General features: G+C 71.2%; 55 protein-coding genes (2 of these 55 only partly in view). 33 read left to right on the forward strand and 22 right to left on the reverse strand.

Going from position 1 to position 56733, the window contains the following annotated elements; genetic code table 11:
- Positions 1-624, forward strand: partial view of an SDR family oxidoreductase gene (locus tag BLT76_RS23200; RefSeq protein WP_090860687.1) — the 3' portion only. It extends 123 nt beyond the left edge of the window; 624 of the gene's 747 nt are visible here — the last part of the coding sequence; its start codon lies off the left edge, out of view; the stop codon is at positions 622-624.
- 44 nt (positions 625-668) lie between these two features.
- Here BLT76_RS23200 and BLT76_RS23205 read toward each other — a convergent pair whose 3' ends face one another.
- Positions 669-1430 (reverse strand): phosphatase PAP2 family protein, encoded by a 762-nt coding sequence (locus BLT76_RS23205; RefSeq protein WP_211753182.1) that lies wholly within the window; start codon positions 1428-1430, stop codon positions 669-671.
- Positions 1431-1490: 60 nt separating this feature from the next.
- Between BLT76_RS23205 and BLT76_RS23210 the strand changes: the two genes are divergently transcribed.
- Both BLT76_RS23210 and BLT76_RS23215 read left to right on the forward strand, forming a co-directional pair.
- Positions 1491-2033, forward strand: a complete 543-nt coding sequence (locus BLT76_RS23210; RefSeq protein ID WP_170867222.1) for a TetR/AcrR family transcriptional regulator — start codon at positions 1491-1493, stop codon at positions 2031-2033.
- Positions 2034-2035: 2 nt separating this feature from the next.
- Positions 2036-2731 carry an aspartate/glutamate racemase family protein gene (locus tag BLT76_RS23215; protein ID WP_090860689.1) on the forward strand — a complete coding sequence of 232 codons (696 nt, stop codon included), beginning with the start codon at positions 2036-2038 and terminating at the stop codon, positions 2729-2731.
- Here the strand turns inward: BLT76_RS23215 and BLT76_RS23220 are convergent.
- Genes BLT76_RS23220 through BLT76_RS23230 form a run of 3 tightly spaced genes read right to left on the reverse strand, consistent with a single transcriptional unit; the run spans position 2728 to position 5474 of the window.
- Positions 2728-3975 carry a protealysin inhibitor emfourin gene (locus BLT76_RS23220; RefSeq protein ID WP_090860690.1) on the reverse strand — a complete coding sequence of 416 codons (1248 nt, stop codon included), beginning with the start codon at positions 3973-3975 and terminating at the stop codon, positions 2728-2730. The genes BLT76_RS23215 and BLT76_RS23220 overlap by 4 nt on opposite strands.
- 49 nt (positions 3976-4024) lie before the next feature.
- The gene (locus tag BLT76_RS23225; protein WP_090860691.1) at positions 4025-4960 is read right to left on the reverse strand and encodes a hypothetical protein; all 936 of its coding nucleotides are present in this window, start codon (positions 4958-4960) and stop codon (positions 4025-4027) included.
- A gap of 43 nt (positions 4961-5003) precedes the next feature.
- Complete coding sequence (locus BLT76_RS23230; protein WP_090860758.1) at positions 5004-5474, reverse strand: PPOX class F420-dependent oxidoreductase; 471 nt, start codon at positions 5472-5474, stop codon at positions 5004-5006.
- 18 nt (positions 5475-5492) lie between these two features.
- On the opposite strand from BLT76_RS23230, the gene BLT76_RS23235 reads away from it, so the two are divergent.
- The 4 genes from BLT76_RS23235 (at position 5493) to BLT76_RS23250 (ending at position 9133) form a co-directional block, all read left to right on the forward strand.
- Positions 5493-6371, forward strand: a complete 879-nt coding sequence (locus BLT76_RS23235; RefSeq protein WP_090860692.1) for a hypothetical protein — start codon at positions 5493-5495, stop codon at positions 6369-6371.
- Between the two features lie 83 nt (positions 6372-6454).
- Positions 6455-8347, forward strand: coding sequence for a translational GTPase TypA (gene typA / locus BLT76_RS23240; protein WP_090860693.1), 1893 nt, complete (start codon positions 6455-6457; stop codon positions 8345-8347).
- Positions 8348-8436: 89 nt separating this feature from the next.
- Positions 8437-8802, forward strand: a complete 366-nt coding sequence (locus BLT76_RS23245) for a hypothetical protein (RefSeq protein WP_090860694.1) — start codon at positions 8437-8439, stop codon at positions 8800-8802.
- 16 nt (positions 8803-8818) lie between these two features.
- Entirely contained in the window at positions 8819-9133 is a 315-nt protein-coding gene (locus BLT76_RS23250; protein ID WP_090860695.1) for a hypothetical protein, read from the forward strand.
- Between the two features lie 47 nt (positions 9134-9180).
- On the opposite strand, the gene BLT76_RS23255 is transcribed toward BLT76_RS23250, so the two are convergent.
- The gene (locus tag BLT76_RS23255; protein ID WP_090860696.1) at positions 9181-10290 is read right to left on the reverse strand and encodes an ABC transporter ATP-binding protein; all 1110 of its coding nucleotides are present in this window, start codon (positions 10288-10290) and stop codon (positions 9181-9183) included.
- Positions 10291-10564: 274 nt separating this feature from the next.
- Between BLT76_RS23255 and BLT76_RS23260 the strand changes: the two genes are divergently transcribed.
- The 7 genes from BLT76_RS23260 to BLT76_RS23290 all read left to right on the forward strand — a co-directional run bounded on the left by BLT76_RS23260 (position 10565) and on the right by BLT76_RS23290 (position 18293).
- On the forward strand, positions 10565-11866 hold the full coding sequence (locus BLT76_RS23260) for an ABC transporter substrate-binding protein (protein WP_211753184.1): 1302 nt from the start codon (positions 10565-10567) through the stop codon (positions 11864-11866).
- Positions 11867-11965: 99 nt separating this feature from the next.
- Positions 11966-12970: a carbohydrate ABC transporter permease gene (locus BLT76_RS23265; RefSeq protein ID WP_090860698.1), complete on the forward strand. Its 1005-nt coding sequence runs from the start codon at positions 11966-11968 to the stop codon at positions 12968-12970.
- Positions 12967-13809 carry a carbohydrate ABC transporter permease gene (locus tag BLT76_RS23270; protein WP_090860699.1) on the forward strand — a complete coding sequence of 281 codons (843 nt, stop codon included), beginning with the start codon at positions 12967-12969 and terminating at the stop codon, positions 13807-13809. The genes BLT76_RS23265 and BLT76_RS23270 overlap by 4 nt, the downstream gene beginning before the upstream one ends.
- On the forward strand, positions 13806-15314 hold the full coding sequence (locus tag BLT76_RS23275) for a GH1 family beta-glucosidase (RefSeq protein ID WP_090860700.1): 1509 nt from the start codon (positions 13806-13808) through the stop codon (positions 15312-15314). The genes BLT76_RS23270 and BLT76_RS23275 overlap by 4 nt, the downstream gene beginning before the upstream one ends.
- Before the next feature lie 19 nt (positions 15315-15333).
- Entirely contained in the window at positions 15334-16368 is a 1035-nt protein-coding gene (locus BLT76_RS23280; RefSeq protein WP_090860701.1) for a LacI family DNA-binding transcriptional regulator, read from the forward strand.
- A gap of 39 nt (positions 16369-16407) precedes the next feature.
- Entirely contained in the window at positions 16408-17121 is a 714-nt protein-coding gene (locus BLT76_RS23285) for a FadR/GntR family transcriptional regulator (protein WP_090860702.1), read from the forward strand.
- Positions 17122-17276: 155 nt separating this feature from the next.
- Entirely contained in the window at positions 17277-18293 is a 1017-nt protein-coding gene (locus BLT76_RS23290) for a TIGR03617 family F420-dependent LLM class oxidoreductase (RefSeq protein ID WP_090860703.1), read from the forward strand.
- Positions 18294-18345: 52 nt separating this feature from the next.
- Here BLT76_RS23290 and BLT76_RS23295 read toward each other — a convergent pair whose 3' ends face one another.
- The 3 genes from BLT76_RS23295 to BLT76_RS23305 all read right to left on the reverse strand — a co-directional run bounded on the left by BLT76_RS23295 (position 18346) and on the right by BLT76_RS23305 (position 21395).
- On the reverse strand, positions 18346-18975 hold the full coding sequence (locus tag BLT76_RS23295) for a hypothetical protein (protein WP_090860704.1): 630 nt from the start codon (positions 18973-18975) through the stop codon (positions 18346-18348).
- 38 nt (positions 18976-19013) lie between these two features.
- The gene (locus tag BLT76_RS23300; protein WP_211753186.1) at positions 19014-19922 is read right to left on the reverse strand and encodes an LLM class flavin-dependent oxidoreductase; all 909 of its coding nucleotides are present in this window, start codon (positions 19920-19922) and stop codon (positions 19014-19016) included.
- 150 nt (positions 19923-20072) lie between these two features.
- Positions 20073-21395, reverse strand: coding sequence for an MFS transporter (locus BLT76_RS23305; RefSeq protein WP_090860705.1), 1323 nt, complete (start codon positions 21393-21395; stop codon positions 20073-20075).
- A gap of 57 nt (positions 21396-21452) precedes the next feature.
- Here BLT76_RS23305 and BLT76_RS23310 point away from each other — a divergent pair, with 57 nt between their 5' ends.
- The 4 genes from BLT76_RS23310 to BLT76_RS23325 all read left to right on the forward strand — a co-directional run bounded on the left by BLT76_RS23310 (position 21453) and on the right by BLT76_RS23325 (position 26742).
- Entirely contained in the window at positions 21453-21956 is a 504-nt protein-coding gene (locus BLT76_RS23310) for a MarR family winged helix-turn-helix transcriptional regulator (protein ID WP_244509539.1), read from the forward strand.
- Positions 21957-22037: 81 nt separating this feature from the next.
- Entirely contained in the window at positions 22038-25232 is a 3195-nt protein-coding gene (icmF, locus tag BLT76_RS23315; protein WP_090860706.1) for a fused isobutyryl-CoA mutase/GTPase IcmF, read from the forward strand.
- 308 nt (positions 25233-25540) lie between these two features.
- Positions 25541-26035 (forward strand): thioesterase family protein, encoded by a 495-nt coding sequence (locus BLT76_RS23320; RefSeq protein ID WP_090860707.1) that lies wholly within the window; start codon positions 25541-25543, stop codon positions 26033-26035.
- The gene (locus BLT76_RS23325) at positions 26032-26742 is read left to right on the forward strand and encodes a helical backbone metal receptor (RefSeq protein WP_090860708.1); all 711 of its coding nucleotides are present in this window, start codon (positions 26032-26034) and stop codon (positions 26740-26742) included. The genes BLT76_RS23320 and BLT76_RS23325 overlap by 4 nt, the downstream gene beginning before the upstream one ends.
- A 135-nt stretch (positions 26743-26877) precedes the next feature.
- Here BLT76_RS23325 and BLT76_RS23330 read toward each other — a convergent pair whose 3' ends face one another.
- From BLT76_RS23330 to BLT76_RS23340, 3 genes are all read right to left on the reverse strand, one after another.
- Positions 26878-27918: an App1 family protein phosphatidate phosphatase gene (locus BLT76_RS23330; protein ID WP_090860709.1), complete on the reverse strand. Its 1041-nt coding sequence runs from the start codon at positions 27916-27918 to the stop codon at positions 26878-26880.
- 118 nt (positions 27919-28036) lie between these two features.
- Positions 28037-28810: an enoyl-CoA hydratase-related protein gene (locus tag BLT76_RS23335; RefSeq protein ID WP_090860710.1), complete on the reverse strand. Its 774-nt coding sequence runs from the start codon at positions 28808-28810 to the stop codon at positions 28037-28039.
- Positions 28803-29384, reverse strand: coding sequence for a rhomboid family intramembrane serine protease (locus BLT76_RS23340; protein ID WP_090860711.1), 582 nt, complete (start codon positions 29382-29384; stop codon positions 28803-28805). Before BLT76_RS23340 ends, BLT76_RS23335 begins: the two co-directional genes overlap by 8 nt.
- A gap of 165 nt (positions 29385-29549) precedes the next feature.
- On the opposite strand from BLT76_RS23340, the gene BLT76_RS23345 reads away from it, so the two are divergent.
- Positions 29550-29849 carry a GIY-YIG nuclease family protein gene (locus BLT76_RS23345; protein WP_090860761.1) on the forward strand — a complete coding sequence of 100 codons (300 nt, stop codon included), beginning with the start codon at positions 29550-29552 and terminating at the stop codon, positions 29847-29849.
- A 111-nt stretch (positions 29850-29960) separates the two neighbouring features.
- Here the strand turns inward: BLT76_RS23345 and BLT76_RS23350 are convergent, their stop codons facing one another.
- The 7 genes from BLT76_RS23350 to BLT76_RS23380 all read right to left on the reverse strand — a co-directional run bounded on the left by BLT76_RS23350 (position 29961) and on the right by BLT76_RS23380 (position 36597).
- The gene (locus tag BLT76_RS23350; protein WP_211753188.1) at positions 29961-30968 is read right to left on the reverse strand and encodes a cytochrome d ubiquinol oxidase subunit II; all 1008 of its coding nucleotides are present in this window, start codon (positions 30966-30968) and stop codon (positions 29961-29963) included.
- Complete coding sequence (locus BLT76_RS23355) at positions 30965-32374, reverse strand: cytochrome ubiquinol oxidase subunit I (RefSeq protein ID WP_244509540.1); 1410 nt, start codon at positions 32372-32374, stop codon at positions 30965-30967. The genes BLT76_RS23350 and BLT76_RS23355 overlap by 4 nt, the downstream gene beginning before the upstream one ends.
- Before the next feature lie 52 nt (positions 32375-32426).
- On the reverse strand, positions 32427-33086 hold the full coding sequence (locus BLT76_RS23360; RefSeq protein WP_244509541.1) for a dihydrofolate reductase family protein: 660 nt from the start codon (positions 33084-33086) through the stop codon (positions 32427-32429).
- Positions 33083-33352, reverse strand: coding sequence for a class III extradiol ring-cleavage dioxygenase family protein (locus BLT76_RS26475; RefSeq protein ID WP_244509542.1), 270 nt, complete (start codon positions 33350-33352; stop codon positions 33083-33085). The genes BLT76_RS23360 and BLT76_RS26475 overlap by 4 nt, the downstream gene beginning before the upstream one ends.
- Before the next feature lie 290 nt (positions 33353-33642).
- Complete coding sequence (folP, locus tag BLT76_RS23370; protein ID WP_090860714.1) at positions 33643-34506, reverse strand: dihydropteroate synthase; 864 nt, start codon at positions 34504-34506, stop codon at positions 33643-33645.
- Complete coding sequence (locus BLT76_RS23375) at positions 34503-35417, reverse strand: glucosyl-3-phosphoglycerate synthase (RefSeq protein WP_090860715.1); 915 nt, start codon at positions 35415-35417, stop codon at positions 34503-34505. The genes folP and BLT76_RS23375 overlap by 4 nt, the downstream gene beginning before the upstream one ends.
- A 52-nt stretch (positions 35418-35469) precedes the next feature.
- Positions 35470-36597 (reverse strand): hypothetical protein, encoded by a 1128-nt coding sequence (locus BLT76_RS23380; RefSeq protein WP_090860716.1) that lies wholly within the window; start codon positions 36595-36597, stop codon positions 35470-35472.
- A gap of 146 nt (positions 36598-36743) precedes the next feature.
- On the opposite strand from BLT76_RS23380, the gene BLT76_RS23385 reads away from it, so the two are divergent.
- Both BLT76_RS23385 and BLT76_RS25990 read left to right on the forward strand, forming a co-directional pair.
- A complete protein-coding gene (locus BLT76_RS23385) occupies positions 36744-37361 on the forward strand; it encodes a TetR/AcrR family transcriptional regulator (RefSeq protein WP_211753190.1) in 618 nt (205 codons plus the stop codon).
- Positions 37362-37533: 172 nt separating this feature from the next.
- Positions 37534-37707, forward strand: coding sequence for a hypothetical protein (locus BLT76_RS25990; protein ID WP_170867223.1), 174 nt, complete (start codon positions 37534-37536; stop codon positions 37705-37707).
- 31 nt (positions 37708-37738) lie between these two features.
- On the opposite strand, the gene BLT76_RS23390 is transcribed toward BLT76_RS25990, so the two are convergent.
- The 4 genes from BLT76_RS23390 to BLT76_RS25995 all read right to left on the reverse strand — a co-directional run bounded on the left by BLT76_RS23390 (position 37739) and on the right by BLT76_RS25995 (position 44001).
- Entirely contained in the window at positions 37739-41530 is a 3792-nt protein-coding gene (locus BLT76_RS23390; protein ID WP_170867224.1) for a M1 family aminopeptidase, read from the reverse strand.
- Between the two features lie 247 nt (positions 41531-41777).
- Positions 41778-42401: an N-acetylmuramoyl-L-alanine amidase gene (locus BLT76_RS23395; RefSeq protein WP_244509543.1), complete on the reverse strand. Its 624-nt coding sequence runs from the start codon at positions 42399-42401 to the stop codon at positions 41778-41780.
- Positions 42402-42613: 212 nt separating this feature from the next.
- A complete protein-coding gene (galE, locus tag BLT76_RS23400; protein ID WP_090860718.1) occupies positions 42614-43618 on the reverse strand; it encodes a UDP-glucose 4-epimerase GalE in 1005 nt (334 codons plus the stop codon).
- Between the two features lie 230 nt (positions 43619-43848).
- Complete coding sequence (locus tag BLT76_RS25995) at positions 43849-44001, reverse strand: hypothetical protein (RefSeq protein WP_170867225.1); 153 nt, start codon at positions 43999-44001, stop codon at positions 43849-43851.
- 113 nt (positions 44002-44114) lie between these two features.
- Between BLT76_RS25995 and BLT76_RS26000 the strand changes: the two genes are divergently transcribed.
- From BLT76_RS26000 to BLT76_RS23460, 12 genes are all read left to right on the forward strand, one after another.
- Positions 44115-44282 carry a hypothetical protein gene (locus BLT76_RS26000; protein WP_170867226.1) on the forward strand — a complete coding sequence of 56 codons (168 nt, stop codon included), beginning with the start codon at positions 44115-44117 and terminating at the stop codon, positions 44280-44282.
- Between the two features lie 1843 nt (positions 44283-46125).
- The gene (locus BLT76_RS23410) at positions 46126-47445 is read left to right on the forward strand and encodes an O-antigen ligase family protein (protein ID WP_090860720.1); all 1320 of its coding nucleotides are present in this window, start codon (positions 46126-46128) and stop codon (positions 47443-47445) included.
- Between the two features lie 532 nt (positions 47446-47977).
- A complete protein-coding gene (locus tag BLT76_RS23415) occupies positions 47978-48520 on the forward strand; it encodes a CatB-related O-acetyltransferase (RefSeq protein ID WP_211753193.1) in 543 nt (180 codons plus the stop codon).
- Positions 48517-49731: a hypothetical protein gene (locus tag BLT76_RS23420; RefSeq protein WP_090860721.1), complete on the forward strand. Its 1215-nt coding sequence runs from the start codon at positions 48517-48519 to the stop codon at positions 49729-49731. Before BLT76_RS23415 ends, BLT76_RS23420 begins: the two co-directional genes overlap by 4 nt.
- 198 nt (positions 49732-49929) lie before the next feature.
- On the forward strand, positions 49930-50910 hold the full coding sequence (gene gmd, locus BLT76_RS23425) for a GDP-mannose 4,6-dehydratase (protein ID WP_090860722.1): 981 nt from the start codon (positions 49930-49932) through the stop codon (positions 50908-50910).
- Position 50911: 1 nt separating this feature from the next.
- On the forward strand, positions 50912-51862 hold the full coding sequence (locus BLT76_RS23430; RefSeq protein ID WP_090860723.1) for a GDP-mannose 4,6-dehydratase: 951 nt from the start codon (positions 50912-50914) through the stop codon (positions 51860-51862).
- Positions 51863-52032: 170 nt separating this feature from the next.
- Positions 52033-53490, forward strand: coding sequence for a sugar transferase (locus BLT76_RS23435; protein WP_170867227.1), 1458 nt, complete (start codon positions 52033-52035; stop codon positions 53488-53490).
- Positions 53491-53627: 137 nt separating this feature from the next.
- Positions 53628-54029, forward strand: coding sequence for a helix-turn-helix domain-containing protein (locus tag BLT76_RS23440; protein WP_090860725.1), 402 nt, complete (start codon positions 53628-53630; stop codon positions 54027-54029).
- 29 nt (positions 54030-54058) lie between these two features.
- On the forward strand, positions 54059-54748 hold the full coding sequence (locus BLT76_RS23445) for a hypothetical protein (protein ID WP_090860726.1): 690 nt from the start codon (positions 54059-54061) through the stop codon (positions 54746-54748).
- A 66-nt stretch (positions 54749-54814) separates the two neighbouring features.
- Positions 54815-55102, forward strand: coding sequence for a DUF2516 family protein (locus BLT76_RS23450; RefSeq protein WP_090860727.1), 288 nt, complete (start codon positions 54815-54817; stop codon positions 55100-55102).
- 86 nt (positions 55103-55188) lie between these two features.
- Positions 55189-56379, forward strand: a complete 1191-nt coding sequence (gene manA, locus BLT76_RS23455) for a mannose-6-phosphate isomerase, class I (RefSeq protein WP_090860728.1) — start codon at positions 55189-55191, stop codon at positions 56377-56379.
- A 208-nt stretch (positions 56380-56587) separates the two neighbouring features.
- Positions 56588-56733, forward strand: partial view of a phosphomannose isomerase type II C-terminal cupin domain gene (locus tag BLT76_RS23460; protein ID WP_090860729.1) — the 5' portion only. It continues 205 nt past the right edge of the window; 146 of the gene's 351 nt are visible here — the first part of the coding sequence; it begins with the start codon at positions 56588-56590; the stop codon falls past the right edge of the window.

Genomic DNA, 56733 nt, shown 5'->3' on the forward strand with positions numbered 1-56733 from the left:
ACCGGGCTGGCCGCCGAGATCGGGGGGACGCCGGTCGTGTGCGACGTGACGTCCGAGGAGTCGGTCGCCGCGCTCGCCGCGACCGTCGGCGACCGCCTCGACGTCCTGGTCAACAACGCCGGCGGCGCGTTCGGCGGGTCGCCGGTGGCGGCGGCCGACAGCGACGAGTGGCGCCGGATGTACGAGGTCAACGTGATCGGGCTGATGCAGGTCACCCGGGCGTTGCTGCCCGCCCTGCTCGCCAGCGGCGCCGGCGCGATCCTGAACGTCGGCTCCACCGCCGGCCGGATCGCCTACGAGGGCGGCGCCGGCTACACCGCGGCCAAGCACGGCACCCAGGTCGTCACCGAGACCCTGCGCCTGGAGCTGTGGGACCAGCCGGTGCGGGTCATGGAGATCGCGCCGGGGATGGTGAGGACCGACGAGTTCGCCCTGGTCCGGTTCGAGGGTGACCAGGAGAAGGCCGACGCGGTGTACGCCGGCGTCGCCGAGCCGCTCACCGCCGAGGACGTCGCCGACGCGATCTCCTGGATGGTGACCCGCCCCCCGCACGTGAACATCGACGAGCTCGTGCTCCGTCCCCGCGCCCAGGCCGCCCAGCACAAGGTGCACCGGGTCCTCTGAGCGGCCGGGAAAGTCCGTCACGAGTTGGTATGTCAAGAGCCCTCTTAGGTGCCAGAGCGTGACGGACTTTCCTCGGCGGGGCACCTGACCCGGGCCATCAGGGCGAGCGCGCCGAGCGCGATCGCCGTACCTGCGGCGGCGTCGAGCCAGTAGTGGTTGGCGGTCACCACGACGACCAGCAGGGTGACGAGCGGGTGCAGCACCCACAGCCAGCGCAGGCGGGACCGCCCGGTGCGCACCAGGACGACGGCCAGCAGCACGGCCCAGCCGACGTGCAGGCTGGGCATGGCGGCGTACTCGTTGGCGAGCTCGGAGACCGGGGAGCCGCCGTACGCGCTGTTGCCGCCGACCGCTCCGGTGTCGACCATGCCGAGGCCGGCGAGCAGTCGGGGCGGCGTCATCGGGACCCAGATGTGCACGAGCATCGCGACGGCGGTCGCGAGCACCAGCGAACGGCGGGCCCAGCGGTAGCCCGGTCGGTGGCGCGCGTAGAGCCAGACCAGGACGCCGACGGTGATCGGGAAGTGCAGCAGGTAGTAGCGGTCGGCCAGGCCGACGAGGTGCGGGACGCCGAGCGCCCACTGCTGGAGCGCCTCCTCGGCCGGCAGCCGGAGCGCACCCTCGGCGTCGAGCAGCGAGCGGGCGTGGTCGTCGGCGGTGTGCAGGCGGCCCTTCGCGACGAGGCGGCCGAGGTTGTAGAGGCCGAAGAGGGCCAGGACCAGGACCGTCTCCGCGACCGCGGGCAGCAGGGCCGAGCGGATCCCTCGCCCCGGGGCCGCCACCGGTCGCATCGGGACGTTGAGCACGGCACTTATACTACATGTGTAAGTTATTATCGCTCATGGGGGCGTGAGAGGGTGAGGCCCGTGGGGACCCCGAGCACCGACGCGCGCGTGACCCGCAGCCGGGCCGCCCTGGTCGAGGCCGTCGAGGACGTCCTCGACGAGGGCCTCTGGGGCGAGCTGACGATCCGGGGCCTGTGCACCCGGGCCGGGATCAGCCGGCCGACCTTCTACCAGCACTTCTCCTCCCCGGAGGACCTGCTCGGCGCGACCATCCGGCACCGGCTCGACCAGGCCCGCGCGGGGGTGTGCAGCACCGCCGACGTGCCCGAGGTGCTCGCGGCCGCGCTGGCCCGGCTCGACGGCGAGCGGCAGGAGTACGCCTGCCTCGCCGCGCACCCGACCGTCTACGCCCAGGTCCAGGCCGCCTTCCAGGACTGGCTCGAAGGCCGGCTGCAGGAGCGCTACCCCGACGCCGGCGAGGTCGCCGTCTCGTACGTCGTGGGCGGAGTCGCCCGGGTGACGGGTCAGTGGCTCGCCGCCGAGTCCGGCCGCCCCTCCCCCGAGGACCTGGCCCACACCCTCTGGATCCTCAACCGCACCGTGCTCGAGATGACAGACTGCTGACCGTGCAGACCATCGGACTCGTGGGCGGGCTGAGCTGGGAGAGCTCGGCGGCCTACTACGAAGCCCTCAACCGTGGCGTCGAGCAGCGGGTGAGCCCGCTGAGCTCGGCCCGGACGGTCCTCTCCTCCGTGGACTTCGCGGAGGTGACCGCCCTGCAGGAGGCCGAACGCTGGGACGACGTCGCCGCCCTGCTCACCGCCGCCGCCCAGGGGGTCGAGCGCGCCGGCGCCGACTTCCTGCTGCTGTGCACCACGACCTTCCACCTGGTCGCCGACCAGGTGGCCGAGGCGGTCGGGATCCCGCTGCTCCACCTCGCCGACGTGCTCGCCGACGCCGCCGACGAGGCGGGCGTCCGGTCGATCGGCTTCGTCGGCACCACCTTCGCCATGTCACGACCGTTCTTCACCGACCGGCTGGCGGCCCGCGGGCTGACCGTGCACGTGCCGGACCCGGCCCGCCACGACGAGGTCAACCGGATCATCTACGACGAGCTCGTCCACGGGCGGGTCGAGACCGCGTCGCGGCGCACCGCCGTCTCGGTGATCGAGGAGCTGTGGGACGCCGGTGCCGGCGGGGTCGTGCTCGGCTGCACCGAGCTGGAGCTGCTCATCCGGCAGGCGGACGTCGACGTCCCCGTCTTCCCGGCGACCACCCTGCACGTCGCGGCCGCCCTCGACCGGGCGCTGGGCGCGGACTAGACGTCCAGCAGGAGCTGGGCCAGGCGGCGCAGCTCGGGGGTGAGCCCCTGCTCCGGCACCCGTGCGGTGCCGCCGGGGAGGTCGAACTCGTAGACGAACATGTCGGGCCGCGGCGCGCCGCCGGGGACCGCCCCCAGGTCGACCCGGCCGAGCAGGTCGCGCACCTCGGCGCACCGCGCGTCGGACGAGTCCAGGTCGAGCCGGCCGGCGGCCGTCCGCCCCGTGAACCCGCCGGTACGACGGACCGCGGCGACCGGTCCCGAGGCCGTCACCCCGACCCCGGCCCAGGCCGCGCGGACCGCGTCGGCGTGCTCGCCCGCAGCGGCGACGGTGGCCGCCGCGAAGGAGGCGAAGTCGGCCCGCGGATCGACCCGGCCGCCGGTGAGCGCGTCGTACCAGATCCGGCCGGCGCCCTCCCAGGTGCGACCGCCGATCGCGGTCGCGGCCAGCTGGAAGGCCCGGTTGGGGATCCCGGAGTTCACGTGCACGCCGCCGTTGTCGTCGGTCGTCTCGACGTAGTCGTCGAGATGGCCCGGCTGGGGGTCCTGCCCGAGCAGCGGATCGTCGTAGGCGGTGCCGGGGGCGGCCATGTCGCGCAGCCCCCGGGCGGCCACCCCCGGGAGGAAGAGCCCGACCCCGATCAGCCAGTCGGCCCGGTCGGCGGTCTGGTCGAGCAGCCGCTGGCGCAGGCAGGCGGCGAAGACGTCGGAGACCGACTCGTTGAGCGCCCCCGACTGGCCCTCGTAGACCAGGCCGGCCGTGTGCTCGGTGACCGCGTGGGCGAGCTCGTGGCCGAGCACGTCGACCGGCTTGGTGAACCGATCGAAGACCCGGCCGTCGCCGTCGCCGAAGACCAGCTGGCGGCCGTCCCAGAACGCGTTGGCGTAGCCCTCGCCGTAGTGGACGGTCAGCGAGACCGGCGCCCCCTCCCCGTCGTACGACGACCGCCCGTAGACCTCGGCGAAGAGCCCGAGCGCCGCCGCCACCCCGTCCGCCGCCTCGTCGACCGCCGCGTCGCCCGTGGCGGCCTGCCCGGCCGCGCGCACCGGGTCGCCCGGGAGCGCGGTGGCCCCGCCGGCGTCGTGCACCGTCCAGGGCGCTGCGCCGGCGTCCGCGGGGAACGGCGCGGCGGCCCGCAACGAGCGGATCCGCCCGTCCTCCACCAGGGTCAGCCGGTAGGGCGCCGGGCCGACGGTGTCGGCGAGCCGGCGGAGTAGGTAGGGCGGCAGGAAGGAGCACCTCATGCCCCCCACCCTCCGCTCGACCACCGACAGCGGCAAGGCCGTCGACGGCTCAGGACAGGAAGCGGACCCGCACCCAGCCGCTGCGGTTGCCGAGCCGGTCGGTGAACCGGACCCGCTCCAGGACCGACCGGTCCCAGCTGACGACCGTGCGGCCCAGGCGGTGGGCCCGACGGACCGTGCCGTTGCGCCGGGCGGTCTCGAACGAGGCGACGCCGGCCCCCACGTCGCGCGCCCGGGTCCGCAGCACCCAGCCGCCGCGGCGGTTGCTCCAGCGCGCGTGCGCCTTGGTCACCCAGGGCGGGCTGACGTCGTACCGGAGGACGTCGGAGACGGTGATCGGCGCGGTGGCGCCGGGGAAGCGCACGTAGATGCGCTGCGGCGTGCCGTCCGGGAGGTCGGCGAGCGTCCAGCGATAGGTGCAGCGCGCGTCGAGCCGGCGCCGCTGGGCGCCCCAGAACTCGGGGTTGCCCGCGATCTCGACCGCGGTGGTGCCGGCCGGCGTCGCGACCCGGATCGCGACGGTGCGGCGCCGGGTCCACAGGACACCCCCGGCCGCCTGCACGTACGGCGCGCCGGTGCAGGCGGTGCTCGGCGCCGGCGGAGCGGACGGGGTCCGCGGCGCGGCGGTGACGGTGACCGGCGAGGAGCTGGCGGTCGACACGCCCACCGAGTTCTCCGCGCGCACGGTGCAGACGACGACGGCACCGACGTCCGCGCTCCGCACGACGTACGACGCGCCCTCGCCGAGCGGGGTCGATCCGGTCCGCCAGGCGGTGGTCAGGGTCGGCTCGTCGAGCCAGGTCCCGGGTGAGCAGCGCAGCGTCCCGCCCGGTCGGGCCGGGCCGGTGATGGCGGGCGGGAGGACGTTCTCGGGCGGGTCGGTCTCCGGGTCGGCCTGCGCCGCGGGCGCGACGAGGAGGGCAGCGGCCACCAGGCCCGCCGCAGCCGCGCCGACCGCGCGGCGGATCCCCCCGAATCCGAACACCGATCCAGGGTAAGCCGGGCGCACCGACCGCGAGGGCTGCTGTCTAGGCCGGGGCGCGGTCCGGCGGGAAGCCGCCGGTGGCGATCGGGCCCCACGACTCGACCGAGATCCGCAGCAGGGACTTGCCCTGGCGACGCATCGCCGCGCGGTAGTCGTCCCAGTCGGGGTGCTCGCCGGAGATGCAGCGGAAGTACTCGACCAGCCCGTCCTCGGCGGCCGGGTCCGGCATGTCGAGCACCTCGGCGGTGCCGTCGAGCTGCACCCAGGCGTCGTCCCACTCGTCGGAGAGGACCAGCACGGTGGCGGCCGGTCGGCGGCGCAGGTTGGTCACCTTGGCGCGGTCGGGGTACGTCGACACGACGACCCGCCCGTCGGCGTCGACCCCGCCGGTGACCGGCGAGACCTGCGGCGAGCCGTCCTGCTTGGTGGTCACCAGCAGCATCCGGTGCCGGGGCCGGACGAACTCCAGCAGCTGGTCGCGGTCGACGCGGTCCTTCGTGGCGATCCGGGGCATGTCCTCCACCATAGGAGCGTGAAGGTGACGGTGGACCGGGACAGCGTGGCCATGGGCGACGACACGGAGTCGCACGAGCGCACGCTCGACGTCCCCGGCGAGACGACGCTGGGCGCCTTCCTGGCGCACCTCACGCCCGAGGTCTCCGTGGCCGGGTCGGCCACCTGGGTGGTGCGCCTCGGCGGCCGCGACGGCGAGTGGGTCGGCATGTACGACGGCCAGATGCGCGTGCTGCGCGAGGCCGAGCGGACGCTGACCGACCTCGGTGTGACCGGGATCCACTTCGACTACTGGGCCGGGGCGCCCGCCGAGCTGCTGCTGGAGTCGCTGGCGGCGGGCCGGCTGCCGGCGAAGGACGCGCTGCAGCGCGAGGGCTGGCGCCGCGGCTGGCAGGTCGAGGACGACCGGGCCCGCGCGAAGGCCGCGACCACCACCCGGCGGCTGCTCAGCGCGGAGGCGGTCGCGGCCGTGGCCGCGCTGGGCGGGCGGATCGAGGTGCACGCGCCGTCGTACTGCCGGCTGGTGGGGGCGGACGGCACGACGTACGTCGTCACCGCCGACCAGCACTGGTCGCGCGTCTCGACGGTCGACGAGGCCGGCGACCGGCAGGGGCTGGGCACCTTCCGACCGCCGGGACCGCTCGCGGAGACCACCCTGGTCGCCCGCCTGGGCGCGACCTGGCGGGCGACCCGGGGGCTGGACCCGGTCGAGCCGCCACGGCACCGCACCACCGTGAGCCGCTCCGGTGGGATCTGGCGCTGGACGTTCACCGACGGCGGGGTCGAGCACGAGGGCCGCTACTGGCCGGACGGGACGCTGGCGGCGGCCTTCGCGCCGTACGCGCGGCTCGAGGTGCCGGAGATCACGGCGCTGTTCACCGTCGGCGACGCTCGCTGAATCGGCGGGAGCGACCCCCGCCGGTAGACTCGACGAGGCCCGTTCGGGTCCTCGTACCCCACCGGAAGTGACGTCGTACCGCCATGTCTGGAAACACCCAGCGCACTGACCTCCGCAACGTCGCCATCGTCGCGCACGTCGACCACGGCAAGACCACCCTCGTCGACGCGATGCTGCGCCAGGCCGGCGCGTTCACCGCGCACCAGGCCGAGAGCGTCGCCGAGCGCGTGATGGACTCCGGTGACCTCGAGCGCGAGAAGGGCATCACGATCCTCGCGAAGAACACCGCGGTCCACTACGAGGGCCCCGCCGGCGGCGGCCAGCCGATGGTCATCAACATCATCGACACCCCCGGCCACGCCGACTTCGGTGGCGAGGTCGAGCGCGGCCTGTCCATGGTCGACGGCATCGTCCTCCTGGTCGACGCGTCCGAGGGACCGCTCCCCCAGACCCGCTTCGTGCTGCGCAAGGCGCTCAACGCCGACATGCCGGTGATCCTGGTCGTCAACAAGACCGACCGCGGCGACGCCCGGATCTCCGAGGTCGTCGACGAGACCTACGAGCTGTTCATGGACCTGCTCGACGAGTCGCACAGCCAGGACGCGCTCGACTTCCCGGTCGTCTACGCCTCGGGTCGCGCCGGCATCGCCAGCCTGACCGCGCCCGAGAACGGCACCATGCCGGAGGGCAGCGACCTCGAGCCGCTGTTCAAGACGATCCTCGAGACGATCCCCGCGCCGACGTACGACGAGGGCGCGCCGCTGCAGGCCCACGTCACCAACCTCGACTCCTCGCCGTTCCTCGGTCGCCTGGCGCTGCTGCGCATCAAGCAGGGCAACCTGAAGAAGGGCCAGACGGTCGCCTGGATCCGCCGCGACGGCGAGGTCAAGAACGTCCGGATCACCGAGCTCCTCGTCACCGAGGGACTCGAGCGCAAGCCCGGCGAGTCGGCCGGCCCCGGCGACATCGTCGCCATCGCCGGCATCCCCGACATCACCATCGGCGAGACCCTCGCCGACGTCGAGAACCCGGTCGCGCTGCCGCTCATCCACGTCGACGAGCCGGCCATCTCCATGACCATCGGCACCAACACCTCGCCGCTGGTCGGCAAGGTCAAGGGCGGCAAGGTCACGGCCCGCCTGGTCAAGGACCGCCTCGACAGCGAGCTGATCGGCAACGTCTCGCTGCGCATCCTCCCGACCGAGCGCCCCGACGCCTGGGAGGTGCAGGGCCGCGGCGAGCTGGCGCTGGCCATCCTGGTCGAGCAGATGCGCCGCGAGGGCTTCGAGCTGACCGTCGGCAAGCCGCAGGTGGTCACCAAGGAGGTGAACGGCAAGGTCCACGAGCCGTTCGAGCGCCTGACCATCGACGCCCCCGAGGAGTACCTCGGCACCATCACCGAGCTGCTCGCCTCCCGCAAGGGCCGCATGGAGCAGATGACCAACCACGGCACCGGCTGGGTGCGCATGGAGTTCCTGGTCCCCGCCCGCGGCCTGATCGGCTTCCGCACCCAGTTCCTCACCGACACCCGCGGCACCGGCATCGCGCACGGCATCTCCGAGGGCTACGAGCCGTGGGCCGGCGAGATCCGCTCGCGGACCAACGGCTCCCTGGTCGCGGACCGCAAGGGCGCGGCGACGGCGTACGCCATGACGTCGCTGCAGGAGCGCGGCGTGATGTTCGTCGAGCCGACCACCGAGGTTTACGAGGGCATGATCGTCGGCGAGAACTCCCGCGCCGACGACATGGACGTCAACATCACCAAGGAGAAGCAGCAGACCAACATCCGGTCCGCCACCTCCGACAACTTCGAGAAGCTGATCCCGCCGCGCAAGCTGAGCCTGGAGCAGTGCCTGGAGTTCTGCCGCGACGACGAGTGCGTCGAGGTCACCCCCGAGTCGGTCCGGATCCGCAAGGTCGTCCTCGACCAGAACGAGCGCGCCAAGATGGCCAGCCGGGCCCGCAAGTCCAAGTAGTCCCCCGCACCACACCCGAGCCGGTGTGAGGTCGCGCCCAGTCGGCGCGAACTCGCGCCGGCTCGGCGCATTTCTGGAAGGGTTCGGGTGTGGACGACGAGTTGGCCGTGACGCAGTACGACATCCCCGATCACGTCGTGATCAGCATCGTGACCGAGTTCGGGGCCAGCGTCGTCGCCCTGGTCGCCTGCGTGGTTCTGCTCCGCCACGGACGGGCCGCTGTCGTCGGCGCCCTGGGCGCGCTCCTCGCCGGGACCACCACCGGCCTGGCCCTCGTCGACTACCTCACGACGCTGTATCGCGACGCGGGGCCGATCGCCTGGCCCGACTGGTCGTACGAGGCGATCACCTACGGGCGGGCGGCCGGCTTCGCGCTCGTCACGCTGGCCGTGCTGCTCACGCTCATCCGGACCGGACGACCGACGGGCGCAGCTGGGCCCGTCGGCACGGTCTGAGGAGAAGGAGACCGCCATGGACGACCCGTACGACGTACCGACCGACCTCTGGGTGAGCTCGGGCCTGGAGCTCGCCGTCTGCCTGCTGGCCGCTCTGGCCGCTCTGGCCGTGCTCCGACGCGGCCCGGTGGCTCCCCTCGCCGCCCTGGGCGCGCTGCTCGCAGGCGGATCCGCCGCCTTCGTGCTGTTCTCCTATCGCAGCACCAGCGAGTGGACGTGGTCCGACCGGTTCTACCAGCTGACGATGTACGGCCGGGCCGCCGGGTTCGCCCTCCTCGCCCTCGCTCTGGTCGTCGGCCTCCTCCGCTCCCGCCGCCCCGGGGAGCACTAGGCCGAGTCGGCGCACATGTGCGCCGACTCGGCGAGCTCATGCACAGCTCAGGCGGTGAGGCGGGCGCCGGTGGCGGTGTCGAAGACGTGCACCTTCTCGGGGCTGGTGGTCAGGCGGACCACCTCGCCCTTGGCGAGCGGCAGCCGGGCGTCGATGCGGGCGACGATCTGCTGGAGCAGGCCGCCCTCCCCGGCGGCGTCGGGCGCGGGCTCGGCCGGGGTGGCGTAGAGGAAGGCGTCGGCGCCCAGCTCCTCGACGACCGCGACCTTGACCGGGTAGCCCTCCTCGCCCTCGGCGGCGATCCGCCAGGACTCCGGCCGTACGCCGAGGGTGATCGCGCCCGACGACTTCGCGGCCGCGGTCCGGTCGATCGGGATCGAGAAGCCGTCGACGACGGCCGAGCCGTCGCCGGCGCTCTTCGCGGCCAGCAGGTTCATCGCGGGCGAGCCGATGAAGCCCGCGACGAAGAGGTTCGCCGGCCGGTCGTAGAGCGCGAGCGGGGTGTCGACCTGTTGCAGGAGGCCGTCCTTGAGCACCGCGACCCGGTCGCCCATGGTCATCGCCTCGACCTGGTCGTGGGTGACGTAGACCGTCGTGATCCCGAGCCGCTGCTGCAGCGCGGCGATCTGGGTGCGGGTCGAGACGCGGAGCTTGGCGTCCAGGTTCGACAGCGGCTCGTCCATGCAGAACACCTGCGGCTGGCGCACGATCGCGCGCCCCATCGCGACCCGCTGCCGCTGACCACCCGAGAGGGCCTTCGGCTTGCGGTCGAGGTACGCCTCGAGGTCGAGCAGCCCCGCCGCCTCCGCGACCCGGGCCCCCCGATCCTCCTTGCCCACGCCGGCCATCTTGAGCGCGAAGGCCATGTTCTCGGCGACGGTCATGTGGGGGTAGAGCGCGTAGTTCTGGAAGACCATCGCGATGTCGCGGTCCTTGGGCGGCAGGTCGGTCACGTCGCGGTCCCCGATCAGGATCTGGCCGGCCGTCACCTCCTCCAGCCCGGCGAGCATCCGCAGCGAGGTGGACTTGCCGCAGCCGGACGGCCCGACCAGGACCATGAACTCCCCGTCGCCGATCTCGAGGTTCAGGTCGGACACCGCGGGGGTGTCGGAGCCGGGGTAGGTCCGCTCCGCGTTTCGGTAGGTCACAGAGGACATGACAGGTAGATCCCTTCACCGGCAGGCACGTGCCGGACGATCCGTCGTGAATGGGTTCCCGCACCGTACGACGCACGCTGGGCCGCCGTCTAGTGGAAGCGTTTCCACACTTTCCGCCCCTGGCGGTGAGCGATTGCAGCGCAACCGTTGACAGGGAATGTGACCCATGTCATCGTTGCGCCGTCGATCCGTGGAAGCGCTCTCACACCTCCGCCCGACTCGGGACCTCCGATCGACGCCGTCATGCTGATCCGTGCAAGTCAGGAGTGTCACCGTGCGCAACACCATCCCCCGACCGGTCCGCCGGTCCCTCGCAGGCGCCGCCATCGGCGTCCTCGTCATCGGACTGACCGCCGCGTGCGGCGGCGACAGCGACCCGAAGAAGTCCGCGGAGCAGGAGGACCTCGCCAAGGGCGACTCCATCTCCATCACCACGTTCGGCGAGTTCGGCTACGACGACCTCATCGAGCAGTGGAACTCCGAGAACCCCGACATCCAGGTCGAGCAGACCAAGGTCTCCAAGTGGGACGACTGGAAGGCCGAGGTCACGACCAGCCTCCAGGCCGGCGGCAAGGGTCTCCCCGACGTCGTCGCCGTCGAGGGCGACTACATGCCGGCCGTCGTGGCCGCGCCGGACGTCTGGGTCGACCTCTCCTCGCCCGACGTCGAGGGCCGCTGGCTGGACTTCAAGTCCGCCGGCGCCACGACCGAGGACGGGCAGCTGCTCGGCTACGCCACCGACGCGGGCCCTGAGGCGATCTGCTACCGCAAGGACCTCTTCAAGGCGGCCGGCCTCCCCAGCGAGCGGGACGAGGTCGCCGCCGAGATGGGCACCTGGGACGACTACTTCGCCCTCGGCGAGGAGTTCAAGAAGGGCTCGGACGCCAACTTCTACGACGCCAGCGGCTCGATCGCCCAGGCGATGCTGAACCAGGTCGAGTTCCCCTTCGAGCAGGCCGACAACACCATCGACATCTCCTCCGACGAGCTGAAGAACGTCTGGGACACCGTCACCTCGCACACCGACCTCGGCAGCAAGGCCGTCCAGTGGAGCCCGGACTGGACCGCCGCGTTCCAGAAGCCCGGCATCGCCACCGTCGCCTGCCCCGGCTGGATGCGCAACAACATCAAGGAGAACACCGGTGACCCCGCTCCCGCGGGCGTCGAGTGGGACATCGCCGACGTCTTCCCGGGCGGCGGCGGCAACTGGGGCGGCTCCTACCTGACCGTCCCGAAGGTGTCGAAGCACCAGGCCGAGGCCAAGGAGTTCATCACCTGGCTCACCGCGCCCGAGCAGCAGGCCAAGGTCTTCGAGCTGACCGGCAACTTCCCCTCGCAGGTCGAGGCCCTGAAGTCCGAGGCCGTCCTCGCGGCGACCGACGACTACTTCGGCGGCGCCCCGGCCGGCGAGATCTTCTCCAACCGGGCCGCGGCCATCACCGTCCAGCCCTACCACGGCCCGCTCTACTCCGACGTCCTGCAGAAGTTCCAGGACGCCATCAACCGCGTCGACCAGGGCACCAAGCCCGCCGACTCGTGGAAGACCTTCGAGCAGGACGTCGCCTCGCTGCAGTGATCGCACTCCCGTGACCCCGCTCCAGTGATGGAGTGGAACGACCGTCGGGCCGCCCGAGCTCTCCCCGGGCGGCCCGACACCACCTGAGGAAGGGCGCCGATGCTCACCGATGAACGACCCGGCCGGGGCACCGCCCCCACCGACGAGGCCGGGAGTACGACGACCGCACCCCCGCCGCCCGACCGGCGGCTGCTGCGCCGGCAACGGCTCTCGCGCTGGGACGTGCGGCTCTCGCCGTACCTCTACATCTCGCCGTTCTTCGTCCTCTTCGCGCTGGTCGGCCTGTTCCCGCTCCTCTACACCGGCTACCTGTCGGTGCACGACTGGGACAAGATCTACCGCCAGCGCGGCGAGTTCACCGGGTGGGAGAACTTCGACTTCGTCCTCCACGACCCGATCTTCCAGAAGGCGCTGGTCAACACCTTCAGCATCTTCCTGATGTCGTCGATCCCGCAGATCGTCATCGCGGTCAGCATCGCGGCGCTCCTCGACAACCAGCTCCGGGCCAGCACCTTCTGGCGGATGAGCGTGCTGCTGCCCTTCGTGGTGGCCCCGGCCGCCACCGCGCTCATCTTCGGCAGCTTCTTCGCCGACCAGTCCGGGCTGATCAACACCACGCTCCGCGAGATCGGGCTGGAGCCGATCCGCTGGCACGTCGACCGGCTGTGGAGCCACGTCGCGATCTCGAGCATGGTCAACTGGCGCTGGACCGGCTACAACACGCTGATCTTCCTGGCCGCCATGCAGGCCGTGCCGCGCGACCTCTACGAGTCGGCGGCGATCGACGGCGCCGGCCGGCTGCGCCAGTTCTTCTCGGTCACCCTGCCGATGATCCGCCCGACGATGATCTTCATCATCGTCACCAGCACCATCGGCGGTCTGCAGATCTTCACGGAGCCGCGACTCTTCGACGACTCGATCAGCCGCGAGGGCGGCGCCGACCACCAGTACATGACGGTGGCGCTCTACATCTACGACCGCGGCATCGTCGACGGCTTCTACGGCCGGGCGTCGGCCGCCGCGTGGATCCTCTTCCTGATCATCGTCGGGATCGCGCTGCTCAACTTCGCCCTCACCCGCTACGTCACGAGGAGGAACGCATGAGCAGGCAGAGCAAGCTGGTCCACCGCCCGGGCTGGGTCGTCTACGGCCTGCTCGCGGCCTTCGTCATCGGCTCGGCGCTGCCGCTCTACTGGTCGTTCGTCATCGGCTCGCACACCAAGGCCGAGGCCCGCGAGGTGCCGCCGCCGCTGCTGCCGGGCGGGCACTTCCTCGACAACGCGCGCCGAGTGTTCGACACCATCGACTTCTGGCAGGCGATGGCCAACAGCATCATCGTCTCGACCGCCTGCGCCGCGTCCGTCGTGTTCTTCGCGACGCTCGCCGGCTACAGCTTCGCCAAGCTGCGCTTCCGCGGCAGCAACGCGCTGATGGGCTTCGTGGTACTGACCATGGCCGTCCCGACCCAGCTGGCGATCGTGCCGCTGTTCATCATCGTCACCGACTACGGGCTGTACGACACCCTGGCCGCCGTCGCGCTGCCGACCCTGGTCACGGCGTTCGGCGTCTTCTTCATGCGGCAGTACCTCCTCGACGCCATCCCCGGCGAGCTCATCGAGGCCGCCCGCGTGGACGGCGCCTCGATGATCCGCACCTTCTGGACCGTCGCCGTCCCGGCCGCGCGCCCGGCGATGGCCATCCTGTTCCTCTTCACCTTCATGACCGTGTGGACCGACTACATGTGGCCGCTGGTCGCCCTGAAGGACAACCAGACCCTCCAGGTGGCGCTCGACCAACTGGCCATCGCCGGCCAGGGCCAGACCACCGACTACGCGCTCGTCCTCTGCGGCACCGGGCTCGCCACGATCCCGCTGCTGATCCTGTTCGTCGTCTCCGGCCGCCAGCTCGTGGCCGGCATCATGCAAGGAGCGGTCAAGGGATGACCTCCCCCACCACCACCATCACGCCCGACACCACCGGGCAGCTGGTCTTCCCCCGCGACTTCCTCTGGGGCGCCGCCACCGCGGCGTACCAGATCGAGGGCGCCGTGGCCGAGGACGGCCGTACGCCGTCGATCTGGGACACCTTCTCCCGCGTGCCCGGGGCCGTGCTCGGCGGCGACACCGGCGACGTGGCCTGCGAGCACTACCGGCGCTACCCCGAGGACGTCGCGCTGATGTCCTCGCTGAACCTCAACGCCTACCGGTTCTCGACCGCCTGGCCGCGGGTCCGCCCCGACGGCGGCGCTCCCAACCAGGCCGGCCTCGACTTCTACGCGCGGCTGACCGACGAGCTCCTCGGCCGCGGGATCACCCCGTGGGTCACGCTCTACCACTGGGACCTGCCCGAGACCCTCGAGCGGGCGGGCGGCTGGACCAACCGCGACACGGCGTACCGCTTCGCCGACTACGCCCTCTCCCTGTACGACGCCCTCGGCGACCGGGTCCCCTACTGGACCACGATGAACGAGCCCTGGTGCTCGGCGTTCCTCGGCTACACCGGCGGGCAGCACGCGCCGGGTCGCCAGGAGGGCGTCGCCGGGGTGGTCGCCGCGCACCACCTGATGCTCGGGCACGGGCTGGTCGTCGACGAGCTGCGCCGTCGCGGCTCGCAGGCCCAGCTCGGGATCACGCTGAACCTCACCGTCGCCGACCCCTACGACCCGACCGAGCCCGCCGACGTCGACGCCGCGCGCCGCGTGGACGGCTTCTTCAACCGGGTCTTCCTCGAGCCGATCTTCCACGGCCGCTACGCCGACGACCTGGCCGGCGACACCGCGGGCCTGACGTTCAACGGCCGGCCGTGGCAGGACGTCGTTCGCGACGGCGACCTCGAGCTGATCAGCACGCCGATCGACGTCCTCGGCGTGAACTACTACCACGGCGACGCCGCCAGCGGCCGCCCGATCGGCGACCCCGCCGAGGTGCTCGGGTCCCGCATCGAGCACCCGTCGCGGCCGGTCACCTCGCCGTACCCGGGCGGGACCGACATCGGCTTCCCGCGGCGCGGGCTGCCGGTCACCGGGATGGACTGGGAGGTGCAGCCCGAGGGGCTGACCCGCCTGCTCGTCCGGCTCCGCGACGAGTACGACGTCCCGCCGGTCTACATCACCGAGAACGGCGCGGCGTACGACGACGAGGTCGGCCCGGACGGGACCGTCGACGATCCCGGCCGACTCGAGTTCATCGATGCGCACCTGCGGGCGACGCACGCCGCGATCGAGCAGGGCGTCGACGTGCGCGGCTACTTCGCGTGGTCGCTGCTCGACAACTACGAGTGGGCCTACGGCTACGGGCAGCGCTTCGGGATCGTGCACGTCGACTACGACACCCAGGTGCGCACCCCGAAGGCCAGCGCCCGCTTCTACGCCGAGGCCGCCCGCACCGGACGGCTGCCCGGACGACTGCCTGGACGACTGCCTGGACACACGCCCGGGACGACCCCGTGAGGTCGGTAGCGTGGCGCGCGTGAGCACCCGCAACGGCCTCGGTCCCGGGGGTTCGCCGACCCTCGACGAGGTCGCGCGGCTGGCCGGGGTGTCCCGGGCGACCGCCTCGCGAGCCATCAACGGCGGCAACCGGGTCAGCGCCACGGCCCAGGCCGCGGTCGACGCCGCGGTCCGCACGCTGGGCTACACGCCCAACCCGGCGGCGCGCAGCCTGGTGACGCGGCGGACCGACTCGGTGGCGCTCGTCGTACCCGAGCCGGACGAGCGGGTCTTCACGGACCCGTTCTTCGCCCACACCCTGCGCGGCGCGACCCGGGTGCTCGCGGAGCGCGACGTCCAGCTGGTGCTGCTCCTGGCCCGACCCGGCGAGGAGGAGCAGCGGATGCTGCGCTACCTCCGCAACCGCCACATCGACGGCGCTCTCGTGGTCTCCCACCACCAGAGCGACAGCCTGGCCGACCACCTGGCCGCCCTCGACCTGCCGTGCGCGTTCGTCGGCCGGCCGTGGACCAGCGCCGACAAGGTGGCCTACGTCGACACCGACAACGTCGCCGGTGGCCGCGAGGCCACCCAGGCGCTGGTCGAGCGCGGCTGCCGCCGGATCGGCACCGTCGCCGGCCCGGCCGACATGACCGCCAGCGTGGACCGGCTCGACGGCTGGTACGCCGCGATGCGGCAGGCCGGGCTCGCCGACGACGCGGTCATCCACGGCGACTTCACCGAGTCCGGCGGCGAGCGCTCGGCGGCCGAGCTGCTGGCCCGGCACCCCGACCTCGACGGCATCGTGGTGGCCTCCGACCTGATGGCGGCGGGCACGCTCAAGACGCTGGCCGCCCTCGGTCGCCGGGTCCCCGACGACGTCGCCGTCATCGGGTACGACGACCTCGGCGTGCACGAGCGCACCAACCCGCCGCTGACGACGATGCGCAACCCGATCCGCGAGATGGCCGAGCAGGCGACCCGGCTGCTGCTGGAGCAGGTCGACGGCGAGCGGCCCGCGGCCGCGATGCGGGTGATCTTCCCGCCGTCGCTGGTGCGCCGGGAGACCGCCTGAGCGGCCCCACCCCGGCCGATCGATGAATATGATCCGCCCATGTCGACGACCCGCCCGCAGAAGACCGCGCTCCTCGTGGCGCAGCGGATCGTGGCCGACATCAACCGGCGCGGCAACACCGTGGGCGACCGGCTGCCGCCCGAGCGGGTGATGCTCGAGGAGTACGAGGTGGGCCGGGGCACGTTGCGCGAGTCGCTGCGCTTCCTGGAGCTGCAGGGCGTCATCGCGCTCAAGCCGGGCCCGGGCGGGGGCCCGATCGTCCGGCGACCCGACCCCACGGCGCTCGCGACCTCACTGACCCTGCTCCTGCAGTTCGACCAGGCTCCGCTCCGCAGCGTCGCCGAGGCCCGGGCGGGCCTGGAGCCGGCGCTGGCGCGGCTGGCGGCCGAGCAGATGACGGAGGACCAGCTCGGCGAGCTCCGCGCCGTCGCCGAGAGCTCGGAGCACCTCGACGACCCGCGCGGCTTCCTGGAGCAGGACCGGCACTTCCACGACCTCGTCGCCCGCGGCTCGGGCAACCCCGTGCTCGCCCACCTCTCGGCCGCTCTGCTGCTCCTCGATCGCCCGGCCGGGGGCACTGAGACCGCCGCGCGGCGCTCCACCGCCCGCCAGGCCCACCTGCGCATCGTCGAGGCGATCGCGTCCCGTGACGCCGGGGAGACCCAGACCGCGATGGCCGACCACCTCGCCCAGGACCTGCGGCACGCCGAGGAGGCGCAGCTCGCCGCCCCGGTCGTGTGGGAGAGCCCGTAGCGTCCCGTCTCGCAACCACCGCCGGGCGACGACGGCGTTCGGGTGCGGGGGGTTTCGAGACGGTTGCTGCGCAACCTCCTCAACCACCGGGTGATGGGGCCGACTGAGCGGGACAGGGCCCGCGGCCGCCGTACCGCTGGGTGAGGATCGGCGCCATGCTCCTCGACGTCCAGCTCGACGCCCGCCCGGACCTGGCCGCCGAACGGGCCCGCGAACTGGTCGCCGCAGGCGTCGACGGGCTGTTCACCTTCGAGGGCCCGCACGACGTCTTCCTGCCGCTGGCCGCGGCGGCCGGGGCGGTCGAGACCGACCTGATGACCAACGTCGCGATCGCCATGCCCCGCTCCCCCATGCACCTCGCCCACACCGCCTGGGACCTGCAGCTGATGTCGCGGGGGCGGTTCCGGCTGGGCCTCGGCTCGCAGATCCGCCCCCACATCGAGAAGCGGTACGGCGCCACCTGGTCGCCGCCCGCGGCCCGGATGAAGGAGATCGTCGCCGCCGTGAAGGCGATCCTCGCCTCGTGGCAGGACGGCACCCGGCTCGATTTCGTCGGCGAGCACACCCGCCACACGCTGATGCCGCCGACGTTCGTCCCCGGCCCGAACCCGTACGGCGCGCCGCCGGTGCTGCTCGGCGCCCTCGGCCCGGTGATGACCCGAACCGCGGCCGAGGTGGCTGACGGGCTGCTGGTGATGCCGTTCCACAGCGTCCGGCACCTCGCCGAGCGCACCCTGCCCGCCGTCCAGGAGGGCCTGGAGCGGGCCGGCCGCGAGTCGATCGCGATCTTCCCGCAGGCCATCCTGGCCATGGGCCGCACGCCTGAGGAGCTCGCCGCGGCCAGCCTTGGCGTGCGCGGGCTGCTGGCCTTCTACGGCTCCACCCCGGCCTACCGCCCGGTCCTCGACGTCGAGGGCTGGGGAGACCTGCAGCCCGAGCTGAACGCCCTGTCCAAGCAGGGCGACGTCGCCGCGATGATGGCGCTGGTCAGCGACGAGATGATCGACACCATCGCCGTGCGCGGCACCCCCGAGGAGTGCGCGGCCGAGCTCGGCCGCCGCTTCGGCGCGGTCGCCGACCGGGTCTGCTGCTACTTCCCCGGGTACGACGCGCCCCTGGATCAGGTCGGCGCACTCGCTGCGGCCCTGCGGCCAGAGGGTGCTCGCGAGTAGTACGGGGAGGGGCACACGTGTGCCCCTCCCCGTACTACTCGCAAGGGGTCCCTCAGCGCGGCCGCAGCGTCGGGGCCGGGTTGGCGGAGCGGATCCCGATCCCGGCGAAGGCCAGCCCGAAGACCAGGATCGACCACTTGGAGACCGCGTTCGGGAGCAGCGCCCCGAGCGGCAGCATCAGCACGTGCAGCAGCATCAGCAGCGGGATCCAGCGGGGCACCGAGCCGGCACGCAGCAGCGCCACGCCGAGGAGCAGCTCGCCGAGGTAGAACGCCACGATCCAGCCGTAGAGGAAGACCAGCAGGCCGGCCTCCTCGGTGACCGCATTGATGCTCTTGTCCCGGATCGCATCGGTGACCACCAGGGCCCGCAGGAAGACCAGCAGCATCGCGTAGCCCGCGATGCCGATGAACCCGATGGCCAGGGCGACGACGGCGGACATCCCGACGTACCGCCCCGGACCGGGGACCAGCACCAGCACCGACGGCAGGCCGAGGATCAGCATGGCGGCAGCCAGGAAGTAGATCGCGGAGACGGCGAGCCAGCGGTTGTCGTTCTCGCGGACCAGCTGGAGCGTCTCGGAGCCGCTGGACCCGGTCGGGGTCAGCAGCGAGGCGAGGGCGAGGGCCATCGCCCCGGTGACGAGCAGGGCCGCCGACGCAGGCACCCAGTCGTTGCGCATCCGCACACCGTAGGGGTCGGCGGACCGGTGCCGAGGAGTTATCCCGAGGTTTTCGCCACGGCGTCCGCGACCCGTCGTACCTGCTCGACGGCGGAGCCGGTCGGGATCAGCTGGACCTCGTCGGTGCCGAGGTCCTCGAAGCGGCGCAGCAGGGCCACCAGCTCGGGCACGGTGCCCGCGAAGCCGGTGGTCGGGGCCATCGCGTCGACCAGGCTCGCGGGCAGCCAGCTCATGTAGTGGCGCAGGTGCCGGTGCACCTGCGCTCGGGCCTGGCCGCCGGTGGTCTCCTCGAGCGCGAACCAGAACGACGTGGTCAGCCGCGGGGCCGGCCGTCCTGCCTCGGCCCAGGACGCACGGGCCAGGTCGAAGAGCGTCCCGACGGCGTCCGTGGACAGGTCGAGGGTGACGCCGGCGAGTCCGTCGGCCCAGCCGGCGGCGTACCGGACCGTCCGCGGACCCATCGTCCCGACCAGCAGCTCGGGTCCGCCCTCCTGGACCGGGGGCGGCCCGACCGGCCCGACGTCGTCACCGACGCGCTCGCCGCCCCACACCCGCCTCATCACCGCGGCCCGGTCGCCGAGCTCGCGCATCCGCTGCGTGGTGGGGTCCGCGCCGACGGCGAGGTAGTCCTCGACCCGGCCGCCGACCCCGAGGCCGACGCTGAGCCGGCCCCCGCTCAGCCGGTCGCCGGTGGCGAGCGACTTGGCCAGCAGCACCGGGTCGTGCAGCTGCGGCACCACCACGGTCGTCGTGATCCGCACCCGCGACGTCCAGGCCGCGACCGCGCCCAGCAGGGTCAGCGTCTCGGGGTTGTCGAAGGCCATCCGCTCGCCGAAGCACACCGACGAGAACGGCCCCTCGTCGGTGGCCCGCGCCCACGCCTCCAGCGTCCCCGGCTCGGCCCAGAGGTCGGGCTCCATCACGGGCAGCGTCATCCCCACCTGCATGCGCGTCACTCTGACCGAGTCCGCCGACCCCCACCCCCGACCCCGTCTCGTTCACCGGGACCGACCGGTGGTTGAGCAGGTTGCGCCAGCAACCGTGTCGAAACCCTCGCACCCGACCGCAGACGTCGAGTGACCGACACCAACCCACCCTCAGGCCACCTCAGCCACCCGCCGCAGCTCCGGCGCGAGCGCCACCAACCCCAGCACCGGCAGCACCGCCAGCAGCGCGAGCGCCCAGGACACCCCGATCACGTCACCCGCCCCACCGACCACGGCCGACCCCACCGATCCCCCGGTCATGAACACGAGCGTGGCGATCCCGAGCGCGACGCCGCGGACGTCGACGTGCACGGCCGACCCGACCGCGGCGCCCAGCGACGGCTGTCCGAGCCCGAAGGCCACGGTCACCAGCAGCACCCCGACGCCGAGCACCGGGGCGGAGTCGATGCCGGCGCCCAGGCCGGCGACGAGCAGCGCGACCGACGCGGTCACCCCGGAGACCGCCAGCGACACCGAGGGCCCGACCCGGTCCAGCAGCGGGCCGGCCACCCGCGGGACGAACAGCGCCACCACCGCGCTGGGGACCAGCAGCAGGCCCACCTGCCAGGCCTCCCAGCCGTCGTGCACCAGCACCGCCGGCACCGCGATCAGCTGTCCGAACCAGGCCGCGGGCACCGCCGCCGCGGCCAGCGCGCTGCGCACCACCGTCGGGTTGCCGATCACCGCGATCGGCAGGAACCCGTCGTGCGGACGCTGCCGCACCCGCAGCGCCACCAGCGGCGCCCCGAGCACCAGCAGCAGCACCCCGGCGAGCGCGACCACCAGGCCGGTCGACGGGGACTGCACCAGCAGCACCAGTCCGGACGCGGTCAGCGCGACCAGGACCGCGCCGAGGATGTCGAGGCTGGCCCCGGTGCCGTCGCCGACGAGCGCCTTCCACAGCAGCGGGACGACCAGCACGCCGAGGACCGGCAGCGCCATCACGGCGCGCCAGCCGAAGGCGTGCTCGACGATCCCGCCGAGCAACGGGCCGAGGCAGGACACGGCGGCCGCGGTGCCGGCCAGCCGGCCGAGCGCGAGCCCGCGCACCGCGCCGTCGTACCGCGCGCTGACGATGGCCACGCCCAGGGTCGGGACGGCCGCGGCGCCGGCGCCCTGGAAGAGCCGGGCCACCAGCAGCACGCCGTACGACGGCGCGGCGGCCGCGACCAGCGCGCCCGCGGTCATCAGCCCGATCCCGACCAGCAGCGGCAGCTTCACGCCCACCAGGTCGGAGACCCGGCCGTAGACCGCGGTCGTGACCGCGAGCATCAGCGCGTAGAGGCTGATCGTCCAGGTCGCCTGGCCGACCCCGATGTCGAAGTGGTCGCCGATCATCGGCAGCGCGATCGCGGCGGACGCCGAGCCCATGCCGGCGAGGCCGAAGAGGAGGCCCAGGAGGACAGAGATGCGTCTGGAGTCGTCCGAGGCCATGTCCGGCGACAACCACCGGCGACCGGGATCTGTTCCGCGCGGACCTAGGCTGGCCCGGTGAGCCCCGACCGCGACCCCATCCGCGAGGCGCACCGGCAGTGGACCCGGCACGGCTGGTCCGAGGCCGCCGACGGGATGGCGATGGTGACCTCCGTGGTCCGCGTCCAGCAGCTGCTGATGGAGCGCATCGACGCCGTGCTGCGCCCGCTCGGGCTGACCTTCGCCCGCTACGAGGTGCTGCGGCTGCTCTCGTTCTCGAAGGCCGGCGGGATGCCGATGACCCGCCTGGGCTCGCTGCTCCAGGTCCATCCCACGAGCGTCACCAGCGCCGTCGACCGCCTCGAGCGGCAGGGGTACGTCGAGCGGGTCCGCCGCAGCGACGACCGCCGGGTCGTGGTCGCCTCGATCACCGGCGCCGGCCGCGAGGTGGTCGAGACCGCGACCACCGGCCTGAACACCGAGGTCTTCGAGCGGCCCGGTCTCGAGGCCGACCGGCTCGCCGCCCTCACCGAGCTGCTCGGCGCCGTCCGCGCCAGCGGCGGCGACCTGGTCGACGGCTAGACGGGTGGTTACTTCCCCGTAGGTCCGTGGACGTCCTACTATCAAATAGTTGGACATCCAATCTTCTCCCCCGAGGCGGCCATGACCGACTTGCACGTCCCCCAGCACCCCGTCCGCCTCGTCACCGCGAGCAGCCTCTTCGACGGTCACGACGCGTCCATCAACATCATGCGGCGGATCTTCCAGAGCCAGGGCTGCGAGGTGATCCACCTCGGGCACAACCGCTCCGTGCAGGAGGTCGTCGACGCGGCCCTGGAGGAGGACGCCCAGGGGGTCGCGGTGTCGTCGTACCAGGGCGGGCACCTCGAGTACTTCGAGTACCTCGTCGAGTCGCTGCGCGCCCAGGGCGCCGACCACATCAAGGTCGTCGGCGGCGGGGGCGGCGTGATCGTCCGCGAGGAGATCGAGCGGCTGCGCAGCTCCGGCGTCACCATCTTCTCGCCCGAGGACGGGCAGCGGATGGGCCTGGTCGGGATGATCAACTCGGTCGTCGCCGACTGCGACTTCGACCTCTGGAGCGGCAAGCAGGTCGGCGCCGACCAGGTCATCAGCGGCGACCGGTTCGCGATCGCCCGCGCGATCACCGGCGCCGAGGGCGGCCGACTGCCGGCCGACATGGTCGCCGCCCTGCGCGACGCCGCGGCCGCGCACACCACCCCGGTCCTCGGCATCACCGGCACCGGCGGCTCCGGCAAGTCCTCCCTCACCGACGAGCTCGTACGACGCTTCCGCGTCGACCAGCAGGACAAGCTCCGGGTCGCGGTCATCGCCGTCGACCCGACCCGGCGCCGCGGCGGTGGGGCGCTCTTGGGCGACCGGATCCGGATGAACTCCCTCGACGGCGACCGGGTCCTGTTCCGCAGCCTGGCCACCCGCGGCGCCCACGAGCTGCCCGACCACCTCGACGACGTCATCACCGTGGTCAAGGCCGCCGGCTTCGACCTGGTCGTCGTGGAGACCCCCGGCATCGGCCAGGGCGATGCGGCGATCGTGCCGTTCGTCGACGCGTCGATGTACGTCATGACGCCCGAGTTCGGCGCCGCCTCGCAGCTGGAGAAGATCGACATGCTCGACTTCGCCGACGTCGTCGCGATCAACAAGTTCGAGCGCCGGGGCGCCAAGGACGCGCTGCGCGACGTCGGCCGCCAGCTGGTCCGCAACCGCGAGGCCTTCGGCCAGCAGCCCGACGACATGCCCGTCTTCGGCACCTCCGCCGCGACCTTCAACGACGACGGCGTCACCGCGCTCTACCAGCACCTGCGCGGGGTGCTCAGCGAGAAGGGCCTGGACTTCGCGGAGGGCGCGCTGACCCCGGTCGACGTACGCCACTCCTCCGGCATCCGCCAGGTGGTGCCGACCGAGCGGGTCCGCTACCTGGCCGAGATCACCGAGACGGTCCGGGCCTACCACGCCGAGACCGAGAAGCTGGCCGCCGCGGCCCGCCGTGCCCAGGCCTACCGGCTCGTCGCCGACGACCTCGACGACGCGGAGGACGCTGACCTCGCCGGTCGAGTAGCGAGCGCCAGCGAGCGTATCGAGACCCACCTCCCCCACACCCTCCGCGAGCAGATCGCCGGCTGGCCGGCCGTCGTCGAGTCCTACTCCGGCGACGAGCAGGTCGTGAAGGTCCGGGATAAGGAGCTCCACACCAAGCTGACCCGGGAGTCGCTCTCGGGCAACCGGATCCCCCGCGTCGCGCTCCCGTCGTACGCCGACCACGGCGAGCTGGTGCGCTTCTGGCGCCGGGAGAACCTGCCGGGCTACTTCCCCTTCACCGCGGGCGTCTTCCCGTTCAAGCGGGACGGCGAGGACCCGGCCCGGATGTTCGCCGGCGAGGGCGACCCCGCGCGCACCAACCGGCGCTTCAAGATCCTCTCCGCCGACGGCGACGCGAAGCGGCTCTCGACGGCGTTCGACTCGGTCACGCTCTACGGCCGCGACCCCGACGAGCGGCCCGACATCTACGGCAAGGTCGGCACGTCCGGCGTCAGCGTCGCGACGCTCGACGACATGAGGGTCCTGTACGACGGGTTCGACCTGCTCGCCCCCAGCACCAGCGTCAGCATGACCATCAACGGCCCCGCGCCGACCGTGCTGGCCTTCTTCCTCAACACCGTGCTCGACCAGGCCCGGGCGGCCGGCGTCGACGACGCGACCGCGCTGGCCACGGTCCGCGGCACCGTCCAGGCCGACATCCTCAAGGAGGACCAGGGCCAGAACACCTGCCTGTTCTCGACCGAGTTCAGCCTGCGCTGCATGGCCGACATCCAGGAGTGGTTCATCGAGCAGGGGGTGCGCAACTTCTACTCGGTGAGCATCTCTGGCTACCACATCGCCGAGGCCGGGGCGAACCCCATCAGCCAGCTCGCGTTCACCCTCGCCAACGGCTTCACCTACGTCGAGGCCTACCTCGCGCGCGGCATGGACATCGACGACTTCGCGCCCAACCTGTCGTTCTTCTTCTCCAACGGCATGGACCCCGAGTACTCCGTCATCGGCCGGGTCGCCCGCCGGATCTGGGCGGTCGCGATGCGCGACAAGTACGGCGCAGGTGAGCGCTCGCAGAAGCTGAAGTACCACGTCCAGACGAGCGGCCGCTCCCTGCACGCGCAGGAGATGGACTTCAACGACATCCGCACCACGCTGCAGGCCCTGATCGCGATCTACGACAACGCCAACAGCCTGCACACCAACGCCTACGACGAGGCCGTCACCACCCCCACCGAGGACTCCGTGCGCCGGGCCCTGGCCATCCAGCTGATCATCAACCGCGAGTGGGGCCTGGCCATGAACGAGAACCCCCTCCAGGGGTCGTTCATCATCGACGAACTCACCGACCTGGTGGAGGCCGCCGTCCTCGAGGAGTTCGACCGGATCAACGAGCGCGGCGGCGTACTCGGCGCGATGGAGACCGGCTACCAGCGCGGCCGGATCCAGGACGAGTCGATGCTCTACGAGCACCGCAAGCACGACGGCACGCTGCCGCTGATCGGCGTGAACACCTTCCTGAAGAAGGACGCCGAGGGCGCCACCCCGGTGACCGTCGAGCTGGCCCGCGCCACCGAGACCGAGAAGCGCTCCCAGCTGGACCGCGTGCACGCCTTCCAGGAGGCGCACCGCACCGAGGCGGAGGCGGCGATCGACCGCCTGAAGGCCGCCGCGACCTCCGGTGAGAACGTCTTCGCCGTCCTCATGGACGCCGCCCGCGTGTGCACCCTCGGTCAGGTCACCGAGGCGTTCTTCGAGGTCGGCGGCGCCTACCGCCGCAACGTCTGACCCCACGCCCCGGGGTGATTGAGGAGCGCCCCGGTGGTTGAGGAGGGACGAAGTCCCGCGGTCCGGTGGTTGAGGAGGGACGAAGTCCCGCGGTCCGGTGGTTGAGGAGGGACGAAGTCCCGCGGTCCGGTGGTTGAGGAGGGACGAAGTCCCGTCTCGAAACCCCCGCAGCCGACCCACCTACCTCTACCTCGATCGTGCCCACGCCCGGCTGAACGCCTTTCGAGGCTCACCCGCCAGCACGGCTTCGCACCTCAACCAGCGAACCGGCGGAATGGCCGGGGACCGACCCGGATACCCTGCCGACCGTGAGCACCCTGCCGACGTACGACGACCTGGCCGCCCTCCCCGCCTACAGCGACCGGCGCGTGCCGGTGGCGTTCGAGGACATCAACGGCCACATGAACGTGAAGCACTACATCGGGATCGCCAGCGAGGGGCTCGACGAGGCGCTCACCGAGGTCGGCATCCCGACCAACTGGGCCGACAAGGGCTTCGCGGTCTTCTCCGCCGAGCACCACCTGACCTACGTCAACGAGCTGCTGACCGGGGACAACGTCTCGGTGCGGGTGCGGCTGATCGGGCGCTCGGAGCGGGCGATCCACGTGGTCGTCTACCTGCTCGACGACACCCGCAAGCAGCTCAGCTACGTGATGGAGGAGATCTTCCTCCACATCGACATGACCACCCGCAAGACGTCGCCGTGGCCCGAGGACGTGGCCACCAAGGTCGACGCCCGGGTCGCCGAGCACGCGGACCTGCCCTTCGAGCCGGCCCTGTCGGGGACCATCAGCCTGCGGTGACCCTCGACCGGGTGATCTCGCTGGTGCCCTCGATCACCGAGGCGCTCGCCAGCGTCCGCCCGGACGCGCTCGTCGGGGCGACCGACTGGTGCACCCACCCCGCGGACCTCGTCGTACGACGGGTCCGCGGGACCAAGAACCCCGACCTCGCGGCGATCCGCGACCTCGCCCCCGACCTGGTGGTCGTCAACCGCGAGGAGAACCGGGAGCTCGACGTACGGCGCCTGCGCGAGGCCGGCGTACGCGTCCACGTCACGGTGATCGAGACGGTGCCGCAGGCGGTCGAGGCGTTCGAGGAGCTCTTCGACGACGTCCTCGGCTGGGCGCGACCGGAGTGGCTGGCGACCGCCCGCGACCTCTGGTGCGGGCCGCTGCCGCCGGTGCGTCGCCGGGCGGCGATCCCGATCTGGCGCGACCCGTGGATGGTGGTCGGCGCGCGCACCTTCACCGGCGACCTGGCCCGACGCCTCGGGCTCGAGAACGTCTTCGCCGACTCCCCCGACCGCTACCCCCACGTCTTCGTCGCCGACATCGAGGCGGCCGGGCCGGACGTCGTACTGCTGCCCGACGAGCCCTACGTCTTCACCGCCGACGACGGCCCGGAGGCCTTCACCACCCCCACCGAGCTGGTCAGCGGTCGGCTGCTGACCTGGTACGGCCCCTCCCTCATCGAGGCCCACCGCTCGCTGAGCTCGTCGGTCGAGTAGCCGCCCACCGCTCGTCGCTCGAGTAGCCGATCGCCGCTCGCTGGTCGAGTAGCCGCTCGCTGGTCGAGTAGCCGCCGAGGAACGAGGCGGCGTATCGAGACCCACCAGCGGTCTCGATACGCTCGCTGGCGCTCGCTACTCGACCGACGAAGGCGGGACCAACCCCAGGTCCCGGAGCGCGGCCACCATCGTCGCCGTGTCGGGCGCGAGCACGAACGGGACGTCCTGGTCCCAGCCGTCGGTGACCGCCTCGACCCGCCCGTCCCCCGGGTCGAGACGCACCTCGCGGATGCAGACCGCGAGGATCCGGCCGGGGTGCCGGCGGACCGTCTCGGCGTAGATCTGCGGGTCGTGCTCGGCGGAGTCGCCGACCAGCACGAACCGCAGGTGGGGGTGGAGGCCGAGCACCTCCTCGATCCGCTCGCGCTTATGGCCCCCGGCCACCAGGTCGCGCAGCAGCACCGGCCCCGTCGGGAAGCCGCGGTGGGCGAGGAAGCCGAGCAGGAAGTCGTGCAGGTTCCACGGGCTCGAGGAGACGTAGAAGAACGGGTTCCGGTCGTCGGGCCGGGCCAGCGCGCGGTAGAGCTCGGGCGCCCCGTCGAAGGTGGTCCGGGTGAGCGCGGACCCGGTCAGCGTCTGCCGGATCATCGTCCAGGTCCGCTGCACGCCGGTCACCAGGATCGTGTCGTCGACGTCGGAGAGCACCCCCAGCTCGGCCCGCTCGTCGCTGACCCGCACCAGCACCCGCGCGGTCGCCTCACGGATCCCGCGGTACGGCGCCGCGAGCCGGATCGTCCCCTCCGACCACGGCGCGCTCAGCTCGCAGCCGCTCAGCTCCACGCGGAAGTAGCCGTCGTCGTCGGTGACCGCCTCGGCCTCCGCGCCGCCCACCTCGACCCGCAGGTGCACCCCCGGGAGCTCGCTGGTCACGAAGCCGGCCACGCTGCGTCGTACCGCCGCCCACGGGGTCTCGCCGTCGATCGTCTCGGCCGGCTCCGGGTCGTCGAGGACCCGGCCGCGGACGACGACGCGGCCAGTCCCCTGCTGGTCGGCGCTGCCGTGGCCGACGTACGCCACGATCCGGAAATGGGCCGGGACCTTGTCGCCCCACCGCGACCGGAGCAGCGAGTCCCACCGCCGCTCGAGGCGGCCCAGGACGAGGCGTGCACGGCTCATGCCCCGGAGGCTACCCAGGCCCGAGGGCGCGCTGTGGGGGCGAACGAGCGGCCGGACCCGCCCTCAGGAGGGACGGCGGTCACGTTCGCCCCCGTGGGGCGCCCTGGTCCCGGGCTACTCACCGGAAGGCGGGCCTCTCCTTGGCCAGGAACGCCCGCACCCCCTCGGCGAAGTCGGGTCCGGTGTAGACGTCGCGGAGCACCGCCTCGTCGTCGCGCGGGGACGCCTCGGCGACCTGCGCTCGGGCGTGGAGCTGGGCCTTCGTGGTGCGCAGGGTGACCCCGGAGGCGGCCCGGATCCCGTCGACGAGCCCGGCCAGCTCGCCGTCCAGGTCCTCGACGACCCCGAGCAGCGCGCCCACGGCGTAGGCGCGATCGGCGTCGACGAGGCGCGAGGCCAGCAGCATCTCGCGGGTCAGCGACTCCCCGAAGACGGCGGCGGTGCGGTAGACGATCGAGGCGGAGAGGGCGTTGCCGAGGGTGCGCGCGATCGGGTAGCCGAACCGGCTGCCGGGGGTGGCGACGCGCAGGTCGCAGTGCGACGCGACCGCCAGCCCGCCGCCCACGCAGACCCCGTCGACCGCGGCGACCGTGACCTGCGGCAGCGCGAACAGCGCCTCCAGCAGCTCCCGGATCCAGCCCTCGTAGGCCACCGCGTCGGCGTCCACGAAGTCGCTGATCTCGTTGCCCGCGGCGAAGGCCTTGCCGCCCGCCCCGCGCAGCACCAACACCCGTACGCCGGCATCCGTCCGCAGCTCGTCGCACAGCTCGCGGAGACCGGCGTACATGGCCCGGGTGAAGGCGTTGCGGCGCTCGGGGCGGTTGAACGTCACCTCGACCACGCCGTCGGACCGGCGCACCAGCAGCTCGTCGCTCACCCTCTGCTCAGTCATGCCGGGAGGCTACCGATCGGTCCGGCCGCAGCACCCAGGCGGCGACCACGCCGCCGACCGCCCCGAACAGGTGCCCCTGCCAGGACACCCCCGGATCACCCGGGAGCACGCCCCAGAGCAGCCCGCCCCAGATCACCAGCACCCCCAGGCCGATCAGCACCTCGGCCAGGCTCCGGTTGAGGACACCGCGGACCAGCAGGTAGGTCATCCAGCCGAAGATCAGCACGGACGCCCCGATGTGGACGGTGTACGACGGCGCCACGAGCCAGGTGCCGAGCCCGCCGACGACCCAGATCACGCCGGTCGCGGCGAGGCCGCGGGCGATCCCGGTCGCGAGCACCAGGAAACCCAGCACCACGACCGGCACCGTGTTGGCCTCCAGGTGACCCCAGCCTCCGTGCAGCAGCGGCGCGAAGGCGATCCCGAGCAACCCCTCGGCGTCGCGGGGCCGGACGCCGTACTGGTCGAGGCGGTGGTCGGCGACCGAGTCGACGATCTCGAGCACCCACAGCACCACCACGAACCCGCCCACCAGCCCGATCGCCTGCTGCCAGACCGGCCTCCGCGTCTCCATCCCCCCACCCTGCCAGCCCCACCCGGTGGTCGAGCAACGCTGGTCGAGCAGGAAGGCGTGCTAGCGCCTGACGTTGTCGAGACCCGGTGACCCGACAAGCGACCTCGTCCACAGACGCACACACGACCCATGGCGCTCGATCGATGCTTCGCCCAGGGTGAGCCCATGGCCTGGCCCTACATCCTCGAGTGCGCCGACACGTCCTTCTACGTCGGCAGCACCGTCGATCTCGAGCGTCGACTCACGCAGCACAGCTCGGGAGAAGGAGCCGCCTACACGCGTCCTCGGCGCCGCCGCCCTGTCCGGCTGGTGTGGAGCGTCGAGATGGCCCGGATCGATGACGCCTTCGCGCTGGAGAAGCAGATCCAGAACTGGGGTCGCGCCAAACGGATCGCGTTGATCGAGGGGCGGCTCAGCGACCTGCCCATGCTGGCGCGAGGTCGGGACCGGGGCCCGCAGGGTTGAGCCGGTCGAGGTTGCCTGTCGGCTGCGGGGGTCTCGACACCGTCAGGCGCCAGAGCGCCTTCCTGCTCGACCACCGGCGGTCGTCCATCGCTGCTCGACCACCGGGCGTGGCTAGTGGTCCGGCCTCGTCCACGCCTCGGTCTGGGTGAGCCGGTAGAGGTAGGCGAGCGAGGGGAGCACCAGGGCGGCGGCGATGGCGGCGGCGATCAGGACCCCCTGCAGCGTGGCCCGGGCACCGGCGGCGTCGGCGATGGTGACCTCGTCGACGAGCAGCCAGGGGTACTGCGCGACGCCCCAGCCGAGGACGACGGCGGCGACGGCGAGCAGGGCGGCGGGGCGGGCCAGGGCGAAGCGGCGGGTCCAGAGCAGCCAGAGGGTGGCGGCGCCGGCGAGGAAGGACAGCACGATCAGCGGTGCGGCCCGGGTCTCGAGGCCGTCGGCGAGGGTCGGGGCGTCGCGCTCCAGCGGGACCAGCGCGGCGAAGACGACGGCCCCCGTGACCAGGCCGACGGACAGGGTGCGCAGCCGCAGCGTCGCGGCGAGCCCCGCGGAGCCGGCGCGGGCGGCGTCGGCGGTCAGGAAGACGCCGGCGAGGAAGGCACAGGTCCCGACGGCGATCACGCCGCCGAAGATCGAGGTGGGGTTCACCCAGGACCCGATCAGCTCACCCCGGCCCGACGCCGGCACCCGCCCGGACGCGATCGCCCCGGCGATGGTGCCGAAGAAGAACGGCGTGACGACCGACGACAGCGCGAAGACGACGCCGAAGAAGCGGGCCTGGCCGAGCGTCTCGGCGTACTTGCGGAACGCGAAGCTCGCGCCCCGCAGCACGATCCCGAACAGCGCCAGGAACATCGGCAGGATCAGCGTCTCCATCGCCGCCGCGAAGGCCTCGGGGAACGCCGTCCACCAGGTCACCAGCACGTAGATCAGCCAGACGTGGTTGGCCTCCCACACCGGGCCGATGCTCCGGTCGACCTGGGTGCGCAGCTCGGCGCCGCGCTCGGAGCCCCCGGCGGTCAGGTCGAAGAAGCCCGAGCCGAAGTCGGCGCCGCCGAACAGGGCGTAGACGACGACCCCGACGAACATCGCGGCCGCGACCGCCATCTCGAGGGTCACGACGGCTTCTCCGACGACGCGAGCGTCTCCACGCGGGGCCCGTACGGCGAGGGCAGGTCCTGCTCGCCCGCCCGCCACCGGCGGGCCATCGACCGGATCACGATGGTCGCCCCGACGGTCATCAGCGCGTAGACGACGGTCGTGATGCCGAGCAGCCACCACAGCCCGGAGTTGTTCCCGGCGGCCTCGGGGGTCCGCATGATCCCGTAGACGATCCACGGCTGCCGGCCCACCTCGGTGGCGATCCAGCCGGCCTCCAGCGCGACCACGGCGAGCACGCCGGTGATGGACACGAACCTCAGGAACAGCCGCCTCTCGAGCAGGTCGTGCCCCCGCCACCGCGCGACCCAGAAGATGACCACCGCGAGGGCCAGCAGGGTGCCGATGCCGACCATCGACTGGAACGCCAGGTGCGTCATGTTGATCGGCGGCTGGTCCTCGACCGGGATGGTGTCGAGGCCCTGGACCGGCTTCGTGAACGAGTTCCGGGCGAAGAGCGAGCCCAGGTAGGGGATGTCGATCGAGTAGCGGACGACGCCGTCGATCAGCACCCCGCCGATCCGCAGCGGGGAGGCGCCGGAGTCGGTCTCGGTGGCCAGCTCGAACGCCGCCAACTTGGCCGGCTGGGTCTCCGCGAGCCGCGACCCGAGCAGGTGGCCGACCACCGGCTGCAGAACGGCGGAGACGCTCGCGAACCCGAACGGCACCAGGAACCCGAGCCGGTGGTAGCGGTCGCGCCGGCCCTTCAGCAGGCCGACGGCGTACACCGCGGCGACCGAGAAGCCGGCCACCATGTAGGCCGCGACCCACATGTGCAGGAACTGCCAGAACGCGTTCGGGTTGAACAGCACCGCCCACGGGTCGATGTTCGTGACCTCGCCGTTCACGAGGTCGAACCCGACGGGGGCGTTCATCCAGGCGTTGACCGTGAGGATGCAGTAGGTGCCGACGACCCCGGTGATCGCAATCGGCAGCACGAACCACAGGTGCCGGCGCGGGTCGATGCGTCCCCAGCCGTAGAGGTAGATGCCGAGGAAGATCGCCTCCAGGAAGAAGGCCAGCCCCTCGAAGGCGAACGAGAGGCCGACAACGTCGCCGTACGTCCCCATCAGGCCGGGCCACAGCAGGCCCATCTGGAAGGCCAGCGCGGTGCCGGACACCACGCCGATCGCGAACAGCACCGCCGAGACCTTGGCCCACCGGTGCGCGAGCAGCAGGGCCGTGTCGTCGCCGCGCCGGACGCCGCGCCAGTGCATCCAGAAGATCATCGCCGGCAGCGCGACGCCGAAGCAGGCGAGCACGATGTGCCAGCCCAGGGACAGCGCCATCTGCTGCCGGGCGGGCATCAGCCCCGCGGGGTCGAGGTCCGAGGTGAGCGCGGTGATCAGGAGGTCAGGCGTGGCCACGCTCTTGACGGTACGCCGAACCGAACACGTTCAGAACCGTTTGTGAAATCTTTCACGAAGTGATCAGCCAGCGCCCGAGCAGGGTCCCGTCCTGCTCGAGCAGCGTGCTAAGCACCAGGGGTACGTCGACTGGCGGCCCCGCCGCGATCCGGGGGTGGTCGCCCCCGACCACCCGGGGTACGACGGTCGCGCAGAGCTCGTCGGCGACGCCCTGGTCGAGCAGGTCGCGGAGTAGGTGCGGCCCGCCCTCGGCCAGCAGGCTGGCGTGGCCGAGGGCCACCAGCCGGCCGCGCAGCAGCGGCAGGTCGACCCGGTGCTGCCCGCAGACCAGGACGTGCTCGGCCCCGAGCAGCTCACGCGCCGCGGCCAGCCCCGGGGAGGTCGCCACGGTCGCCATCAGCACCCGCCCCGGGTCGGCCCCGCGGAGCGACTCCGGGACCTCCGCGGACCGACTGACCAGCACGATGGGGACGTCGGCGGGCCGGTAGCCCTCCGCGCGCGCCGTCCCCGCCCCCACCAGGACCGCGTCCGCGAGGCGCCGCAGGGTGGCGAACACCTCGCGGTCGGCCGGGTCGTTGATCGACCCGCTGCGCCCGTCCGACCCGGTGGCGGCGCCGTCCAGCGTGCTGACCATGTTGACCCGCAGCCACGGCAGCCGCGGCACGGCGTACAGGTCCTCCAGGGGACCCTCGGTGCCGATCAGGACCCTCACGACCATTCCCACCTCATCACCCAGTACCGGACCCCGAACGGGTCGTCGTCGTAGTCCACCTGCGCCGGCGTCCCGGCCGGCAGCAGCCCGAGCAGCTCGCGGATCCCGTCGAGCGACGCGAGCAGGTCGTCCCCGAGCGCGAAGTCCGACCATCCGGCGTCACTCGACGCGAGCGCGGCCCGCAGCCCGTCGTCGAACGCGAACGACCGCTCGTCCAGGTGCCCCGGCGCCTTCTCCGAGCGCCGCGCCGACCCGTTCCCCACCACCAGGTAGGAACCGCCCTCCGGTGGTTGAGGAGGGACGAAGTCCCGTCTCGAAACCCCCGCAGCCGAGAGGAGCGAATGACCCACCCGACACCCCTGCGGATCCCCCACCACGACCACGTCCGAGCCCAACCACGACACCGCGTCGAGGCACGCCAACCGCAGGTCCAGCACCGGATCGCTCAGCCCGGCGTACGACGGCAGCAGCGCCAGCACCCCCGGCACCAGGACCGCTCTCGTCGGTCGAGTAGCCCCCGAGGAACGAGGGGGCGTGTCGAGACCACCGTCGGGACTCACTGCAGCCCCCGGATCGCCCGCGCCGGCAGCCGCCGCCCGGCGATCGTGTTGACCATGTCGACCGTCTGCCGCGTCTCGACGACCTCGTGCACCCGGAAGATCCGCGCGCCGGCCAGCGCCGCGACCGAGGTCGCCGCGAGCGTGCCGGTCAGCCGCGAGCCGACCGGCAGGTCGAGCGACTCCCCCACGAAGTCCTTGTTGGACAGCGACACCAGCACCGGCCAGCCGGTGTCGACCATCTCCCCGAGCCGGTGGGTGAGCTCCAACGAATGGAAGGTGTTCTTGCCGAAGTCGTGGGCCGGGTCGATGACCACCGAGCGGCGGTCGACGCCGGCGGCGACGGCCCGGTAGGCGTAGGCGACCGTGTCCTGGATGGCCGAGCGGACGACGTCGTCGTACTCCACCCGGTAGGGCCGGGTCCGCGGCGTCGCGCCGCCGGTGTGCGTGCAGATGATCGCGGCGCCGAAGGCCGCCGCGACGTCGACCAGCTCGGGGTCGGCGCCGCCCCAGGCGTCGTTGAGTACGTCGGCGCCCGCCTGGCAGACCGCCCGCCCGACCGAGGCCCGCCAGGTGTCGACGGAGATCACCAGCGAGGGGTACGCCGAGCGCACCCGCGCGACGAAGTCGACGACCCGCCGCTTCTCCTCGTCCTCGGAGATGTTCTCGCCGGGGGCGGCCTTGATGCCGCCGATGTCGACCATCTCGGCGCCCTCGTCGACCACCTGGGCGACCCGGTCGAAGGCCTTGTCCTCGGCCCAGGTCGCGCCCTTGTCGTAGAACGAGTCGGGCGTGCGGTTGACGATCGCCATCATGATCGTCGCGTCGTCGGGGAAGTGGTGCCGACCCAGCTTCAGCGTCATGCGCCGACCCCCACCGCGGGCGGCCGCTCCGTCACGGGTACGGCGACCGCCTCGAGCGTCATCCCGGCCCCGAACTGGCTCAGGGTGATCTCGTCGGCGTGGTGGCTGTGCGTCGAGCGGGCCCAGCCGGCCGTGAGGATCTGGGTGGCCATCGCGCCGAGGTCGCGCAGCGCCTGGTGCCGGTGCGCGCGGCGGCCGAGGTCGACCTGCGCGATCGCGTCGAGCCCGTGGCCGCGCCAGGTGTCGATCAGGGCGGCCAGCTCGACGGCGTACCCGGTCGGCACCGAGAGCGAGGCGAACAGCGAGCGTCGTACGGCCCACTCGCCGGCCAGCGGCTGCACCAGCCCGGCCAGCGGCGGGAAGAGCAGGGCGACCAGCGGCCGGGCGACCAGCTCGGTGACCCGCCCGCCCTCGTAGGCCGACTCCCGTTGGTTGAGCTCGTCGAAACCCGGCCGCTCGTAGAAGCCCTTCACCAGCGACACCTCCGGCCGGGTGAGCAGCGGCCCGAGCAGGCCGGGCACGAAGTGGGTGTCCCAGTCGAGCAGGTCGGCGTCCATGAAGACGATCACGTCGCCGGTGGTCACGAAGAGCGACTTCCACATCGCCTCGCCCTTGCCGGGCCGGGAGCCGAGGTCGGGGCGGACCTCGGCGGAGCGGTGCACGACCGCGCCGGCGTCGGTGGCGACGTCGTAGGTGTCGTCGGTGGAGTCGGAGTCGATCACCACGATCTCGTCGACCAGCGCGACCGTCTCGACCAGGGCCTCGCGGACCCGGGTCACGACGTCGCCGACGGTGGCCGCCTCGTTGCGGGCGGGCACCACCAGGCTCACCCGCTGGTCCCCCTTCGCGGCGAGCAGGTCGTCGAGCGACCAGTCGTCCCAGCGGTGCGTGTTGCGCGCGAACCAGGTCACGGGGCGAGGGTATCCACGACGGCAGAACGCACCGCCGTGGTCCCCCGCGCCGCTACTTCTTGGTCTTCGTGGGTGCCTTGGTCTGGAGGGTCAGCGTCCGGTAGCCGGCCTTGGTCGCGGTCACCTGCAGCACGACGCGCTTGCCGACCATCTTCCTGGTCAGCTTCAGCGACGCCTTGGTGCCGACGACCTTGGAGCCGACCCGCCAGCGGTAGGCGACGGCCGTGCCGGCCGGGAGACCGCTCGCCCGGGCGCGGAGGGTGCGCCCGGCCTTCGGCTTGCCGACGATGCGGACCTTGCCGGCCGCGAAGGTCGCCGGAGCGACCGCGGCGGTCGCGGCGCTGGCTGCCGAGGCGACCGTGAAGCCCGGCTTCGAGGCCGTCACCCGGACGCTGAGCGGGGCGCCGAGGTCGGCGAGCCCGAGTCGGTACGACGACGCGGTGGCCCCGGCGACCGGCGTACCCCGGCGCAGCCACTGGTAGGCCAGCGCCGCGTCGGCCGGCCAGCCGGACGGGCGGGCGCTGAGGGACTGACCGAAGCGGGGCGCGCCGGTGACGGTGACGCTGCCGGCGACCATGGTCGCGGGGACGACCGGGGCGGTCGGCTCGCTGGTGCGGACCACCTTCGAGTAGCCGGGCCGGGTGCTGGTGACCCGCACGGACAGGGCGGCGTCGACGTCCGCGACGGTCGCGGTGTACGACGCCGCCGTGGCGCCGAGGATCGGCGTGCCGCCGCGCAGCCACTGGATGGCCTGGGTGGTGCCGATGTCCCAGGCGCCGATGGTGGCGTCGAGGCGGTCGCCGTACCGCGGCGCGCCCGCGACGGTCGGGACCGGCCGCAGCGTCTGCTGCTCGCCGAGGATGGTGACCGGCGCGCTGACGACGCGGGTGTCGTCGAACCCCTGCTTGGAGCCGGTGACGGCCACCTGGAAGGCGACGTCGATGTCCTGCTGTCGCAGGGTCCAGGCGGGGCCGCTGGCGCCGGGCTCCTTGACGCCGTCGAGGAGCCACTCGTAGGACAGCGCGGTGCCCTCCGGCCACTCGCCCGCGTTGATGAAGATGTTGTTGCCGGCCTTCGGCTCGCCCGTCAGGACGGGGGTCGGCGCGGGCGTGATGGGCGCGGCGTACGACGGGCCGGTCTGGAGGCCGACGAGGCCGCCCACCGCCAGAGCGAGGGCCACAGCCCTCAGGATCGTCCGTCGCCGCCAGGTCGGGTGCACATGGGTCACGGCGGGACTATGGCACGCCGATCGCGGTCCCCGCGGCGCTTTCGGAGTGTTGGTGACGGGGCGCGGGCCACACGCGACGGCGGTGGTTGAATGCGGGAGTGTCCTCCCCCGAGCCCGCGACACCCGCCGAGCCGGCGCGCCGCCCCCGCGGGCGCCCCCGGGACCCGGGCGCCGAGGGACGGATCCTCGACGCCGCCCTCGAGGAGTACGGCGAGCGCGGCTGGTCGGGCTTCACGATGGACGCGGTCGCCCGCCGGGCCGGGGTCGGCAAGTCGACGGTCTACCTGCGCTGGCAGGACAAGGACTCGCTGCTGATCGACGCCGTCGACGCCCGCACCGGCGGCATCGAGGACGTCGACACCGGCAGCTTCCGCGGCGACCTGGTCGAGCTCTCGGCCAACCTGTTCCGCCACTACCTCGACCCGGCCGGCTGGGCCACCCTCCGGCTGGCCGTCGACGCGGCCGCCTCCCCCTCCGCGCTCGGCACGTTCAGCGCCCGGGTCGCCGAGCAGCACACCGCCGCGGTCCTGGCCATCGTCGGCCGGGCCGTCGCCCGCGGCGAGGCGACCTCCGACCTGCCCCCGGCGCCACTGGTCTTCAGCCTGTACGGCGCGGTCACCATGCAGACCCTGACCCTCTCCGGCTCCGACCGGCAGCTCCCCGACGCCGAGATCCGCCGCCGGGTCACCGAGCTCGTCGACTTCCTCCTCCGCTGACCCGAGAGTCGGGCTCGACCGGTACCGACCCTCGGCCCACCGGGTTTCGAGACGGTTGCCAGAGCAACCTCCTCAACCACCGAGGGGCGCCGAGGGGCGCCGAGGGGCGCCGACGTGCAGACCAACCGTGGAAGCCCCTCAACCCCGGAGCGGGTAAGCCGATGGATTAGCCATGACCGGGGGATCAGAGGAAGCAACGACCTGCAGCGTCTGCTGGGCACTCGTGCCCCGGATGATGATGACCTTCCACCGCGACTGGCACGACGGTCTCGCCCGTGCCGTCGCCGCGGAGCGCACGGACGTCCCCGGGCTGGTCGCGGTCGAGCCGCGACGCACGGCCTGCTGACGCAGGCCCCCGGGGACGTCCGTCCCTGCTGCTACTTCTTCTTCTTGACCTTCGCGGTCGCCCGGCTGGTCACGGTCTTCGTGACGTAGCCGGCCTTCGTGACGGTCACCTTGACGGTGACCTTCTTGCCCGCGGTGGCCGCGCCGAGCTTCACCGTGGGCCGGGTGCCGATCTTTCGCGACCCGGCGTACCAGGCGTAGCTGACCTGCACGCCGCTGCCGAAGCCGGTCGCCCGGGCCCGGAGGGTGCGGCCGACCTTGGCCGGACCGGTGATGGTGGCCCGACCCGACCCGAGGGTCGCGCGGGCGACCGCACCGGAGGCGGCGCTGGTCTCGGTCACGGTCGTGTAGCCCGGCTTGGTGCCGGTGACCGCGACGGTGATGCGGTCACCGAGGTCGGCCAGCCCGAGCCGGTACGACGTGCCCGTGGCGCCGGCGATCGGCGACCCGTTGCGTCGCCACTGGTAGGCCAGCGCGACGCCGGCGTCCCAGCTGCCGGCCGCGGCGGACAGCGTGCTGCCGAAGCGGGCGGTGCCCACGAGGCGCGGCACCGGGGTGCTCGCGATCGTGGCCGGGGCGACCGTGACCGGCTCGCTCTCCACCGTCACGCCGGTGTAGCCGGGCTTGGTGCCGGTGACCGCGACGGCGACCTCCTTGCCGAGATCGGCGGCGCCGAGGTCCAGCGTGGGACCGACCGCGCCGGCGACCTCGGTGCCGTCGACGATCCACTGGTAGGCCAGCGTCACGCCGCCGTCCCAGGTGCCGGCGTCGGCGGTGAGCGTCCGGTCGACGATCGCGTCGCCGGTGAGGACCGGCTTCGGCGTCGTCGCGAGCGTCGCCGCCGCCACGTTCACCGCAGCACTCGTCCGGGTCACCGTGGTGTAGCCCGCCTTCGTGCCCGTCACGGCCACCGTCAGCGCCTTGCCCAGGTCAGCCGCGATCGGCGTGTACGACGCAGCCGTCGCGCCGCTCACCGGCGTACCGGCCACACTCCACTGATAGGTCAGCGCCGTCCCCGACGTCCACGTCCCGGCCACCGCCGAGACCGCAGCATCCACCGTCGGCGTCCCCGACAGCGTCGGCACCGGAGCGGTCCCGATCGTCGCCGCCACCACGTTCACCGCAGCACTCGTGCGCGTCACCGTCGTGTAGCCGGCCTTGGTGCCGGTGACCGCCACCGTCAGCGCCTTGCCCAGATCGGCCGCGACCGGCGTGTACGACGCAGCCGTCGCGCCGCTCACCGGCGTACCGGCCACGCTCCACTGATAGGTCAGCGCCGTCCCCGACGTCCACGTCCCGGCCACCGCCGAGACCGCAGCATCCACCGTCGGCGTCCCCGACAGCGTCGGCACCGGAGCGGTCCCGATCGTCGCCGCCACCACGTTCACCGCAGCACTCGTGCGCGTCACCGTCGTGTAGCCGGCCTTGGTGCCGGTGACCGCCACGGTCAGCGCCTTGCCCAGATCGGCCGCGACCGGCGTGTACGACGCGGACGTCGCGCCGCTCACCGGCGTACCGGCCACGCTCCAGGCGTAGGCCAGCGCGGTGCCGGAGTCCCAGCTGCCGGTCACCGCGGTGACCGCGGTGTCGACCGTCGGGGTGCCCGACAGGGTCGGGACGGGGCTGGAGGTCAGCGTCCCGGCCACGACCGTGACCGGCTCGCTGGTCTTCGTCACCGGGAGGTAGCCCTCCTTGCTGCCGGTCACCGTGACCGTCAGCGCCTTGCCCAGGTCGCCCGCGACTGGCGTGTACGACGCGGACGTCGCCCCGGTCACCGGCGTACCGGCCACGCTCCACTCGTAGGTGAAGGAGGTGCCGGCGGCCCAGCCCGCGGTGGTGGCGCTGAGCGCCGTCCCGACGGTCGGCGTACCGGAGAGGGCCGGGTCCGCGGCGGGGGTGATCGGGTGGGCGTCGACCGACGCGTCGGTCGCGCAGCCGGCGGTGGAGCAGAGCCCGCCGAGGCCGGTCGGCACGGCCGTGGCCTTCAGGGTGTCGCTGGAGGCGTCGCCCTTGACGACCACGTCGAAGGACGCGGTGGCCGAGGTGCCGGTCGCCGTCGAGGGCACGGTCCAGGTCAGCGTGGTGCCGTCGAGGGCCAGGCCGTCGGGCAGGGTGCCGATCGTCGCGTCGTCGAGGACGTCGGCCAGGTCGACCTTCACGACCCCGTTGGCCAGCACGACCTTGCCGACGTTGGCGGCGGTGAGCTGGTAGGTCAGCGTCGCGCCGGGCTCCACGACCCCGGAGGCGGGAGTGCTGGCCAGGGTGAGGTCGTACTTGCTCGGCCAGGCCGGCTTGTCGCCGTCCATGATCCAGTCCTGCCAGAAGGCGTCGAGGTCGCGCCCGGAGATCTCCTCGGCCAGCGCCTTCAGTTCGTCACCGCTGCGGCTCTGCCCGCCGTACCGGGTCTGCCACTGCTTGACGACCTTCAGGAAGTCGACGTCGCGGAGGGCGGTGTTGAGCGCACCCCAGAACTGCGCGCCGCGCGTGTAGGTCTGGTAGCCGTAGATGTTGACCGGGTTGGTCTGCGCACCGGGCGGGGTGGTCCAGCTGGCGCTGGTCGCAGCGGTGCCGTTCCAGTTGTTGTAGTACGACGTCTCGACCGCGGCCGGGTTCGGCGTCGCCGGCGCCAGCACGTTCGTGTAGTACGTTGGCCCGTAGGTCGCCATGCCCTCGTTGATCCAGATGTCGGTCCACAGCTTCGGCGAGACGTTGTCGCCGTACCACTGGTGGACGAGCTCGTGGATCAGCGTGTTGCCGTTGACCGAGTTGGTGCTCGGGAAGAACGAGCGGTCCTGGGTCTCGAGCGCGTAGTTGATGCCGCTCGGCACGGTGTCGATGACGACGCCGACGCTGTTGCCCGGGTAGGGCCCGTAGATCTGCTCCAGCCGGCTGATGATCGTGCCGAGCTGGGCGCGACGGTTGGTGATCGTCGTCTTGTTGGTCGCGGACAGGGCCGAGTCCATGAACGACCACTCCGGGACGACCCGGCCGTTGGAGAGCGTCACCTCGGACTCGATCACGTCGTACTTGCCGATGGAGATGATGATCAGCTCGCTGGCCATCTGCTTCTGCTGCACCCACCGCCAGGTGGTGCGGGTGCCGTCCTCGCTGAGCGTCTTGGCGGCCAGCTCGCCGTTGCCGACGACCGCGCTGGGGCCGGCGCCGGTCGCTGAGGTGATGGTGCTCGGGATCGTGGTCGTGAAGGACCACGTCGCCTTGTCGCCGGGCATGTTGTTGTGCGGGATGCCGGCCATCGCGCCGACCGGCTGGCCCATGAAGGTGGCGCCGTCGGCGGTCGAGGCCCAGCCCTCCCACGAGCCGTCGGGGTCGACGTGGTGGTTCGGGACGCCGTGGTAGGTCACGACGGTGGTGAACTCGCCCTCGACCGGCGTCGCCGGCGTGACGATGAGCTTGTACTTGATCGCGGCGGCGTCGATGACCCGCTCGTACGACGCGGGCTGGCCGTTGACCGTCACCGAGTCGATGGTGAGGCCCTCGAAGTCGAGCGAGAACGTCTTCAGCGGGGCGCCGGTGGTCTTCGCCAGCATCGTGGTGCTGGCGGAGTTGAGGACGCCGGACATGTAGTTGCTGACGACGCCGGTCGCGCTCCAGTCCATGACGACGTCGTAGTTGAGGGCGTCGTACCCACCGTTGCCGACGTTCGGGAACATCGCGTCGCCGGCGGTCTGCGCCCCGTCGATCGGGTCGGCCGCGTGCGCGGGGGCGGCGATGCCCGCCAGGCCGCCGGCCATCAGCATGATCGGGACGGCTCGCGCGAACGTCCGGCGCCACCAGGGATGGGCGCTCGTGTCCTTCAGGGTCATCTGCATCCTCACTCGTTCGGATCGACGGGCCCGAGCCCCCGGAGACCGTAGGCAGCGGACGTTTCCCTGGTGTTAAACGACACGCTCATTGTCTGACAATGTCTGGACCGCTCCGCGTTCTCCTGCGGGATCGACCGGACCGGCCCATAATCCGGGCCGTGCTCCGGACCATCGGGTCTCGTGAACAGCGACCAGCGCTGGGTGGGGCTCGCCGTCGCGGCGGCGGCCTCGCTGACCGGCGGTGCGATCAGCGAAGCTCGGCGGCGATCGCGCGGCTGAGCGCCCGGGCGTACGACGCCCTCCCCCGCGCCGTCCGCATCCGCCGGGCGTCGCGGCGATCGCGCATGTTGCCGAGCTCGACCATCGCGGTCGGCACCCGCGAGAGGTTGAGCGTCGCCAGGTCGGTGCGCTCGTCGAGCCCGTCGCCCCCGGCGACGTAGTTGGCCACCGGGACGCCCGCGCGGCGCAGTGACGACCGGACCTCGCGCGCCAGTCGCGCCGACGCTTTCCGCTCCGGCAGCGTGATCACGTGGAACCCGCGGGCCCCGGCCGCATAGCTGCCGTCCGCGTGGATGCTCAGCATCAGGTCGGCGTGCGCCCGGTTCCCGGCCCGCCCGCGCCGGTCGACGCACGGCCCCCACCGGTCGTCCCGGTTGCTCTGCCGGGTCAGCACCACCCGCGCGCCCTGCGCCTCGAGCCGCTTCTGCACGAGCCGCGCCACCCGCCAGGTGAACGTCGCCTCCGGGAACCCGCCGTCCGTCGCCGCCCCCGTGGTGTTGCACGGCTTTCGCTGCCCCCGCCCCGCCGGCACCAGCCGGTTGATCTCGCGCGGGAAGTTCCGGTTCCCCAGCTGGTGCCCCGGATCCAGCACCACCACCTTCCCCGCCAGCGCGCGAGCACCCGTCGCTCGAGCACCCGTCGCTCGGGCACCCGTCGCTCGATCGCTCGTCGGTCGAGTAGCCGGCGAGGTACGAGCCGGCGTATCGAGACCCACCGGTGGTTGAGCAGGTTGCGCAGCAACCGTGTCGAAACCCGGTGAGCCGAGCAGCAACACCAACGCGCCGACCACCGCCGTACGACGCATCACTCGTAGCCCAGGATCTCCTGGCGCTTCTCGCCCCAGGCCAGCGCGGAGGCGATGGCGTCGGTGATCGACAGCTCGGTGCGCCAGTCGAGCAGCGCAGCGGCCTTGTCGGCGTTGGCGTAGGCACCGACGGCGTCACCCGGCCGCGGCGGCGCCTCGGCGAGCGGGACCGTCTGGCCGAAGACCTCCTGGAAGGCCTCGACGAGCTCGCGGACCGTCGTACCGTCGCCGCTGCCGAGGTTGATGACCACGCTCGGCTCGCCGACCTTCGCGATGACGTCGTCGAACCGCTCGACCGCCCGCACGTGGGCGCGCGCGATGTCCCAGACGTGGATGTAGTCGCGGATGCCGGTGCCGTCGCGCGTGGGCAGGTCGGTGCCGGTGATCGTGAACGCGTCCTTCTGCCCGCGCGCGGCCATCACCAGCTGGCCCAGGACGTGCGAGGGCTCCTTGGCATAGATGCCCGACTCGAGGTCGGGATCGGAGCCGATCGGGTTGAAGTAGCGCAGGATGATCGCGCGCAGCTCGGTCGCCGCGGCGACGTCCACGAGGACCTGCTCCATCATCAGCTTGGTCCGGGCGTACGGCGACGTCGGCGCCAGCGGGTCCTCCTCGGTCACCTCGAACCCGTCCTTGGTCGCGTAGAGCGACGCCGAGGACGAGAACAGCACCCGGTGCTTGCCGAGCGCGGTCAGCTCGTCGAAGAGCTCCAGCGACTTCGCGACGTTGTCGCGGTAGTACTCGTAGGGCTTCTCCACCGACTCCGGTACGACGATCCGCGCCGCCATGTGGATGGTCGCGTCGAGGTCGGGGTGCTCGTCGACGATCCGCCGCAGCAGCTCCCGGTCCGCGATGTCGCCCTCGTAGAAGATCCGGTCCCGCACGAACGCCTGCGGCCCCACGAGCAGCGAGTCGAGCACCACGGGCGTGTGCCCCGCCACCTCGAGCGCCTTGCACGTGATCGACCCGATGTAGCCGGCACCGCCGGTGACCAGAACCTTCATGCCAGCACCCTACTGACGCCCCGGCACCCCACCGGCCCTCACCGCCGCCGTCAGTCGCCGCCGTCAGTCGCGGCCACCGTTGGTTGAGCAGGTTGCGCAGCAACCGTGTCGAAACCCCCGCAGCCGACAGCCACCGCCGGCCCCACCGGTGGTCGAGCAGCGAGGCCGCACTAGCGGGCGAGCGCCCGTCGAGACCCCCGCAGCCCACCAGCGACGCCGACCAGAAGGACCTAAGCCGCGACCGACCCCCGCACCGACTCCGCCAGCTTCTCCGGCACGTACTCCGGCGACGACTGCCACAACGACCGCCCCACGGCCACCGCCAACGGCAGCGGTACGACGCACCACGCGAGGGCGAGCAGCCCGACGACGAACCAGATCATGCAACGAGTGTGCGACCCGCTCCTGCACAGCACGCCCAACCGAAGTTCACCTACCGGTAACGCCCCGGTACCAACCTGGTTTGACCCACGTCACACTCGGGCACTCCTGCTCCATGGCGTCCTTCGACCTCTACCTCGGTCAGCTCTTCGAGCGCGCCGAGGAGCCCCTCACCACCCCGTTCGAGGACTGGTGCCGCGAGCACGCCATCCACCCCGAGGCCTGGGGCGCCTGGGAGCGCTTCGAGCTCGACCAGGCCCGCACCGCCGCAAAGGCCGGCTGACACCCTCACCACCCGAGCAGCCCACCCTCGCCGGTCGAGTAGCGCAAACTCGCTGGTCGAGTAGCCCGTGAGAACGAACGGGCGTATCGAGACCCCCGCAGCCGTCCACTCGCCGGTCGAGCAGCCCATGGGAAACGCCCTAGCCCCCCTCGCCGGTCGAGTAGCCCGCGAGGAACAACCCGAACTCCCCTCGCCGGTCGAGCAGCCCGTGAGGAACGAACGGGCGCCCTGCTCGCTGGTCGAGTAGCCCGTGCGGAACGACCAGGCGCCCTGCCCGCTGGTCGAGTAGCCCGTGAGGAACAACCAGGCCTCCCCTCGCTGGTCGAGTAGCCCGTGAGGAACGAACGGGCGTATCGAGACCCCCAACCGTCCGCATATCGCCCACTCGCGCCCACCACCCCAGGGAAACAGTGACCCGTCTGAGGGGTTTACCTGTGAGTACGTCTCTTTACTAGCGCCCGGACTAGATCACTGGCCATGATTGATCCCGCCGCCCAGCTCTGGGTTTGGGAGGGAGCTCGGACGGTAGTCCCGGGTCGCGTGTATCCCCGTGTGCGCGACCCGGGCACCCCCCTCGCCTCTCCGTGCGAGCACGAGCACGACGAAGGCCGGGCCCGCCGCTCTCGCGACGACCCCGGCCTCCCGGTCTGCTTCCCGCTCCTACGCCGAGCGGGACTCCGCGACGTCCATGCCGCTGTGGTACCTGCTCCGGCAGGGGCACGGCCAGCTCTCGGTCGGCTCCCCACACGTCTGTCGCTTGGGCTTCATGCCCGGCACCAGCTTCTTGACCCGCTCTCCAGCGGGCAGCTCGTGGACACGATCGTGCCCGCATCGGGGACAGCGGTCCGCCACCGTGAATCACTCCAGGCTTCGCTCGTCGTGCGGGTCCCCGTGCGCCTTCGAGTCTGCCCCCGAAAACTGCGTAACGGAGTGAGTAGGCAAAGGATCACACCCCAGGGATCGCCGCCTGGGGTCCACTGGGCCCCATCAGGCGCATGAGGGGTACGTCGCAGGTCTGCATGCCTGGGACGGCAACGAGGCGACGGTCGCTCATTGGTGGTGTACGTGTTCTGATCCCTCGTTGTTGTTCAGGCTGTGGGTGCCGCGATGGGGTGGGCTCGGTGGTCCCTCTACTCGGTGGTTACGAGGGCCTGGAATCGGGTGAGTGCGTCGAGACCTAGGTAGCGGCCATTCGTCGTGCTGCCCGGCCACGACATCGCCGACAGGGCGGACCAGGTCGGCCCGGTCTGGGTCGACCGCCCCGGGTTTCCGGACACGCCAAAGTCTCCGGACAACGACGCAATTTAAGCCTAGTTCGACCGCGGCGGCGGACTGGTCGTAGACGCTGTGCGGCACCCCCTTGACCCACCCCGAACCGGTCTTTGGGATGGCAGACATCAGGTTCGCGGCGTGGTGGCCAAATCTAGGGTGCGAGCATCACCTCTTCGCTGACAACCAGAGGTAAGAAGCGCTCGCCATTCCGGTCGCCCACATCGCGAGCGACACGAGGTCGGTGTCGTGGAGGCCGTGCCCTCCTGGCAGAACCCTGAGCAGCGGCCCCGCTTCACTGCCGGTGAGCGAGACCTGAACGGCGAGGAGCCCGGTCATCAAGGTCGCGACAGCGCCCGCGACGAGGCGTCGATGCCACACGGCTGCAGTCTAGAACCGCAGACTCAGCGACTCGCATGCACCCGAGCAATCGGCGTCAACGACCGTAGATCACGCGTCGGTACTCAACCCAGCACGCTGATCAAGCCAGTGGCCTGAGGGCGTGACTGCTCGCGCGCCGCGAGGGACGCCATTCGAGCCACCTGGCAGCAGCGGGTCGATATAGCATCCGCGCATGACCGGCGACCAGGCTCTGCAGCTGGGCATTGCCATCGCCGCCGGCGCGGTTGGGGTCCTGTTCGTCGTGACGTCTAGGAGCTCGCGCGACTCAATCAGCTCAGTCACGGGCTTCCTCGGCGGGCTTGTCGCCGTTCAAGTGGGCGGTTTCCACCTGTTCACGATCGTCGTAACGGTCTGGTTCGCCACTCGGAGACGCGAGCAGTACGGGAATCTGCTCCCGCTCTTCCTGATCCCGCTAATCGCCGTCCCTCTGGCGACGACAGCCTTGTACGGGGAACTCACCCACAACCCCCTGCTCGCCGTCCAGCTGCTCGCTCTTAGCTTGTCAGCTGGCCTCGTAGCCGCAGCAGCTAACGACCACGACCGGAAGCTGATGTTGCTTGGTCTGATGTGGGCCTGTTTCACCTCGGCCTTCGTAGGCCTGCTCCAGGTGGTCGGCCTTGTGGCCGTCCGGGTGGAGACGCTGCACACGCACGTCAGCAGCCTTGGTCGTCCGAACGGCATCTATCCCGAGCCCGACTGGCTCGGCACGTTTAGCGCCATCGGAATGGTTCTCTCCTGGAGACTGCTCCGCGACCGACCTAGTTTGCGAACCCTCGTTCTGGGCGTCACCACCGGGGGATTCGTGCTCGCCTTCGCCCGTGCGGCGTGGCTTGCGTTAGGCGTCTCCGTCATCGCAATCCTGGTCGGGGCAGCCATCTCCAGACGCCGAGCTCCACGAGCGACCAAGTCCGGATCGTTCCGCACCCTCGCCGTCCTGGGCGCGGTGGCAGTGATCGCCTTCGCGGCGTTGCCCGCACTCCGCATTCAAGCCGTCGAGCGCCTAACGTCGATCGTGTCCGGGGACCGCTCGGACATCTCTCGACAAGCTCGCATCCAGCAGAACGAGACGTTGCAGCGACTGGCCGACACGGCCCCCTGGGACGGGTGGGGCATCAGCGCGAGTGGGCGCGTCGGAGTCTCTGGTCGGTTGCTGCTCGGGGACGAGTCCGGAAACAGCGTTGCCAGCAACTGGGCGCTGGCGTTCTGGGTGGACGGTGGGTACTTGGCCGTGCCCGTGATCGCGCTCTTCATCTTGGTGGCGATGCGCCGCTTCCGAGGCGTGGCGGGACAAGCCTTGGTCGTCGTACTCGTCTCGAGCTTCTTCTCGAACGCCACCTATCAGCCAGTAGTGTGGCTGCTCCTCGGCCTAGCGCTCCGAGAGGCCAATTCACGACCAGAAGTCCGCCAAGAACAGGTCGAGGGTCAGAACCAAGACGATGGCCACCCCAAGCGCGAGAAGCGCGGAACCCTGAACGCGAGGCAGCCTGTCTGAACGTCGCCGCGACGTTGGGTAGTTTCGACCTCACAACTGACCCTGCCGCAGGGTGACGCGTTTCTGACCAACGCCTTCGCCAGCGATGCCAACCCTGTGAGCACCAAGCCGATCGTCACGGGGTCGCGCGGTCGGAGCCCGGCCCCTTGCGTCGCCGCAGATCGCACTCGCGTCCTACGGCCCGGTCACTGACGTTACGACTGGCTAGTTTGCGCCGACCGTGTCCGCGACTAGCCCAGACCGGTTGAACGGATCGCGTAGTGAACTTCCTGGCAGGCGTCTTCGCGGCAGCCCTGAGTTGTGCTGCTGGCCTCGAGGCGGGTTCGGCAGGGTCGACACCACGAAGTCAAAGTCCATGCCCGGCCCCACTCTGAGAACGAGATCACGGCGCACCACTGCCTTCGGCCACTACGGTGTGACCATCATGAGCAGCAGCTTGAAGTGGCGAACTCGCACACTGGCTCGGCGTGTATTGCGCCGGACTCCATCGGGCCTTCGACGGCATCTTCCTCTTCCAGGCCGCCCCCCAACCGTGCTGCAACTGATGAAGCAGGGTGTTGTGACAGTCGGGCGTCACACATACCCAAACCCGCCACCCGTTGCTTACTACACCGGCGACACTGCCCATGTGCGCATCGGAGCCTTTACGAGTATCGCTGCCGGAGCTGAACTCCTGGCGGGCGGTGAACACCGCGCCGACTGGGTGACAACATTTCCGCTTCGCATCAGGCTGGATCTGCCAGGGAAGCTTCAGGACGGGCAACCCGGCTCGAAGGGCGACATCGTCGTCGGCAACGACGTCTGGATCGGCCGACACGCTCGAGTCATGTCCGGCGTGACGATTGGGGATGGTGCAGTCGTCGCTGCGGGCGCAGTGGTCACAGGGGACGTCGCTCCGTACTCCGTCGTCGGGGGCGTGCGCGCGAAACACCTGAAGTACCGCATCGAGCCCGACCTGATCCCAGCGATGCTGCGCATTGCGTGGTGGGAGTGGCCCGACGACGTGATCCGCGAACGGGTCGATGACCTCTCGTCTCCCGACATTGCGGCCTTCGTCGAGAAGTACGGCGCGTGAGGAAACTCCTCCGGGGTCCCGTCATCTCCCTAGCCTCACAGGGTGTCGGCGTTCTACAGCTTGTCATCGTGCTTGCCTTTATAGGTGCGGACGAGGCAACCGATGCATTCTTCTACCTTTTCGCACTAGGCCTTGTTCCTATCCTGATCCTGCTCGTCGGGTTGATGTACCCGATGTTGCTGAACGAGCGACGGATCTCGAAGCGGGGGCTCGCACGGCTGAGAGTTGTTACGCCACTGGCGAGCACCGCCTTCGTCGTAAGTGGGGCGACCTGGCTCTCCGTAAACGATCGGCTCGCAAGCAACCTCGTGGTTCTAGCGTTCGTCATTGCGTTGAACTCGGCCTTCCAGGCGCTGTGCTGGTTCAATGCGGTCGCTGCTGAGTCGATTGGCGAGCCGCTCTGGATATCTGGAGTGGCACTACCAGCGAACACCTTCGCTACCATCATGGCCGTCATTCCGTGGCCGACCAGCGCGGCCGCTATGACCGCTATGGCGGTCGGTCTGACAATCGGCAACGCTGTGACGCTCGCCGCCATGCTTGCCCGTCGCGTTGGCGCCGAAGCTCTGACGAAGGCCCCCGGCACGCCAGCAGCCAGCCGGGGTTCGTATTGGTTCCTAGGTAAGGCCTCTGTCGGGTACGGCGCCCAAGTCGTTATGCAATCCGCCGCAGTGCAGTTGCCAGCAGCGGGCGTGACGATCTTGAATGTCGCCAATAAGGTTGTGGGGTCGATTTCGGCTACGTTCGTTAACGCCGTAATGCCGCACATGGTCCACGAAGCGTCGACGTCACCAGATCCCGCGCGAAGATTTCTTCGCCTCATGCTGGCGGGGACCACCACGCTGGGGATCCTCATTGTCGCGATCACCGCGATGGTGGCTGCGGAGCATCGGGTCGAAGCCGTCGCGCTCGCTGCATGGCTCGCAGCATCAACCGGCGCCGCAGTCGCCCAGAGAATGGCTTTCCGCTTTCTGCCTGCGAACGCATCCCGTTTCAGCATCGTCGTGGTCGCGGCGGTCAGTGTCCTGGTTGCGGCGTCTGCTTCCTCCGATGACTTCAAGCTCGTGGTTCTGCTCAGCGCTCTCGCTCTCATGGACGCGGTAACCGCGCTGCTCCTACTCGCCATGCTGCGCGACCGAGTCGGAACTTTGTGGATGGGCCTCAGTGCGGCGCTCGCGACTGCAATCTGGGCCGGCACCCTGATCACGTAGTCCTGATAGCCGGCCAGGCGCACTCAGGTGCCGAAGACGTGGAAGGTGTCCGAAGTGCAGGAAGTCGGCGAGACCGGTCGCAGTCTGTTACGGACACCGACCTGCCCACCCGATCACAAGTCAGGGACTACTCGCAGACTTAGCGTCATTGGAACGACGGGGCCCATCCGGGTGGCATAACACTGGCATGATCCGCCCATGCCCAGCGCACTCATCACCGGCATCACCGGCCAGGACGGCCTCTACCTCGCCGAGCTCCTGCTCTCCAAGGGGTACGACGTCCACGGCCTCGTCCGGGGGCAGAACAATCCCAAGGGCTGGCTGGTCGAGCAGCACCTTCCGGACGTGAAGCTCCACTACGGCGACCTCACAGACATGTCGAGCCTCATGAGGGCGCTGCGGGAGTCCGATCCCGACGAGGTCTACAACCTGGGCGCGGTCTCCTTCGTCGCCTACTCCTGGGAGAACGCCCAGCTCACCACCGACGTCACCGCCAAGGGCGTCCTCAACCTGCTCGAGGCGTTGCGGCTGCACGCCGGCGACCGACCTGAGCACGTGCGCTTCTACCAGGCGTCCAGCTCGGAGATGTTCGGCAAGGTCCAGGAGACCCCCCAGCACGAGCGCACCCTGCTCTGGCCGCGGTCGCCGTACGGCGTGAGCAAGGTCTTCGGCCACCACATGACGATCAACTACCGCGAGTCCTATGGGATGCACGCGTCGTCGGGGATCCTCTTCAACCACGAGTCCCCGCGCCGCGGCCCGGAGTTCGTGACCCGCAAGATCAGCCAGGCGGTCGCCCGGATCCACCTCGGCCTCCAGGAGGACGTCGTGCTGGGCAATCTGGACGCCGAGCGCGACTGGGGCTTCGCCGGCGACTACGTCGAGGCGATGTGGCTCATGCTCCAGCAGCCCGCGGCCGACGACTACGTGGTCGCGACCGGCGAGACCCACTCCATCCGAGACTTCCTGGACATCGCGTTCGCCCACGTCGGCGTCGACGACTGGGGACCCTACGTGCGACAGGACCCGCGCTTCATGCGGCCCGCCGAGGTCGACACCCTGATCGGCGACGCCAGCAAGGCCCGCGAGGTGCTGGGCTGGAAGCCCAAGGTCTCGTTCCCCGACCTGGTCGCGATGATGGTCGAGGCCGACCTCGACGCCATCCGCCAGGGTTGGTGACATGCCCCGCGCCTTCATCACCGGCATCAGCGGGCAGGACGGCAGCTACCTCTCCGAGCGCCTCGTGGCCGAGGGGTACGACGTCCACGCCCTCGCCTTCTCCAGCGAGCCGACGCCCTCGTCGCCCGGGGTCGTGCTGCACTGCGGCGACCTGACCGACATCGACCGGGTCCGGAGCCTGGTCGTCGAGATCGCTCCCGACGAGATCTATAACCTGGCCGCGATCAGCTCCGTGGCGCGGTCCTGGCAGGAGCCCGACCTCACCGCCCGCATCAACGGCCTCGCCGCTGTCGGCCTGTTGGAGAGCGCCCTCCAAGCCCAGGAGGCCACCGGCAACGCCGTGCGTTTCGTCCAGGCCTCGAGCGCCGAGATCTTCGGCGAGCCGGCCCACTCACCCCAGGACGAGCACACCCCTCTCCGCCCGGTGAACCCGTACGGCGCCGCCAAGGCGTACGCCCACCTGATGACCGGCGTCTACCGGGGCCGCGGCCTGCACGCCGTGAGCGCGATCCTCTACAACCACGAGTCCCCGCGACGCCCGGCGCAGTTCGTGACCCGCAAGATCACCGCCGGCGCCGCGGCCATCGCGCGCGGTGAGGCCGACTCGATCTCGCTCGGCAACCTCGACGCCCGCCGGGACTGGGGCTGGGCCCCCGACTACGTGGACGCCCTGGTCCGCGCGGCCCGGGCCGACCGCGCGGACGACTACGTCATCGCGACCGGTCAGAGCCGGAGCGTCCGCGAGTTCGTCGCCGCGGCGTTCGCGAAAGCCGGGGTGAGCGACTGGGAGAGACACGTCCGGGTCGACCCCGCCTTCGTCCGCCCGGCGGACCCGTCCGACCTCACGGGCGACTCGTCCCGGGCGCGGAAGCAGCTCGGTTGGCGCCCGACAACGTCCTTCGAGGAGATCGTGGGCCGCATGGTCGAGGCTGATCTGAGTCAGGCTGACTAGACCTTTCTAGGGCTCCTCAGGCTGCGCGCACCCCACGTGCACAACATCACTCAAAGAATGCCTCAGTTTTCCTGCACGGCTGCCACCGCTGGATCAAGAATGCGTATGGCAACGAAGCCACCGCATATTCGACTCGCCCTCGCCCGGGCGGATCCATGGGGAACCTCCAAATGTCGATCATCTCCGAGCAGCGCGCACGGCTGATCTCGGCGACCCCGAGCCGGTCGCTGCGGTATCTGCCCGCGACCGCGTTCATCGCGGACCTGGCCATCATTAGCGCCTGCGCCGCAGTCGCCGTGCTGGGCCGCAAGGAGCTTCGCTTCTTCGACAGCCCCGCTGATGTCTCGGCCGACGTTGCGATGGTCGGCCCGTTCATCGTGGCCGGGTGGCTGTTCACCTTGTTCCTGTACGGGGCTTATGAGAGAAGCGTCTTCGGCGCCGGCACGGATGAGTTCAAGCGGGTCACCAATGCCAGTCTCGTCGCGGCGGCCCTGGTCGGGGTCGGCTGCTATATCACCAACGTCGACCTGAGCCGCGGCTTCTTTGTCCTCGCCTTCGGCTTGGCCCTTCCGTTCCTGCTCATCGGCCGTGGTGTCCAGCGCCGCGCCCTCCACAGCGCACGTCGCCGCGGCGTCCTCCGCCATCGCGTGCTCATCGCCGGGTCGCCGTCCCACATCGACGAGATCGCCGGCGTCCTGCGACGTGAGTCCTGGCTGGGATACCAGGTCGTCGGCTGCCTCACCCCCGCCTACGACCTCACCGAGGAGACCCGCCTCGGCGTGCCCGTGCTCGGCAACTCGGACGAGGCCACCTCGGTGGTCCTGGCGTCCGGCGCCGACATCATCTTCTTCGCGGGAGGCGCCCTCGGGTCCGCCAACCAGATGCGCAAGGTGGTCTGGGACCTGGAGCACCACGATGTGCAGGTCGTCGTCGCCCCCAGCGTCACCGACATCTCGAGCGAGCGGGTCCGCGTGCGGCCCGTCGGCGGACTGCCGCTCATGCACATCGACCCACCGGCGTGGAGCGACGCGTCCCGCTGGGGCAAGCGTCTCTTCGACTTCGCCGGTTCCCTGGGCCTGATCTTGGCCTTCAGCCCGCTGATGCTCATCGCTGCGATCCAGATCAAGCTCTTCGACCGCGGACCAGTGCTCTTCCGGCAGACCCGGATCGGCAAGGACGGCGCGGAGTTCAGCTGCCTGAAGTTCCGCACCATGGTGACCAACGCCGAGGAGCTGTTGGCCAAGCTGCACGCCGAGCAGGGGTACGAGAACGGCCTGTTCAAGATGAAGGACGACCCGCGCATCACCCGCCCGGGCAAGCTTCTGCGCCGCCTCTCGCTCGACGAGCTGCCCCAGCTGTTCAACGTCCTCCGGGGCGAGATGAGCCTGGTCGGACCCCGCCCGCCGCTCCCCATCGAGGTCGCCAGCTACGCGGCTGACACCGCCCGCCGGCTCCACGTCCGCCCGGGCATGACCGGCCTCTGGCAGGTGTCCGGACGGTCCGACCTCTCCTGGAGCGAGGCGATCCGTCTCGACCTCTACTACGTCGACAACTGGTCGATGGTCCAGGACCTCTCGATCCTGGCGAAGACCTTCGGAGCCGTCTTCTCCAGCCGCGGCGCGTACTGACACTCTCCGGCCGCTGCCTCCAGCAAGCAGGCGACTCGCCTCGATTCGCCAGCATTCAAGAGGCGTCTTGATCCCTGGCGACCTGACTCACGCCCACTGTGCTTGCAACTGCTAGCAGCAGCAAGCACAGTGGAGGCATGGCAAAGGGCAAGGTCGGCAAGACCGTCGAGACCCTCGGCGACTACCTCCGGGAGCAGCGCACCACGGCTCAGCTCTCGCTGCGTCAGCTCGCCGAGCAGGCGGGCGTCTCCAACCCCTACCTGAGCCAGATCGAGCGCGGACTGCGGCGGCCCTCGGCCGAGGTGCTGCAGCAGATCGCCAAGGCACTGCGGATCTCTGCCGAGCAGCTCTACATCAGGGCGGGGATCGTGAGTCCCGAGGACGGCGTCGGCGGGTCGGTCGAGCTGGCCGTCCTCAACGACACCGGGCTCACCGAGCGCCAGAAGCAGTCGCTGCTGGACGTCTATGCGTCCTTCCTGGCGCTCAATGCCGCCGCGTCACCGCCGGAGTCGCCCGACCCGCCGGTCGACGCACCCTGACCATCGCCCCACCACCGAAGGAGATCGACATGGCCAAGACCACGTTCGACATCAAGTCCACCCTCTACGCCGGCGCCGGCGTGGCCGACCTCGCGGTCGAGGCCGTCCGCGACGTCGTGACCGACGTCCAGAAGCGGTTCGTTGACGTCCAGAAGGACGTCCAGACCCGCGTGGCCGACGTCCAGAAGACGGTCACCGGCTTCGAGTTCGAGCCGAAGGCGTTCCGCGACCAGGCCGTGACGGTCGTCAGCGCCCGCGTCGACGCGCTCTCGAAGGACGCCAAGGCCCGGCGTACCGCGATCGAGACCCGCGTGGCCGAGCTCCAGGGCGAGGCCAAGACCTTCCCGGGCAAGGTCCAGGGCTTCGTCGACGACAACGTCGCCACCGCCACCAGCGCGTACGGCGACCTCGCCAAGCGCGGTGAGGTGCTCGTCGGCCGGATCCGCCGTCAGGAGTCGACGAAGGCGACCGCGACCGCGGCCAAGACCACCACCGCCAAGGCCAAGACCACCCGGACCCAGGCCACCAAGGCGACCAAGTCGACCGCCAAGAAGGCGACCTCGACGGCCAAGAAGACCACCGCCGCCACGAAGAAGACGGCCGCCAAGAAGGCCGCCGCTCCGAAGAGCAGCGCCAAGGCGACCGCGACCGCGGCCAAGAAGACCGCCTCCAGCGCGGCCCAGGCGACCACCGAGGCCGCCGCCAAGGTCGGCGACTGACCACTGGCACGAGTCGGGGCCCCGCGGGATTCCCGCGGGGCCTCGTTCGTTCAGTACCCTGACGCCATGCCAGATGTCGACTCCGGGGTGAGCCTCGTCCTGCTGGTGGTGAACTTCGCCATCATCGTGGTGTCGATCTACGCCTTCGTGATGAGCCTGACCTACTCCGCCGAGGCCTACGACGCCGCCGGCAAGTGGAGCAAGCCGGGCTGGACGATCGTGCTTGGGCTGGGCGCCTTCCTCTCGATCATCGGGCTCGGCATCAGCCCGCTCATCAGCATCGCGTTCCTCATCGCCGCGCTCGTGTTCCTCGCGGATGTGAAGCCGGCGCTCGCCGGACTTCGCCGGCGCTGAGGTGCTGGACCGGCGCAGACTGTGAATGTGGTCTCCGCTCGTCCCAATCAAGTTCAGAAGGCTGTCCCAGCCCCTAGGCTCGAATCATGTACCGGCTCCGCAACGGCGTGCAGAACTACCCCTGGGGTTCTTCTGATGCCATTCCGCGCTTCCTGGGCGAGCGGCCCGACGGTACTCGTGTCGCCGAGGTGTGGATCGGCACGCACGCCCTGCAGCCGTCGACGGCGCTGACGGGCGACGGCAGCTCGAAGCCCCTCTCCGACCTCACGGGCGATCTGCCCTTCATGCTGAAGGTCCTGGCGGCCGACCAGCCGCTCTCCCTGCAGGTCCACCCCAGCAAGGCGCAGGCCGAGGCGGGGTACGCCGAGGAGGAGCGGGCCGGTGTCCCCCTCCACGCCCCGCATCGGGTCTACAAGGACGCGAACCACAAGCCCGAGATGGTCTACGCCCTCTCGACCTTCGACAGCCTCATCGGCTTCCGGCCGACGGCTGAGATCCTGCGGGTGCTCTCGCCGTTGGAGACCCCGCTGACGAAACGGATCGTCGACGACCTGCGCGCCGACCCCGGTTTCGCCGGCATCGTCCGCCGCGTCGAGTGGTTGCTCTCCCAGGAGGTGACCCCGGCCGAGGTCGGCGAGGTGGTCGGCGCCTGCCGTGCGCTCGGGCGGATGGGCCTCGACATCAAGCGGGCGTACTCGACCGCCGTCGAGGTCGCGGGGCACTATCCCGACGACATCGGCGTGATCATCTCGCTGATGCTGAATCGGATGACGCTGCAGCCCGGCGAGGCCGCCTTCCTCGGCGCCGGCATCATCCACGCCCACCTGAAGGGGCTCTGCCTCGAGGTGATGGCCTCCTCGGACAACGTCCTGCGCGCCGGCCTCACCAAGAAGCACATCGACCGTGACGGCCTGATCAGCTGCCTCGGCGAGACCGGGATGGCCCGACTCGCGCGGGTCAGCCCGGAGTTCGTGCTGGCCGAGACCGAGGTCTTCAGTCCCGCGGGTGTCGAGTTCGCGCTCGCCATCACGCAGGTCTCGAACGCCGATCCCGACGGCGTCGCCGTCGTCGACGCCCAGCAGTCGATCCTCATCTGCACCGGCGGCGAGGTCGAGGTGCGCTGTGCGCGCGGTGAGCGGGTGTCCCTGGGGCGCGGCGACTCGGTCTTCCTCGGCCCCGACGACCGCGACTGCGTCATCGTCGGACTGGGTGAGGTGGCCCAGGCCTACGAGCCGGCTCAGCGGGCCCTGCACTCCCGCCTGGTCGACGTGGTCTGAACCAGTCGCACGTCGGAGCGCCCGAGCGAGGCCTTTCTGTGTCGCCCGGTGCACAGGTCGTCCTCACCTCGTCAACAACTGTGCCGAGGTTCTTCAACAAGTTGATTCAGCGGCCCCGCAGCCCGTTCGCGTTCCCTAGTGTTCCTGTCACCTAGAGACGAGCCGTAGGACGAGCGGCTCGCCTGACTCAGCTGGGGGGCTGACGAAAATGATCGGTGATTCCGACACGCGACCGTGGGGCTCGTGGCAGATCCTCGACGAGGGGCCTGGCTACAAGGTCAAGCGCATCGAGGTGCTCCCGCACTCGCGACTCTCCTACCAGACCCACGACCACCGCAGTGAGCACTGGGTGAT

The sequence above is a fragment of the Nocardioides lianchengensis genome (genome assembly GCF_900101465.1).
GTDB classification, from domain to species: domain Bacteria; phylum Actinomycetota; class Actinomycetes; order Propionibacteriales; family Nocardioidaceae; genus Nocardioides; species Nocardioides lianchengensis.

Excerpts from the sequence above, each read along its gene's own strand:
- BLT76_RS26000 (WP_170867226.1), top strand. The coding sequence starts at position 44,115 with ATGGCGTCCTTCGACCTCTACCTCGGTCAGCTCTTCGAGCGCGCCGAG.
- BLT76_RS23445 (WP_090860726.1), top strand. The coding sequence starts at position 54,059 with ATGGCCAAGACCACGTTCGACATCAAGTCCACCCTCTACGCCGGCGCC.
- BLT76_RS25990 (WP_170867223.1), top strand. The coding sequence starts at position 37,534 with ATGACCGGGGGATCAGAGGAAGCAACGACCTGCAGCGTCTGCTGGGCA.
- BLT76_RS23450 (WP_090860727.1), top strand. The coding sequence starts at position 54,815 with ATGCCAGATGTCGACTCCGGGGTGAGCCTCGTCCTGCTGGTGGTGAAC.
- BLT76_RS23435 (WP_170867227.1), top strand. The coding sequence starts at position 52,033 with ATGTCGATCATCTCCGAGCAGCGCGCACGGCTGATCTCGGCGACCCCG.
- BLT76_RS23305 (WP_090860705.1), bottom strand. The coding sequence starts at position 21,395 with ATGGCCTCGGACGACTCCAGACGCATCTCTGTCCTCCTGGGCCTCCTC.
- BLT76_RS25995 (WP_170867225.1), bottom strand. The coding sequence starts at position 44,001 with ATGATCTGGTTCGTCGTCGGGCTGCTCGCCCTCGCGTGGTGCGTCGTA.
- galE (WP_090860718.1), bottom strand. The coding sequence starts at position 43,618 with ATGAAGGTTCTGGTCACCGGCGGTGCCGGCTACATCGGGTCGATCACG.
- BLT76_RS23290 (WP_090860703.1), top strand. The coding sequence starts at position 17,277 with ATGCTCCTCGACGTCCAGCTCGACGCCCGCCCGGACCTGGCCGCCGAA.
- BLT76_RS23255 (WP_090860696.1), bottom strand. The coding sequence starts at position 10,290 with ATGTCCTCTGTGACCTACCGAAACGCGGAGCGGACCTACCCCGGCTCC.
- BLT76_RS23230 (WP_090860758.1), bottom strand. The coding sequence starts at position 5,474 with ATGCCCCGGATCGCCACGAAGGACCGCGTCGACCGCGACCAGCTGCTG.
- icmF (WP_090860706.1), top strand. The coding sequence starts at position 22,038 with ATGACCGACTTGCACGTCCCCCAGCACCCCGTCCGCCTCGTCACCGCG.
- BLT76_RS23300 (WP_211753186.1), bottom strand. The coding sequence starts at position 19,922 with ATGCAGGTGGGGATGACGCTGCCCGTGATGGAGCCCGACCTCTGGGCC.
- BLT76_RS23410 (WP_090860720.1), top strand. The coding sequence starts at position 46,126 with ATGACCGGCGACCAGGCTCTGCAGCTGGGCATTGCCATCGCCGCCGGC.
- folP (WP_090860714.1), bottom strand. The coding sequence starts at position 34,506 with ATGACGCTGAAGCTGGGTCGGCACCACTTCCCCGACGACGCGACGATC.
- BLT76_RS23440 (WP_090860725.1), top strand. The coding sequence starts at position 53,628 with ATGGCAAAGGGCAAGGTCGGCAAGACCGTCGAGACCCTCGGCGACTAC.
- gmd (WP_090860722.1), top strand. The coding sequence starts at position 49,930 with ATGCCCAGCGCACTCATCACCGGCATCACCGGCCAGGACGGCCTCTAC.
- typA (WP_090860693.1), top strand. The coding sequence starts at position 6,455 with ATGTCTGGAAACACCCAGCGCACTGACCTCCGCAACGTCGCCATCGTC.
- BLT76_RS23345 (WP_090860761.1), top strand. The coding sequence starts at position 29,550 with ATGGCCTGGCCCTACATCCTCGAGTGCGCCGACACGTCCTTCTACGTC.
- BLT76_RS23285 (WP_090860702.1), top strand. The coding sequence starts at position 16,408 with ATGTCGACGACCCGCCCGCAGAAGACCGCGCTCCTCGTGGCGCAGCGG.
- BLT76_RS23270 (WP_090860699.1), top strand. The coding sequence starts at position 12,967 with ATGAGCAGGCAGAGCAAGCTGGTCCACCGCCCGGGCTGGGTCGTCTAC.
- BLT76_RS23390 (WP_170867224.1), bottom strand. The coding sequence starts at position 41,530 with ATGACCCTGAAGGACACGAGCGCCCATCCCTGGTGGCGCCGGACGTTC.
- BLT76_RS23430 (WP_090860723.1), top strand. The coding sequence starts at position 50,912 with ATGCCCCGCGCCTTCATCACCGGCATCAGCGGGCAGGACGGCAGCTAC.
- BLT76_RS23295 (WP_090860704.1), bottom strand. The coding sequence starts at position 18,975 with ATGCGCAACGACTGGGTGCCTGCGTCGGCGGCCCTGCTCGTCACCGGG.
- manA (WP_090860728.1), top strand. The coding sequence starts at position 55,189 with ATGTACCGGCTCCGCAACGGCGTGCAGAACTACCCCTGGGGTTCTTCT.
- BLT76_RS23250 (WP_090860695.1), top strand. The coding sequence starts at position 8,819 with ATGGACGACCCGTACGACGTACCGACCGACCTCTGGGTGAGCTCGGGC.
- BLT76_RS23335 (WP_090860710.1), bottom strand. The coding sequence starts at position 28,810 with ATGACTGAGCAGAGGGTGAGCGACGAGCTGCTGGTGCGCCGGTCCGAC.
- BLT76_RS23265 (WP_090860698.1), top strand. The coding sequence starts at position 11,966 with ATGCTCACCGATGAACGACCCGGCCGGGGCACCGCCCCCACCGACGAG.
- BLT76_RS23330 (WP_090860709.1), bottom strand. The coding sequence starts at position 27,918 with ATGAGCCGTGCACGCCTCGTCCTGGGCCGCCTCGAGCGGCGGTGGGAC.
- BLT76_RS23340 (WP_090860711.1), bottom strand. The coding sequence starts at position 29,384 with ATGGAGACGCGGAGGCCGGTCTGGCAGCAGGCGATCGGGCTGGTGGGC.
- BLT76_RS23275 (WP_090860700.1), top strand. The coding sequence starts at position 13,806 with ATGACCTCCCCCACCACCACCATCACGCCCGACACCACCGGGCAGCTG.
- BLT76_RS23220 (WP_090860690.1), bottom strand. The coding sequence starts at position 3,975 with ATGAGGTGCTCCTTCCTGCCGCCCTACCTACTCCGCCGGCTCGCCGAC.